The sequence below is a fragment of the Polaribacter sp. Q13 genome, from assembly GCF_016858305.2.
In the GTDB taxonomy this organism is placed as follows: domain Bacteria; phylum Bacteroidota; class Bacteroidia; order Flavobacteriales; family Flavobacteriaceae; genus Polaribacter.
This window is the reverse complement of sequence record NZ_CP074436.1, coordinates 1,865,490-1,923,160: the sequence shown is the minus strand read 5'-3', so window position 1 is coordinate 1,923,160 and position 57,671 is coordinate 1,865,490. Positions and strand designations below refer to the sequence as shown.

At 30.2% G+C, this 57,671-nt stretch carries 52 protein-coding genes (2 of these 52 cut by a window edge); 28 read left to right on the top strand and 24 right to left on the bottom strand.

The window, feature by feature from the left end:
- From JOP69_RS08075 to dnaK, 9 genes are all read right to left on the bottom strand, one after another.
- Nucleotides 1–42 carry the 5' portion of a hypothetical protein gene (locus JOP69_RS08075; protein ID WP_203393937.1) on the bottom strand. It extends 888 nt beyond the left edge of the window, so the window shows 42 of its 930 coding nt (coding positions 1–42); it begins with the start codon at nucleotides 40–42; its stop codon lies beyond the left edge, outside the window.
- Nucleotides 42–1,460: an MBOAT family protein gene (locus tag JOP69_RS08070; RefSeq protein WP_203393938.1), complete on the bottom strand. Its 1,419-nt coding sequence runs from the start codon at nucleotides 1,458–1,460 to the stop codon at nucleotides 42–44. Before JOP69_RS08070 ends, JOP69_RS08075 begins: the two co-directional genes overlap by 1 nt.
- A gap of 32 nt (nucleotides 1,461–1,492) precedes the next feature.
- On the bottom strand, nucleotides 1,493–2,020 hold the full coding sequence (locus JOP69_RS08065) for a hypothetical protein (protein WP_203393939.1): 528 nt from the start codon (nucleotides 2,018–2,020) through the stop codon (nucleotides 1,493–1,495).
- A gap of 199 nt (nucleotides 2,021–2,219) precedes the next feature.
- Entirely contained in the window at nucleotides 2,220–4,649 is a 2,430-nt protein-coding gene (locus JOP69_RS08060; RefSeq protein WP_203393940.1) for a LamG-like jellyroll fold domain-containing protein, read from the bottom strand.
- 109 nt (nucleotides 4,650–4,758) lie between these two features.
- Entirely contained in the window at nucleotides 4,759–5,499 is a 741-nt protein-coding gene (locus JOP69_RS08055) for a LytTR family DNA-binding domain-containing protein (protein WP_203393941.1), read from the bottom strand.
- A 2-nt stretch (nucleotides 5,500–5,501) separates the two neighbouring features.
- A complete protein-coding gene (locus JOP69_RS08050; RefSeq protein WP_203393942.1) occupies nucleotides 5,502–6,605 on the bottom strand; it encodes a sensor histidine kinase in 1,104 nt (367 codons plus the stop codon).
- A 230-nt stretch (nucleotides 6,606–6,835) separates the two neighbouring features.
- Nucleotides 6,836–8,077 carry a sensor histidine kinase gene (locus tag JOP69_RS08045; RefSeq protein WP_203393943.1) on the bottom strand — a complete coding sequence of 414 codons (1,242 nt, stop codon included), beginning with the start codon at nucleotides 8,075–8,077 and terminating at the stop codon, nucleotides 6,836–6,838.
- Nucleotides 8,078–8,245: 168 nt separating this feature from the next.
- Nucleotides 8,246–8,659 carry a cadherin repeat domain-containing protein gene (locus tag JOP69_RS08040; protein WP_203393944.1) on the bottom strand — a complete coding sequence of 138 codons (414 nt, stop codon included), beginning with the start codon at nucleotides 8,657–8,659 and terminating at the stop codon, nucleotides 8,246–8,248.
- A gap of 421 nt (nucleotides 8,660–9,080) precedes the next feature.
- Entirely contained in the window at nucleotides 9,081–10,982 is a 1,902-nt protein-coding gene (gene dnaK, locus JOP69_RS08035; RefSeq protein ID WP_203393945.1) for a molecular chaperone DnaK, read from the bottom strand.
- Nucleotides 10,983–11,244: 262 nt separating this feature from the next.
- Here dnaK and JOP69_RS08030 point away from each other — a divergent pair, with 262 nt between their 5' ends.
- Together JOP69_RS08030 and JOP69_RS08025 are read left to right on the top strand one after the other, a co-directional pair.
- Nucleotides 11,245–11,583: a DUF2853 family protein gene (locus JOP69_RS08030; protein WP_203393946.1), complete on the top strand. Its 339-nt coding sequence runs from the start codon at nucleotides 11,245–11,247 to the stop codon at nucleotides 11,581–11,583.
- Between the two features lie 84 nt (nucleotides 11,584–11,667).
- Nucleotides 11,668–13,092 carry an L-serine ammonia-lyase gene (locus JOP69_RS08025; protein WP_203393947.1) on the top strand — a complete coding sequence of 475 codons (1,425 nt, stop codon included), beginning with the start codon at nucleotides 11,668–11,670 and terminating at the stop codon, nucleotides 13,090–13,092.
- 75 nt (nucleotides 13,093–13,167) lie between these two features.
- Here the strand turns inward: JOP69_RS08025 and yaaA are convergent, their stop codons facing one another.
- The 3 genes from yaaA to JOP69_RS08010 all read right to left on the bottom strand — a co-directional run bounded on the left by yaaA (nucleotide 13,168) and on the right by JOP69_RS08010 (nucleotide 15,930).
- Entirely contained in the window at nucleotides 13,168–13,926 is a 759-nt protein-coding gene (gene yaaA, locus JOP69_RS08020; RefSeq protein WP_203393948.1) for a peroxide stress protein YaaA, read from the bottom strand.
- Between the two features lie 295 nt (nucleotides 13,927–14,221).
- Nucleotides 14,222–15,262, bottom strand: a complete 1,041-nt coding sequence (locus tag JOP69_RS08015; protein ID WP_203393949.1) for an RluA family pseudouridine synthase — start codon at nucleotides 15,260–15,262, stop codon at nucleotides 14,222–14,224.
- A 110-nt stretch (nucleotides 15,263–15,372) separates the two neighbouring features.
- Entirely contained in the window at nucleotides 15,373–15,930 is a 558-nt protein-coding gene (locus tag JOP69_RS08010) for a PASTA domain-containing protein (protein WP_203393950.1), read from the bottom strand.
- 92 nt (nucleotides 15,931–16,022) lie between these two features.
- Between JOP69_RS08010 and JOP69_RS08005 the strand changes: the two genes are divergently transcribed.
- From JOP69_RS08005 to JOP69_RS07970, 8 genes are all read left to right on the top strand, one after another.
- The gene (locus JOP69_RS08005) at nucleotides 16,023–16,997 is read left to right on the top strand and encodes a D-alanine--D-alanine ligase (RefSeq protein WP_203393951.1); all 975 of its coding nucleotides are present in this window, start codon (nucleotides 16,023–16,025) and stop codon (nucleotides 16,995–16,997) included.
- A gap of 248 nt (nucleotides 16,998–17,245) precedes the next feature.
- Nucleotides 17,246–17,605, top strand: coding sequence for a four helix bundle protein (locus JOP69_RS08000; RefSeq protein ID WP_203393952.1), 360 nt, complete (start codon nucleotides 17,246–17,248; stop codon nucleotides 17,603–17,605).
- A gap of 90 nt (nucleotides 17,606–17,695) precedes the next feature.
- Nucleotides 17,696–18,151, top strand: coding sequence for a pantetheine-phosphate adenylyltransferase (coaD, locus tag JOP69_RS07995; protein ID WP_203393953.1), 456 nt, complete (start codon nucleotides 17,696–17,698; stop codon nucleotides 18,149–18,151).
- 2 nt (nucleotides 18,152–18,153) lie between these two features.
- Entirely contained in the window at nucleotides 18,154–19,911 is a 1,758-nt protein-coding gene (locus tag JOP69_RS07990) for a M14 family metallopeptidase (RefSeq protein WP_203393954.1), read from the top strand.
- 3 nt (nucleotides 19,912–19,914) lie between these two features.
- Entirely contained in the window at nucleotides 19,915–21,036 is a 1,122-nt protein-coding gene (locus JOP69_RS07985; RefSeq protein ID WP_203393955.1) for a lactonase family protein, read from the top strand.
- Nucleotides 21,037–21,506: 470 nt separating this feature from the next.
- Nucleotides 21,507–23,003, top strand: coding sequence for a hypothetical protein (locus tag JOP69_RS07980; RefSeq protein ID WP_203393956.1), 1,497 nt, complete (start codon nucleotides 21,507–21,509; stop codon nucleotides 23,001–23,003).
- 164 nt (nucleotides 23,004–23,167) lie between these two features.
- On the top strand, nucleotides 23,168–23,566 hold the full coding sequence (locus JOP69_RS07975; RefSeq protein ID WP_203393957.1) for a (deoxy)nucleoside triphosphate pyrophosphohydrolase: 399 nt from the start codon (nucleotides 23,168–23,170) through the stop codon (nucleotides 23,564–23,566).
- On the top strand, nucleotides 23,559–26,927 hold the full coding sequence (locus JOP69_RS07970) for a DUF3427 domain-containing protein (protein WP_203393958.1): 3,369 nt from the start codon (nucleotides 23,559–23,561) through the stop codon (nucleotides 26,925–26,927). Before JOP69_RS07975 ends, JOP69_RS07970 begins: the two co-directional genes overlap by 8 nt.
- Nucleotides 26,928–27,090: 163 nt before the next feature.
- Here the strand turns inward: JOP69_RS07970 and JOP69_RS07965 are convergent, their stop codons facing one another.
- A complete protein-coding gene (locus JOP69_RS07965; RefSeq protein ID WP_203393959.1) occupies nucleotides 27,091–28,983 on the bottom strand; it encodes a SulP family inorganic anion transporter in 1,893 nt (630 codons plus the stop codon).
- 252 nt (nucleotides 28,984–29,235) lie between these two features.
- The gene (locus JOP69_RS07960) at nucleotides 29,236–29,838 is read right to left on the bottom strand and encodes an NUDIX hydrolase (RefSeq protein WP_203393960.1); all 603 of its coding nucleotides are present in this window, start codon (nucleotides 29,836–29,838) and stop codon (nucleotides 29,236–29,238) included.
- 7 nt (nucleotides 29,839–29,845) lie between these two features.
- On the opposite strand from JOP69_RS07960, the gene pyrE reads away from it, so the two are divergent.
- Nucleotides 29,846–30,487, top strand: coding sequence for an orotate phosphoribosyltransferase (gene pyrE / locus JOP69_RS07955; protein ID WP_203393961.1), 642 nt, complete (start codon nucleotides 29,846–29,848; stop codon nucleotides 30,485–30,487).
- A gap of 9 nt (nucleotides 30,488–30,496) precedes the next feature.
- Complete coding sequence (locus tag JOP69_RS07950) at nucleotides 30,497–30,886, top strand: SRPBCC family protein (protein ID WP_203393962.1); 390 nt, start codon at nucleotides 30,497–30,499, stop codon at nucleotides 30,884–30,886.
- Here JOP69_RS07950 and JOP69_RS07945 read toward each other — a convergent pair.
- The gene (locus JOP69_RS07945) at nucleotides 30,883–31,614 is read right to left on the bottom strand and encodes a biotin--[acetyl-CoA-carboxylase] ligase (RefSeq protein ID WP_203393963.1); all 732 of its coding nucleotides are present in this window, start codon (nucleotides 31,612–31,614) and stop codon (nucleotides 30,883–30,885) included. The genes JOP69_RS07950 and JOP69_RS07945 overlap by 4 nt on opposite strands.
- Nucleotides 31,615–31,701: 87 nt before the next feature.
- On the opposite strand from JOP69_RS07945, the gene rsfS reads away from it, so the two are divergent.
- From rsfS to JOP69_RS07910, 7 genes are read left to right on the top strand one after another with little or no spacing between them, the layout of a single operon-like run.
- Nucleotides 31,702–32,070, top strand: coding sequence for a ribosome silencing factor (gene rsfS / locus JOP69_RS07940; RefSeq protein WP_203393964.1), 369 nt, complete (start codon nucleotides 31,702–31,704; stop codon nucleotides 32,068–32,070).
- 19 nt (nucleotides 32,071–32,089) lie between these two features.
- The gene (gene ftsH / locus JOP69_RS07935; protein WP_203393965.1) at nucleotides 32,090–34,063 is read left to right on the top strand and encodes an ATP-dependent zinc metalloprotease FtsH; all 1,974 of its coding nucleotides are present in this window, start codon (nucleotides 32,090–32,092) and stop codon (nucleotides 34,061–34,063) included.
- Between the two features lie 5 nt (nucleotides 34,064–34,068).
- Nucleotides 34,069–34,656 (top strand): hypothetical protein, encoded by a 588-nt coding sequence (locus JOP69_RS07930; protein WP_203393966.1) that lies wholly within the window; start codon nucleotides 34,069–34,071, stop codon nucleotides 34,654–34,656.
- A 1-nt stretch (nucleotide 34,657) separates the two neighbouring features.
- On the top strand, nucleotides 34,658–35,452 hold the full coding sequence (locus JOP69_RS07925; RefSeq protein WP_203393967.1) for a phosphatidate cytidylyltransferase: 795 nt from the start codon (nucleotides 34,658–34,660) through the stop codon (nucleotides 35,450–35,452).
- 2 nt (nucleotides 35,453–35,454) lie between these two features.
- The gene (locus tag JOP69_RS07920; RefSeq protein WP_203393968.1) at nucleotides 35,455–36,111 is read left to right on the top strand and encodes a phosphatidylserine decarboxylase family protein; all 657 of its coding nucleotides are present in this window, start codon (nucleotides 35,455–35,457) and stop codon (nucleotides 36,109–36,111) included.
- Nucleotides 36,112–36,116: 5 nt separating this feature from the next.
- Nucleotides 36,117–36,383 (top strand): acyl-CoA-binding protein, encoded by a 267-nt coding sequence (locus JOP69_RS07915; protein ID WP_203393969.1) that lies wholly within the window; start codon nucleotides 36,117–36,119, stop codon nucleotides 36,381–36,383.
- A 4-nt stretch (nucleotides 36,384–36,387) separates the two neighbouring features.
- Complete coding sequence (locus JOP69_RS07910) at nucleotides 36,388–37,017, top strand: YceI family protein (protein ID WP_203393970.1); 630 nt, start codon at nucleotides 36,388–36,390, stop codon at nucleotides 37,015–37,017.
- Nucleotides 37,018–37,023: 6 nt separating this feature from the next.
- Here the strand turns inward: JOP69_RS07910 and JOP69_RS07905 are convergent, their stop codons facing one another.
- On the bottom strand, nucleotides 37,024–37,899 hold the full coding sequence (locus JOP69_RS07905; RefSeq protein WP_203393971.1) for a TIGR01777 family oxidoreductase: 876 nt from the start codon (nucleotides 37,897–37,899) through the stop codon (nucleotides 37,024–37,026).
- Nucleotides 37,900–38,022: 123 nt separating this feature from the next.
- Here JOP69_RS07905 and JOP69_RS07900 point away from each other — a divergent pair, with 123 nt between their 5' ends.
- Both JOP69_RS07900 and JOP69_RS07895 read left to right on the top strand, forming a co-directional pair.
- Nucleotides 38,023–39,147, top strand: a complete 1,125-nt coding sequence (locus tag JOP69_RS07900; RefSeq protein ID WP_203393972.1) for a VWA domain-containing protein — start codon at nucleotides 38,023–38,025, stop codon at nucleotides 39,145–39,147.
- A gap of 90 nt (nucleotides 39,148–39,237) precedes the next feature.
- Nucleotides 39,238–40,704, top strand: coding sequence for a magnesium chelatase (locus tag JOP69_RS07895; RefSeq protein WP_203393973.1), 1,467 nt, complete (start codon nucleotides 39,238–39,240; stop codon nucleotides 40,702–40,704).
- On the opposite strand, the gene JOP69_RS18675 is transcribed toward JOP69_RS07895, so the two are convergent.
- Complete coding sequence (locus JOP69_RS18675; protein WP_252191210.1) at nucleotides 40,688–40,813, bottom strand: hypothetical protein; 126 nt, start codon at nucleotides 40,811–40,813, stop codon at nucleotides 40,688–40,690. The genes JOP69_RS07895 and JOP69_RS18675 overlap by 17 nt on opposite strands.
- Nucleotides 40,814–41,358: 545 nt before the next feature.
- Between JOP69_RS18675 and JOP69_RS07885 the strand changes: the two genes are divergently transcribed.
- The 3 genes from JOP69_RS07885 (at nucleotide 41,359) to JOP69_RS07875 (ending at nucleotide 45,714) form a co-directional block, all read left to right on the top strand.
- The gene (locus JOP69_RS07885; protein ID WP_203393974.1) at nucleotides 41,359–43,458 is read left to right on the top strand and encodes an HAD-IIB family hydrolase; all 2,100 of its coding nucleotides are present in this window, start codon (nucleotides 41,359–41,361) and stop codon (nucleotides 43,456–43,458) included.
- Nucleotides 43,459–43,462: 4 nt separating this feature from the next.
- On the top strand, nucleotides 43,463–44,737 hold the full coding sequence (locus JOP69_RS07880; protein ID WP_203393975.1) for a glycosyltransferase: 1,275 nt from the start codon (nucleotides 43,463–43,465) through the stop codon (nucleotides 44,735–44,737).
- 95 nt (nucleotides 44,738–44,832) lie between these two features.
- Nucleotides 44,833–45,714 carry a carbohydrate kinase gene (locus JOP69_RS07875; protein WP_203394056.1) on the top strand — a complete coding sequence of 294 codons (882 nt, stop codon included), beginning with the start codon at nucleotides 44,833–44,835 and terminating at the stop codon, nucleotides 45,712–45,714.
- Nucleotides 45,715–45,919: 205 nt separating this feature from the next.
- On the opposite strand, the gene JOP69_RS07870 is transcribed toward JOP69_RS07875, so the two are convergent.
- The 6 genes from JOP69_RS07870 to JOP69_RS07845 form a co-directional block, all read right to left on the bottom strand.
- Complete coding sequence (locus JOP69_RS07870; RefSeq protein ID WP_203393976.1) at nucleotides 45,920–46,870, bottom strand: succinylglutamate desuccinylase/aspartoacylase family protein; 951 nt, start codon at nucleotides 46,868–46,870, stop codon at nucleotides 45,920–45,922.
- Complete coding sequence (rimK, locus tag JOP69_RS07865) at nucleotides 46,860–47,735, bottom strand: 30S ribosomal protein S6--L-glutamate ligase (protein ID WP_203393977.1); 876 nt, start codon at nucleotides 47,733–47,735, stop codon at nucleotides 46,860–46,862. Before rimK ends, JOP69_RS07870 begins: the two co-directional genes overlap by 11 nt.
- Nucleotides 47,735–48,172 carry a RimK/LysX family protein gene (locus tag JOP69_RS07860; RefSeq protein WP_203393978.1) on the bottom strand — a complete coding sequence of 146 codons (438 nt, stop codon included), beginning with the start codon at nucleotides 48,170–48,172 and terminating at the stop codon, nucleotides 47,735–47,737. The genes rimK and JOP69_RS07860 overlap by 1 nt, the downstream gene beginning before the upstream one ends.
- A gap of 180 nt (nucleotides 48,173–48,352) precedes the next feature.
- The gene (locus JOP69_RS07855; RefSeq protein WP_203393979.1) at nucleotides 48,353–48,496 is read right to left on the bottom strand and encodes a hypothetical protein; all 144 of its coding nucleotides are present in this window, start codon (nucleotides 48,494–48,496) and stop codon (nucleotides 48,353–48,355) included.
- A gap of 249 nt (nucleotides 48,497–48,745) precedes the next feature.
- A complete protein-coding gene (locus tag JOP69_RS07850) occupies nucleotides 48,746–49,807 on the bottom strand; it encodes a mechanosensitive ion channel family protein (protein ID WP_203393980.1) in 1,062 nt (353 codons plus the stop codon).
- Between the two features lie 135 nt (nucleotides 49,808–49,942).
- Nucleotides 49,943–51,499 carry an NAD(P)/FAD-dependent oxidoreductase gene (locus JOP69_RS07845; protein WP_203393981.1) on the bottom strand — a complete coding sequence of 519 codons (1,557 nt, stop codon included), beginning with the start codon at nucleotides 51,497–51,499 and terminating at the stop codon, nucleotides 49,943–49,945.
- 181 nt (nucleotides 51,500–51,680) lie between these two features.
- On the opposite strand from JOP69_RS07845, the gene JOP69_RS07840 reads away from it, so the two are divergent.
- The 4 genes from JOP69_RS07840 to JOP69_RS07825 all read left to right on the top strand — a co-directional run bounded on the left by JOP69_RS07840 (nucleotide 51,681) and on the right by JOP69_RS07825 (nucleotide 57,230).
- The gene (locus JOP69_RS07840) at nucleotides 51,681–52,541 is read left to right on the top strand and encodes a PPK2 family polyphosphate kinase (protein ID WP_203393982.1); all 861 of its coding nucleotides are present in this window, start codon (nucleotides 51,681–51,683) and stop codon (nucleotides 52,539–52,541) included.
- A gap of 65 nt (nucleotides 52,542–52,606) precedes the next feature.
- Nucleotides 52,607–53,434, top strand: coding sequence for a 3'-5' exonuclease (locus tag JOP69_RS07835; RefSeq protein ID WP_203393983.1), 828 nt, complete (start codon nucleotides 52,607–52,609; stop codon nucleotides 53,432–53,434).
- A 201-nt stretch (nucleotides 53,435–53,635) separates the two neighbouring features.
- Nucleotides 53,636–54,121, top strand: coding sequence for an ABC transporter ATPase (locus tag JOP69_RS07830; RefSeq protein ID WP_203393984.1), 486 nt, complete (start codon nucleotides 53,636–53,638; stop codon nucleotides 54,119–54,121).
- A 190-nt stretch (nucleotides 54,122–54,311) separates the two neighbouring features.
- Nucleotides 54,312–57,230 (top strand): glycoside hydrolase family 3 N-terminal domain-containing protein, encoded by a 2,919-nt coding sequence (locus tag JOP69_RS07825; RefSeq protein WP_203393985.1) that lies wholly within the window; start codon nucleotides 54,312–54,314, stop codon nucleotides 57,228–57,230.
- Between the two features lie 162 nt (nucleotides 57,231–57,392).
- On the opposite strand, the gene JOP69_RS07820 is transcribed toward JOP69_RS07825, so the two are convergent.
- A protein-coding gene (locus JOP69_RS07820) for a 1-acyl-sn-glycerol-3-phosphate acyltransferase (RefSeq protein ID WP_203393986.1) crosses the window boundary here: on the bottom strand, nucleotides 57,393–57,671 show its 3' end. It continues 774 nt past the right edge of the window; the window shows 279 of its 1,053 coding nt (coding positions 775–1,053); its start codon lies off the right edge, out of view — the gene reads right to left on this strand; the stop codon is at nucleotides 57,393–57,395.

The window sequence follows — 57,671 nt, the reverse complement described above, 5'->3', positions numbered from 1 at the left end:
TAGGCTAGATATTAGGAATGTTTTAGTTATAAAATTTTTCATTAAAATTGAAAATATATAAAATCTACTACTTTATTAGAAACAGCATAGAATAAAATTGATTGAACTATTAAAAAATAGAAAGCATAACGTAAAATTCTATTTTTAATTTTTAAAGTTTCTGTTTTTCTAGAACACCACTCTAATAAAATAAAGAGTAAGATTATAAAGTTAAATTTTTCTATTGAATTATTTATGTAAACAGTGTTAAAGAATATTCTAGATATATAATCTATTGCCATAGTAACTGTTTCTGCTCTAAAAAAGATCCATGCTAATGTAACTAAGATAAACGTTGTTACCATCTGTAGAAATTCTTTAAGAGATGGTAAAAAATGTTGTTCAGCAACAAGGTTCGTGTTTTGTCTGTTTTTACTGGTTAATAATAACGGTAGAAAAAATAAAGCATTAAGGGCCCCCCAAACTATAAAAGTCCAATTTGCGCCATGCCAGAAACCACTTACTAAAAAAATGATAAAAACATTTCTTACTTGTTTCCATTTATTACCCTTAGAGCCTCCTAAAGGGATGTATAAGTAATCTCTAAACCATGTTGATAAACTAATGTGCCATCGTCTCCAAAACTCTGCAATATCTCTAGAAAAATAAGGGTAATTAAAGTTTGTCATCAATTTAAAACCAAACAATCTAGAAGTTCCAATGGCAATATCTGAATAACCAGAAAAATCACCATAAATTTGAAAAGCAAAATAAATAGCACCTAATATTAGCGTTATACTAGATTGATTTTGGTAATTATCAAAAATTTCATTGGCATAAATAGCACAGTTGTCTGCAATAACTATTTTTTTAAATAACCCCCATAAAATAAGCTTTAGACCAGAAGTAGCTAAATTATAATTAAAGGTTCTTTTTTTGTAGAACTGAGGTAATAAATTTGTAGCTCTTTCTATAGGGCCTGCAACTAGTTGAGGAAAAAAAGACACGAAACTAGCAAAGGCAATAAAATTTTTTGTAGGTTTTAATTTTTTACGATATACGTCTATAGAATAACTTAAAGTTTGAAAAGTATAAAAAGAAATTCCGACAGGTAATATAATATTTAAAGAACTTTTATGCATTGTAATACCAATACTAGACCATGCGTTTACCCAGTTATCAATAAAAAAATTGAAGTATTTAAAAAAGACTAACAAGCCTAAGTTAAAAATTAAACTACACCATAAAAGCAGTTTCCTTTTTTGTTGATGATCTGTTTTTTCTAATTGAATTCCAATTGCGTAATCAACTAGAGTACTTAGTATAATTAAAAATAAAAACCGCCAATCCCACCAACCATAAAAAATATAGCTAGCAATTAGTAATAAAATATTTTGAATACGTAACTTTTTAAATACAAACCAATACAATATAAATACGGTTGGTAAAAATAGCAAGAATTCAAAAGAATTAAATAACATAATAGAAAATAACTTTCTTGCAAAAATACATTTTATTGTTTTTGCTCTCGTTTTATTTGTTGTAAAGTTTTGTTTGTATTGATGAATTCTGAGATTACTTTAAAGCGAATAGTTTCTAAATCTTCATCAAAATAATTAACCCATTTATCATCTTTAAATAATTGAATTATTTGTTTTATTCTATTTTGTGCTTCAGAAAAAGTAAATAAATAATTTTTGCTACCTTCTTTTTTAGGTTGAATTATCGCTGTTTTTTCTTCAAAACAGACATCAATATAAAATATTTTTTCTGTTGAATTGATAGGGTAGAAGTCAGTCCATTTAGCAAAACCAATGACTATTTGTTGGTTTTTATAATCTTCGTTTGCTTGTAATTTCCATCTACAATTAGCTACACGGCCCCAATGATTCGATTTTCTATAAACACCGTCTTTAGTATAATAATACATACTTTCAGATTTACTTTTATAGTTTGTGTTTTCAGGAAATTCAAAGTTATCTATTTGTATAAATTCACAAAAAGTATGTTTAAAGAAGTTGGTTTTATTGTAGGTTTTCAAAAGGTCTATTTTTATGAATGCAAACCTTTCAGATTTTAAAAACCTGAAGTGTCTCTTTGTTGTTGCAAATTTAGCAAAGGAATCTGAATTATCATAGCCAGTGAGTATTCCTATTTGTCATTTTTAAAACAAAAAAACGCAATCAAATTAATGATTGCGTTTTTAATTAATTAAAAACAATTATCTTTCTCAGGTTTTTTTATCTTTTAATAATTTTTTTAATTTCAATTAGATTGGTTTCTGTAGTTATTTTTAGAAAATAAATTCCAGAATTTAGGTTACTAATATTTACTTTTTTGTCAACATAAGTTTTTACTTTTTTTCCTTGTAGATCATAAATTTCAATAGTTTTAATATGTGTATCACTTTTAATATTTATAATACCATTTGTTGGATTTGGATAGATAATAAAATCAAATTTATTTAAAGTAGGAGTTATGTCACCTAAAGTTGGTGATCCAAATTCATAAGCACCCATATCTATTGTAGTGTTAAAAATACGTTGGTTATTTAATAAATCGCCAATAATATTTGTAGATATTTTACTATTAACTCCGGTGTCTATTGCCGGAGAACCTGATTGTAAGGTAAAAACCTTATTTGCTGGATCTACAAACATTGGGTCTAAATTTGTTGAGCTATAATGACCTCCTTGTACTATATTATTTGTAAAAGTTGCTTGATTTCCGTTGTTGCCAGTTCCTCCAATACTTATAGATGTAGTACCTCCGTTGTTATATATAATAGAATTGTAAAAATATATAGGAAAACTACTTGCTGGATTTAAATTTATGGTTATTGCATTATTGTTTGGAGAGTTATTTTTTGTAATTGTTGTATTTATAACACTAACTTCTACAGAAGGAGTTGTTCCGGAACTCCCCCCACTACTTATTAATAATACAGATGATTTATTCGTTGCACTAGTGCTATTGCCTGTTATTAATGAATTAACTATTTTACCATAACTTTTAATGTTATACTGCTGGCTACCTGTATAACCAATATTAGCAGATAAAGCAGAATAATTATCTTTTATAATACAACTTTCAAAATCTATATGAGATTCCGTAGTCTGGCTACCGCAAGGATTAAATCTACCCATAACGGCATAATAGATACCTGTATTTTTTTCAATGGTACAATTGAGAAACTTCATATTTACTTGGCGATTTTCATTATCTGGGTTCGCGTAAATAGCACTACCTGTTCTATTATCGTATTGACTAGAAGAGCCAGTGTTACAGCTATTATATAAACTACCATTAGAGTTACCGCCTGTTATTAAAAAACCATTTAATTCTCCACCGGTAGTAACGTTACCTTTTATAGTTACCACATGGTAAGCATTCTCTTGTCTGGATGCTTCTGTTTCTACAAGAGAAGTATTATCATTTCCATTTAAATCACCCGATAAGATTGTAGCGTTTGTAGTATATAATAAACTCATATTTCTATCTATTAAAAGAGTCTCATTTCCTTGAAAACCACCATAAATTTTTTGCCTCTTATTCATTGAGAATGTTGATTTCCTTGGTATTGTTGCAATAGTAGGTTTATAGGTACCTCTTGCTACCCAAATATCTTCTGTCACAGCAGTATTGTTTATTGCTGTTTGTAAATTTGTATAAGCATTTGCCCAAGATGTACCATCATTATTTCCTGTTGCATTGGCATCTACAAAAGTTGGTAACTTTTTAAATACAGCAGTTACAGATGTGTTTTTATTAATTGTAATTGTTGTTGTAGCAGTATTGCCAGAAACATCTTCCGACCACTCACTAAAAACGGAACCTGCATCTGGGGTTGCAGTTAATGTTACAACTGTACCGGAAACATACGTGCTGTTTGATGAAGGAGTTGCAGTTACTGTACCATTGCCAGTTGTGTTTGTTGTTAAAGTGTAACAATTTTCACATAAGTTGTATAGTGCTGTAATTTCTGATGGAGATAAAGCTCTACTATACACCTTAATATCGTCTATTTCTTTTTTATAATTAGCAACGGAAGAAGGTGAAATAATAAAAGTTCCATTAGTAATAAGATTGTGTCCTGTACCAACTAATTTGTTAGATAAATTCCCGTTTTTAACCCCATCAATATACACTTCAAAATAAGTGTTATAATTACCACCGTTTCTAAATAACTTAATAACAATATGATGCCAATTGCCATCATACAAGTTTGTTAAAGTAGCACTTCTACCATTATTACCTCCAACATAATTGCTTGCATAGCCAGACCAACCAAATACGTTTCCGCCTTTTTGCTCTAGCCTAAATCCTCTAGAAGAAGCACCATATATTTGAAAAATTCGTTCCCAATTTGTATTTATTGACGTTGGTTTTAGCCATAAACTTACCGTTAATGCAGAATTTGAAGAATTTACGGTACCACCTGTAAATTGATCTCCATTTAATTTAAGAGTGTTATGATAAGATACTCCATAATGGTCTAGTTGATTATATGTAGCTGCATTTCCCGATTGAACTAAATCTCCAGTACCTGGGGATACAATATTTGTTAAGCTTCCACCTGTAAAAGAATAATGTAAAATTTCATCTGTTGGCACTTGCGCGTGCATAAAACCACTAATTAAAAGTGAGAGTATAAGTATTTTTTTCTTCATAATATGTGTTTTTTTATATAGTTATGAAGCAAAAAAATGCTATTTAAATATCATTAGGTAAAAATTCATTCCGAATGGATACCTTTAGTTTCCGAAAGGTTTCTAAAATTTAACTAGAAAACATTTTCTCGAAGGTTTCTTTGTAGCTTTTACTTACAGGAATTTTAAAATGACTATCTAACGTTATCATTTTATCTTTTTTAGAGTAGGATACTATTTTATTAGAGTTTATAATCCAAGACCTGTGTACTCTTATAAAAATATTTTCATCACAAAGTAAGTTTTCATAATAACTTAATTTTTTTGAAGCAAGATATTTTTTATCACCTTTGGTATGTATAATAGAATACATTCTATCTGCTTCTATGTATAAAAGGTCTGTAATGTTTAAAATTACATAATCACTTTTATAAGGGATGGCAATTTTTTTAACCGTTTTTTTATTTTCTTTTAAAAGAGTTATTCTGTTATTATTCGTTTTATTTACTATTGATGTAGTTGCTCTTTTGATAGATTTTACTAGTTTTTCTATTTCTATTGGTTTTAATAAGTAATCTAAAGCAGCCACTTCAAAAGCTTTTACAGCGTATTTATCATAGGCAGTAACAAATATTATTTGAAAGTCTATTTCTGTAAACGAATTTAAAAGTTGAAAGCCATTTTTTTGAGGCATTTCTATGTCTAAAAAAATAAGTTGAGGTTTGTGTTTTTTAATTTTTAGAACTGCTTCATCTACATTTTTAGCTTCAGAAATAACGGTTATATTTTTACAAAATTCGTTCAATAAATAACGTAAGTTTTCTCTCGCATTTATTTCGTCATCAATAATAATTGCATTTATTGTATCCATATTTATTCTGTGATATAAGGTATTTTTAAGACTACTTTGGTGCCCTCTAAAACTTCTTCATAATAAAAACCTATATCAGTTTTATAATAGTCTTTTAGTATTTCTAATTGATCTTTTACTGCTTTGGTAGAAAAGGAAGGTTCTTTGGTAAGATTTTCTGTTTTAATTTTCTGGGAGGCTTTTATACCAACTCCATTATCTGTTATAATACATTTAAGAACGTTATTTATGGAGAATTCTATTTTAATTTTTTTTATGCCTGTCATTTTATGCAACAAACCATGTTTTATGGCATTTTCTATAAATGGTTGAATTAGCATTGATGGTATTTTAATATTATTAATTTCATTTTCTCCAATAATATCGAATTCAAAATCTTCTTGAAAACGTAACTTTTCTAGTTCTAAATATTTTTTTAACAATGATAATTCTTCATCAAACTGAACAAAACTTTTTTCACTCATGTTTAAATTTTCCCTAATTAATGAGGCAAACTTGTTAAGGTAATTGTAAGCTTCTAGTTTATTTCCTTTTAAAACCAAACTTTGTATTGAATTCATGGTATTAAACATAAAGTGTGGATTCATCTGGGCTCTTAAATATTTTAATTGTAAGTGAGCAAATTCACTTTTTTTACGTTTTTCTAATTCTTTATATGCTGCCTCTAGTTTTTCTTCACTTTTTATATTCATTACTTTAGAGTAATTTAAAATAACAAAAGCACCTGAAAATACACAAAAGATTAATACAGGTAAAATTGTTTCTACTGGGTAGTGTTCAAAATATAAATTAGGAACAAAATAGAGGAAAAAACAGAGAATAAGTATGCTAATGTTTATCCATTTTTCTTCAATTAAAATAAGTGCTATCAAAGGATAAATGAAATAGAAGTTTTCAATTAGACTATGTGGTGTAGTGTAATTTGTAAAAACATAAGTAATTCCTATGATTGCAGATATAAAAAGAACTCTTGCAATTATGTAATATCTTTTCTGTTGAAATAGGTAGATAAAACCTATGATAACATAAGAAATTCCATGCATAATTAAACTGTCTTTTAATTCTCGATTAAAAAGAATGTCAAAAAAAGTAATTACTGGTATCATAATGCACCATGTAAAGCAAAAAATATTTAAGAGTTTTATTCTCTTATTTTCTTTCTCAGAATTAATCTTATTAAAACCAATAGTAAAAATGCTTTCTAATTTTTTGTTCATTTTATAGTTGCAATTTATTGGACTTTTTTTTTAATATAGTTCTAGTTGAACTTTAATCTTTTAAATTAATAATAGAATCTTCTGGCATTTTGTTATGATTATAAGTTTTTAGTTAATTATTAAGTGTTATAAGGTATTTTTAAAATTACTTTTGTGCCTTCTAAGATTTCTTCATATTCAAAACCAATATCAGATTTATAATAGTCTTTTAATAATAGCAATCTGTCTTTAATTGCTTTTGTAGAAAATGAAACTTCTTTTGTAAGGTTTTCTTGATTAATTTTTTCTGAAGCTTCTATTCCTACACCATTATCTGTAATAATGCATTTAAGAACAGTATCTAAATAGAACTCTATTTTTATTTTTTTAAGTCCTTCTATTTTATGTAATAAACCGTGTTTTATAGCATTTTCTATAAAAGGTTGAATAATCATAGAAGGTATTTTAATGTCATTTATTTCATGTTCGTTTATAATTTTATATTCAAAATCCTCACGAAATCGAAGTTTTTCTAACTCTAAATATTTTTTTAAGAGTGATAATTCTTCATCAAATTCAATAAAACTTTTTTCACTCATATTTAAATTTTCTCTAATAAGTGATGCAAATTTTGTAAGGTAACTATAGGCCTCATGTTTATCTCCTTTTAAAACTAAACTTTGTATAGAGTTCATGGCATTAAACATAAAATGTGGATTCATTTGAGCTCGTAACGATTTTAATTGTAGGTGTGCAAATTCACTTTTTTTACGTTCTTCTAACTCTATATAAGCTAACTCTAATTTTTGATTACTTTTTAACAGTTTTTGCTCACTTTTTTTATTTAAAACTTTGGAGTAGTTTAAGATAATATAAGTTCCTGTAAAAACTGTTAGAATTAAAACAGGATTCATCATACCTTCTGGGTACTTATTTGTTTCTAACTTAAAAGGCACATAATAAAGCAACCAACAAACAATCATAATAGTTATAGTGATCCATCTGGTATCAATAAAAACAAGCGCAATTAAAGGGAAAACAAAGTAAAAATTCTCCATTAATCTTAAAGGTTCTATAAAATTTGAAAAAATAAAAGTAACTGAAATTAATGCGGAAATATAAACAACTCTAGCTAATGTGTATTTTTTAAATTTCTGAAGTGTATAAACAATAATAATGCATAGAAAAGAAAAACCGTGTACTTTTAAACTTTGGAAAAGATTTTGACTGAAAAAAGGGTCGAACATCATAAACAATAGAATAGAACCTGCCCAGGTTAAGCTAAAAGCATTTAACAAGCGGATTTTTTTATATTCTTTCACGGTATCTTCATATACACCAATATTCATTATTTTATTGTAGAGCGATTTTATTTTTTCCATGAAGTAAATTCTAGATATTTTTAAATTTAAAATATAGTTGAATTGTAAATTTAGGTTTAAATTGATTCTTAAAAATTTTAAGTTGAAGTATTTCTAACTAAAAAAACGCAACCACATGAATGATTACGTTTTTAACTTAACTTAAAATTCACTTTTTCTTCTATTTACTTATTTTGCTATTATAAGATCTCCTTTTTTACCTTCTTCAAGATTATTTATATTTATGGTTACAGTTGCGTTTTCACTTACAGTATCTTCTGCTACTTTTACGGTTGCTGTAATTTGAGTATTTGTTTCATAGTCAAATGCACTAGCATCTGAAACTGTTAAAACCCCTGATGTTGCGTTAATAGCTAATGCACCACTTGGTGATTGCGTTGTAATACTAAAAGTTACTGCTTTATCTGTGCTAGAACTCCCTGTAACTGTGCCAAGAGCTGATCCTTGTGAAATGTTTTCATCTGCATTAGTAGTTAAATCTGCAGTAGTAATTACAGTTGCAATTGGCGAGTCATCTTCAGTACAATTTATAATGGTTACACACATTACAAATAAAAGCATTACTTTAATTAAATTTTTCATAGTTATTTATTTTACTCAAAAAAAGAAAAGTTTTATTGTTATTTTACATAATTATTTCCGAATGACTTGTTTTAGTTTCCGAATTAATATTTATGTTTTGTAAATAGTGTTTTTTTAATCACGGGGCAATAGCCAAGGGTTTTGTTCTCAGAGGCTTGCTTTGAAATGAGAAATATTTATCGCAGAAGCATAATTCGTATTCGTGGGGTGAGGTTGTTGATTAAAAAAAAACGCAATCAAATTAATGATTGCGTTTTAGTTATTTTAAGAAAAAATGTTTTTCTTTTTATAAAAATCTCAAATTAAGTTTAGATAACTTTTATGAGATCCCAATGAATAATCGGGGATTTCTTTATGAAGATCCCTCTTTCATCGGGATAAGTTCAATAACGAATTTTGATTTATCAAAATTCTATTTCACTTACTTAACTTCTTCGAAATCTACATCTTCAACATTGTCTCCCTGAGTATCTGCTTCTGGTTGACCTTGTTGTGCACCAGCATTAGCTCCTTCAGCACCACCTTGTGCAGCATACATCTCTTCAGATGCAACTTTCCAAGCTTCGTTAATAGTTGCCAAAGCAGCTTCGATTGGTGCTAAATCTTTAGATTCATGAGCAGCTTTTAATTCAACTAAAGCAGCTTCGATTGGTGCTTTTTTATCCGCAGATAATTTATCACCAAATTCAGTTAATTGCTTTTCTGTTTGAAAAATCATAGAATCTGCTTCGTTAATTTTTTCTGCAGTTTCTTTAGCTTTTTTATCAGCATCCGCATTTGCTTCTGCATCTTCTCTCATTTTTTTGATATCATCTTCAGATAATCCAGAAGAAGCTTCAATTCTAATTTCATGAGATTTGTTTGTTCCTTTGTCTAAAGCAGAAACTTTAATAATACCATTGGCATCAATATCAAAAGTAACTTCTACTTGAGGTACACCTCTTTGTGCTGGTGGTAAACCATCTAAATGGAAACGACCAATTGTGTTATTATCTGCAGCCATTGCTCTTTCACCTTGTAAAACGTGAATTTCAACAGAAGGCTGATTGTCTACAGCTGTAGAAAATACTTGAGATTTCTTAGTAGGAATTGTTGTGTTTGCATCAATTAATTTAGTGAAAACATTCCCCATAGTTTCAATACCTAAAGATAAAGGAGTAACGTCTAATAACAATACATCTTTTACATCTCCAGATAAAACACCACCTTGAATTGCAGCTCCTAAAGCAACAACTTCATCAGGGTTTACACCTTTACTTGGCGCTTTACCAAAGAATTTTTCAACAGCTTCTTGTACAGCAGGTATTCTTGTAGAACCACCAACTAAAACTACTTCATCAATATCAGCAATTGTTAAATCAGCATTTTTTAATGCAGTTTGACAAGGCTCAATTGTTCTTTTGATTAAATCGTGAATTAATTGCTCAAATTTAGATCTTGTTAAAGTTCTTACTAAGTGTTTTGGTCCGCTAGCGGTAGCAGTAACATATGGTAAGTTAATTTCTGTAGAAGCAGAAGAAGATAATTCAATCTTCGCTTTTTCAGCAGCTTCTTTTAAACGTTGTAAAGACATTGGATCTTTACGTAAATCAATTCCTTCATCAGAGTTAAACTCTTCAGCTAACCAGTTAATGATTTTTTCATCAACATCATCACCACCTAAATGCGTATCTCCATCTGTAGCTAATACTTCAAAAACACCATCTCCTAATTCTAAGATAGAAACATCATGCGTTCCACCACCAAAATCAAAAACAACAATTTTCTTATCGTCATGAGATTTGTCTAATCCGTAAGCTAATGCAGCAGCAGTAGGCTCGTTTATAATTCTTTTTACAGCTAAACCTGCAATTTCACCAGCTTCTTTTGTAGCTTGTCTTTGTGCATCGTTAAAATATGCTGGTACTGTAATAACTGCTTCAGTAACCTCAGTTCCTAAATAGTCTTCAGCAGTTTTTTTCATTTTTTGTAACACCATTGCAGAAATTTCTTGTGGTGTATATAAACGACCATCAATATCTACTCTAGGTGTATCATTATCTCCTCTTACTACTTTATAAGGTACTCTTCCTGCTTCTTTAGAAGATTCAGAAAATTTATTACCCATAAAACGTTTAATAGAATAAACTGTTTTTGTTGGGTTTGTTACAGCTTGTCTTTTAGCTGGGTCACCAATTTTACGTTCTCCTCCTTCTACAAAGGCAACAATAGATGGTGTAGTTCTTTTTCCTTCTGCGTTAGGAATTACAACTGGCTCATTTCCTTCCATTACAGAAACACAAGAGTTTGTTGTACCTAAATCAATTCCAATTATTTTACTCATAATAATTTATTTTATATTAATATTTTAAATTCAATTTTACGTTTTCTATTAGGCAAATGGTGTGCCAACCGCTTTTTGACTAGTAAATGTCAGTTATTTTAAAAAAATATTTTAAATTGATGTGACATTATGACATAAAATGTATCTAATATATTGAATAGGAAGATTATTTGAATATAGTTTTTAATTCCTTATATTTGGGTAGTTCTATTTGATACAAAGTAAATCTATAAGTTATAAATCTAAAATTCTAAAAAAAATCATGAGTAAATTTGACGAAAAAGTAGCACAGTATTCTAAGTTTATGGACGATAAAGGTCTAAAGTATAATGCAGACTTATTAAAAGCGGTAACAAAAGGATTAGGCCCTTCTATTTATAAAAGAGATGCTGAAACTGTATCTGGTTCAGATGCAAAAGAATTGTTAACGGTTAAAAATAATTTTTTAATTAAAAAGTTAGGTTTAGCAGATGGTCCTAAATTGGATGAAGCAATTAATAAAGTTGTGGAAGCAATCGGTAAATCTGAAAGAAGTAAATATAGAGCAGTAGTTTATTATATGTTAGCTGTTGAATTTGGTAAAGAGTCTATATACAACTAATATAAATTATATTTTCAATAAAAAAATCCAACTCATTGAGTTGGATTTTTTATTTTTACAACTATTCTTAATTAAACCTTACGAATGTCGCAATTTATTAGTGTTTTTGATATGCTTAAAATAGGTGTTGGACCTTCTAGTTCTCACACGCTTGGACCTTGGCGTGCTGCCGAACAGTGGATTCGCCATTTAAAAGAAAATAATAAGTTTTCTTTAATGGATGCTATTCAGGTTGATTTATACGGATCTCTTTCTCTTACAGGAAAAGGGCATGCCACAGATTTAGCAATACTATTAGGTTTAAGTGAAGCTGACCCAGAATATATACCTATAGAAGATGTTTTTATTATTGTTGATAGAATAAATGAAGAAGAAGAAATTTTATTTAAAGGAGGTAAACGAATTCCTTTTTATAAAAAATCTATTGTATTTAATAAAGAATTTCTTCCTTTTCATGCAAACGGAATTACGTTTAGTGGCTTTTGTAATGGAGATGAGATTTCTACAGAAACCTATTATTCTATAGGAGGTGGGTTTATTGTGCAAGAAAATGATCACCTAGAAGAAGAAATAGAAATCAATAAAAAGAATTTTCCTTATCCAATTAATAGAGCCATTCAGTTAGAGGAATATTGTGAGAAAGATCATCTATCAATTTCTGAAGTTGTTCATTTAAATGAATTAGAACTTAATTCCGCAGAACATATAGATAAAGAATTGCATAGAATTTGGGATACCATGTTAGAGAGCATGTACATTGGCTGCCATACAGAAGGAAGGCTTCCGGGAGGCTTAAATGTAAAAAGGCGTGCTTTTGATACACATCAAAAATTAATAAAAGATACTAGTTATACAAATCCAAAAGAGTGGATTACTGCCATTAGAAGTACAGAAGTAAAATTTAGAGAAATATTAAAATGGGTAAGTTGTTTTGCGCTGTCTGTAAATGAAGTAAATGCGGCTTTGGGTAGAGTGGTTACAGCACCCACAAACGGAAGTGCAGGTGTAATTCCTGCTGTTTTAATGTATTATATGGTGATAGAAAATCACGAAGCAGATTTTAGTCAGGTTAAAAAATTCTTATTAACCGCTGGTGAGATTGGCAGTATTTTTAAGAAGAATGCTACAATATCTGCAGCAATGGGAGGTTGTCAGGCAGAAATAGGAGTGTCTTCTGCAATGGCAGCAGCAGCTTTAACAGAATTGTTGGGGGGTACAGCAGCACAATGTTTGTCGGCCGCAGAAATTGCTATGGAACATCATTTAGGTTTAACCTGCGATCCTATTGGTGGTTTGGTGCAAGTACCATGTATAGAAAGGAATTCTATGGGCGCAATAAAAGCAATTCATGCCGCAGAAATTGCGTTAGAAACAGACCCCAAAGAAGCTTTGGTACATTTAGATAGTGTAATTGACACGATGTGGGAAACTGCTAAAGACATGAATAAAAACTACAAAGAAACCTCAGAAGGTGGTTTGGCAGTTACGGTGAGAATTGTAGATTGTTAGAAATCAGTCGGCAGTCTTCAGTTAGCAGTCAGTTTGTGACTGCTAACTGAAGACTGAAAAACTGTAGACTTTTTTTTAACGTGTAAATACTAAATCATTTCCAGAAGATAATTCTTCAGAAAAACGATATTTATCAACATTAAAACCTTTTAAATCTTCAATTGTTTTAACGTTGTTATCAATAATATAACGCACCATTAAACCACGAGCCATTTTAGCGTAGGTCATTACAATTTTATATTCTCCGTTTTTAAAATCTTTAAAAACAGGTGTAATCATTGGTACTTTTAAAACTTTTTTAGGGATCACTTTAAAGTATTCTGTACTTGCTAGATTTACTAATAACTCACCACCTTTTAACTCTTCATTTAATGAGTTTGCAATAGAGTTATCCCAAAATTTATAAAGATTTTCTGTACTACCAACTTTTAAACGAGTTCCCATTTCTAAACGATAAGGCTGAATTAAATCTAATGGTTTTAACAAACCATACAAACCTGATAAAATTCTTAAATTATTTTGAAGTAATGGTAATTTTTCTTCTTCAATAGAATTTACATCAATTCCTTTAAAAACTGCTCCGGTAAATGCATAAATAGCTTGTTTTGCATTTGTAGTTGTAAAAGGAGTTGACCAAGATTGATTTCTTTCATAATTTAAAGCAGATAAATCATCAGAAATTTTCATCAACTCAGAGATGTTCTTCTTAGAAAGTGTTTTTAGTTTTTTGTTCAATTTATTAGATTGCTCTAAAAAACGAGGTTGTGTGTGTAACGTTGTAGGTACTTTAGATTCAAAATCTAAAGATTTTGCTGGAGATATGATGATTTTCATAGGATGTAATTCAGAAATAATTATAGCATAAAAATACAAAGGATTATAGCTATCTTAAAAGTGTTTTAAGAGTAATATTTAATACTATTATAAGTAAATGTAATAGTGTTAGTTCTTTTTGATAGATAATTTCTATTTAAAGTAAAAAAGAGGTCGTTTAAAAAGTAAGATTTTTATCAATCTGAATATATTTCAGATTCTTATAAAGGTTGAACTTTAGTAAGTTGAGGTATTGAAATAAGTTCAGTACCTTAAGATGTAATCCTTTTTAGATAGCCTCTTTTTTTTAAATTAGTTACTCTAATTCAATATTCTTTGAATTTTCAGAATATGTTCTCCATTTTTCTAAACACTCAGTAATATCGGATGGTACTTCAGAATTAAACTGCATAAACTCTCCTGTTTTTGGATGTGTAAACCCAAGTGTTTTTGCATGTAGCGCTTGTCTAGGTAATACTTTAAAACAATTGTGTACAAATTGTTTGTATTTGGTAAACGTTGTTCCTTTTAAAATATCATCTCCACCATAACGTTCATCATTAAAAAGAGTATGACCAATATGTTTAAAGTGTGCTCTAATTTGGTGTGTTCTACCCGTTTCTAATTTACATTGTACTAAGGTTACATAAGTTAAACGCTCTAAAACTTTGTAATGTGTAACGGCATGTTTTCCGAAATCTCCATCAGGAAAAACAGACATCTGCAAACGGTTTTTTAAACTACGTCCTATATTTCCTTCAATTCTGCCTTCATCTTCTTCTACATTTCCCCAAACTAAGGCGTAATACAAACGCTCCGTAGTTCTGTCGAAAAATTGTTTTGATAAATGAGCTAAGGCAAATTCGGTTTTTGCAACCACCAATAAACCACTGGTGTCTTTATCAATTCTATGCACCAAACCGGGTCTTTCATTAGAATTGGTCGGTAAGTTTTCTATATGGTGAATTAAGCCATTCACCAAAGTCCCAGAGTAGTTTCCATGTCCTGGATGTACTACCATTCCTGCAGGTTTGTTTACTACAATTACAGTGTCATCTTCATAAACAATATCTAACGGAATATCTTCTGCAACCAATAAATTTTCTGCTGGCGGATATGCCAAAACAACTCTAACAACATCATTTGGTTTTACTTTATGATTCGATTTTACAACCGCATCATTCACCAAAATATTTCCTGCTTTAGCAGCTTGTTGAATTTTATTTCTCGTGGCGTTTTCTACAAAATTCATTAAAAATTTATCAACTCTTAAAGGTTCTTGCCCTTCACTAGCCGTAAATCTGTGATGTTCGTATAAATCGTCGTTTTCTATTTCTTGAGGTTGATTTTCTTGCAAAATTTATTTTTATGTTTAAATTGATATTCATTTAAAATATCAAGATTTACCTGTTTGTTTTTTTAATTTTGATAACTGATAACTGATAACTGATAACTGATAACTGATAACTAGTTCCCGTTTCCGTCACCTAAAACCAAATCTACAACAGAGTTTAGTGGTAATTTATCTCCTTGATTTAATATTTTTCCTTTGTAGCGCAATCCACGAACAACATCTTTACCGATATCACTAACAGAAATTGGGTTGGTACCAATATTAAAACCAATAGAGCGTAGGTGAGAAGTTGCTTGTCTTTTTGTTCTACCATTTAAATCGGGTACCGTAACATCTCTATATTTAGAAGGGTTTAATGTTAAGTATATTTTACGTTTTTCTTTAACAAAATCGCCGGTTTCTGGAGATTGCTCAATTACAGATTTTTTTGGATAATCTGGGTTGTAGCTAGCACTATCAATTACAATAAAATCTAAATTAAGTTCTTTTAGCTTTAGGTCTACATCCTCCAAAGACATTTTATGTAAATTAGGAACTTGAATTTTTTGATCGTGATTGGTAGAATATCCTAACCAATATTTTAAGGCAAAAATAAATACCAATAAACCTACAATTGCAATGGCAACTTGTTTAAAGAAGGATTTACTTTTTAGAAATTGAAAAACACTCATTTTTTGATTTTTAGAACGCACAAAGATATAAAAACTAAACGTTGCTATTTCTATAATTATTTTGATAAATTTGTTTTATTATTTTAGAAACCATGAAAAAGAATATTGCTATTGTTATGGGTGGGTATTCATCCGAAGTTAATATTTCCCTTACCAGCGGAAATGTAGTGTACAATCACTTAAATAAAGAGAAATACAATCCTTTTAGAGTCCATATTTTAAAAGATAAATGGGTTGCTTTAGATGCTGCTGATAAAGAGTATCCTATCAATAAAAACGATTTTTCTTTCATTTTAGATGATAAAAAAATCACTTTTACTTGTGTTTTTAACGCAATTCATGGTAATCCTGGAGAAAATGGAGAATTATTAGCTTATTTTAATCTCATTAATTTAAAACACACTTCTGCTCCTTATTATCAAATGGCATTAACGTTTAATAAAAGAGATACGTTAAGTGTTGTTAAAGAATACGGAATAAAAACAGCTGTTTCTATTTATTTAAATAAAGGAGACGTTGTAGATTTAGATAAAATTGTAGCTAAAGTTGGTTTGCCTTGTTTTATAAAACCAAACAATGCGGGTTCTAGTTACGGAATTTCTAAAGCACACACCAAAGAAGCTATTTTACCAGCCATAGAAAAAGCGTATAAAGAAGATTCAGAAATTTTAATAGAGTCCTTTTTAGACGGACCAGAAGTTTCTGTTGGCGTAATTGAATATAAAGGAGCAATAAAAGTATTGCCAATTACAGAAATTGTTACAGAAAATGATTTCTTTGATTATGAAGCCAAATACGAAGGAAAATCGCAAGAGATTACTCCTGCAAGAATAACCATAAGAGAAAAGACGAAAGTAGAAGAGATTGCTAAAAAAGTATATGGAATTTTAAACATGTCTGGTTTTTCACGATCAGAATATATTTTAGTAGAAGGAGTGCCACATTTCTTAGAAATGAATACGGTGCCAGGTTTAACAGAAAATAGTATTTTACCACAACAAGCAAAAGCAGCAGGAATATCATTAGAAGAGTTATTTGACAATGCCATACAATCTGCTCTTAAATAGAGAGTGTTTTTAGAGACAAGATGATGTTGAACCACGAGGCAAGATAATCACTGTTGTGAGATTGAGACAGGATGTTTTTGAACCACGAAACAAGATTATCACTGTTGTGTCATTGAATCAGGATATTTTTGAGACAAGATTTTTTTTGAAAAAAGAAGTAAAAACTAATTTATGTATATTGTAGAAACCAGAATAATTCTTGGTTCTTGGTTCAAAAGCATCAAAAAAATCAAAAACATAACAAAGCTATGAAAAGACATAATTTTAAAAAGTTACAAATTTGGCAAGAAGCAATAGAATTAGTTACCTTAAACTATAAATTCACGTCAACTTTACCTGATTTTGAAAAATTTGGTTTGGTGAGTCAATTAAACAGATGTGCTGTTTCTATTCCTTCTAATATATCCGAAGGAACAAGTAAAAGGACTAATAAACATTTTGTTACTTTTTTAGAACATAGTTTAGGTTCTGCTTTTGAATGGGAGACACAAATTATAATTTGTAATAATTTAAATTTTATGTCTCATGAAACTTTTCTCGATTTAGAAAAAAGAATTCAAAAATTACAACAAAAAATATCAAATTTCATAGACTCTTTAGATAAGTGATTTTATTATAAAGTAAGAATATTGAAAGATTCATTATCTGTCGTGTTTCATGTGTCAAAATTATCAAAATTATCAAATTTTAAAAAAAAAATGAAGAGAGCAATTTTCCCCGGATCCTTTGATCCAATAACATTAGGTCATTTTGATATCATTGAAAGAGGTGTAAAATTGTTCGATGAACTTATTATCGCTATTGGTGTAAATGCTGATAAAAATTACATGTTTACTTTAGAGGAACGTAAAAAATTTATTGAAGATTGTTTTGCGCACGAACCTAAAATAAAGGTGGTCACTTATAAAGGTTTAACAGTTCATTTTTGTCAAGAAAATAATGTCGATTTTATTTTAAGAGGTTTAAGAAATCCCGCAGATTTTGAGTTCGAAAAAGCCATTGCACATACAAACCGAGATTTAGGTCCCATTGAAACCGTATTTTTATTAACGGCTGCAAGTACATCTTACATATCATCATCAATTGTAAGAGATGTAATTAGAAATGATGGAGATTATACCAAATTAGTACCTAAAACGGTAAGAGTTAAATAAATATGTATAAAATATTTAAAACAATACTTTTTTTTACTGTTTTATGGTTGCTGTTTTCTTGTGATAATTCTTCCAATAAAAATAAAGATTTTACAACACTTTTCGAAAAATTAGAAGGAACCGAAACCCCAGAATACAAAGAGGTAATTTCTTATTATAAAGAGTTAGCAGACGAGTATGCTTCTGTTTCTTTATTTTCTTTCGGACAAACAGATTCCGGAGAGCCTTTGCATCTTGTTGTTTACAATAGGGAAGGTGTTTTTAATGTTGATGAAATTAAAGAATCACCAAAAAATAGAATTTTAATTAATAACGGAATTCACCCAGGAGAATCAGACGGAATTGATGCGTCCATGTTATTGCTTAGAGACCTCGTACAAAACGATTCCTTAATAGAGAAATATAAAAACACTATTATTTGTGTCATTCCGGTTTATAATGTAGGCGGTGCTTTAAATAGAAATTCTCATACAAGGGCAAATCAAAACGGACCAAAAGAATATGGTTTTAGAGGAAATGCCAGAAACTACGATTTAAATAGAGATTTTATAAAACAAGACACTAAAAATGCAGCCGCTTTTGCAGAAATTTTTCATGCGGTTAATCCAGATGTTTTTATAGACAATCATGTAAGTAATGGTGCCGATTATCAATATGCAATTACACATTTATTTACACAACACAATAAATTAGGTGGCGGTTTAGGTACTTTTATAGAAACGAAAATGCGTCCGAGTTTAGAGAATTTGTTACTTAAAAAAGGAATTTCAATTACTCCGTATGTTAATGTTTGGGGTACCACACCAGAAGACGGTTGGTCTCAGTTTTTCGATTCGCCAAGATATTCTACGGGTTACACAACCTTATTTAATACCTTAGGATTGATGGTAGAAACGCACATGCTAAAACCATATAAGTTAAGAGTAGCTCAAACCTATCAATTGCTGTTTTCTGCGTTAGATTTTACTGAAGAAAATTCTGCAGAAATTAAAGAATTAAGAGCAAATGCTATGGCTGAGGTTTTGGCAAATAAAACCTATCCTATTGCTTTTAAGGTGGATACAAAAAAACCGACAGAATTACAGTTTAAAGGATACCAAGGAGAATATATAGATAGTAAAGCAACCACAGGAAAAAGGTTGTTTTATGATAGAACAAAACCATATACAAAATCGGTAAAATATTACAATAATTTTGAGACAACAAAGTCTGTAGCAATCCCGAAAGCCTATATTTTACAAAAAGGTTGGCATAAAATTATAGATCGATTAAAGAACAATCAAATAAAGTTTATACGTTTTAAAAACGATACCACAATTGAAGTGGAAGTGAATCATATTGCTGAATTTGAAACTCGAAAAACAGCCTATGAAGGTCATTATTTACATTATAATACTACTGTAAATCTGTCTACTGAAAATTTTCAATTTAGAAAAGGAGACATTTATATTCCTACACATCAAAACGGAGTGCGTTATTTGTTAGAAACGTTAGAAGCAGCAGCAACAGATTCGTTTTTTAATTGGAATTTTTTCGATACTGTTTTACAACAAAAAGAAGGCTATTCTGCCTATGTTTTTGAAGATATAGCAGCACAATTTTTGATTGATAACCCATCTGTAAAAAAGGAGTTTGAAGAAAAATTAAAATCGGATACTGAGTTTGCTAAGAACCCAAGAGAACAATTAAACTATATCTACAAAAAATCACCTTATTACGAACCAGTTCATTTGAGATTGCCAATTTTTAAAACATTTTAATTTATGAAATTACTACCAATATTTCTATTATCAATATTTTTCTTCGGATGTAAAACCGTAACTAAAAAAACAGCAACTGTTAAAAAAGACACCATGACTACTTCTTTTTATGTTGGTACATATACCCAAAAAGATTCTAAAGGAATTTATGAATATGAACTTTCAGAAAAAGGAGCGTTAAAAAAAATAGGATTGGTTGCAGAAACCGTAAATCCTACTTTTTTAGCAAAATCTAAAGATCAAAAAACACTTTTTGCGGTTGGAGAAACCAACGTAAACGGAACAGGGTTTATAAAGTCTTTTAAAATTGAAGGGGATTCTTTGGTATTAATTAGCAAAGAAGAATCTGGTGGAGCAGGACCTTGTTTTGTTGCCATAAATGAAGATAATTATATTGTAACCGCAAATTACGGTGGCGGAAGTGTAGGTTTACTAAAAGCAGATACGTCAGGGAAATTATCTACGTTATTAAACGTACAACAACATGTTGGTAAAGGAACAACCAAAAGACAAAAAGGACCTCATGCACATTCAGCTTGGTTTCATCCAACAAAAAAAGAAGTTATTTCTGTAGATTTAGGAACCAATGAATTATTGTTTTCTACCATAGATTCTCAAAAAAATGAATTAGTTCCTACCAAACAAGCATCTTTAAAAATGGCAGACGGAGCAGGACCAAGACATGTAACGTTTCATCCAAATAATAAATGGATCTATGTTTTAAATGAATTGAACAACACGGTTTCTTTAGTAAAAGAAAAAGAAGGGAATTATTATGTAGATTCTTCAATAGCTACATTACCAAAGGATTTTACAACGTTTAGTAAAGCAGCAGATATTCATATTACTAAAGATGGAAAATTTTTGTATGCTTCAAATCGCGGACATGAATCGATTGTTATTTATGCCGTGAATTCAGAAAACGGAACATTAACAACAATTGGTTACGAACCTGTTTTAGGAAAAAACCCACGTAATTTTTCATTGTCTCCTGATGAAAAGTTTCTATTAGTTGCCAATCAAGACACCAATAATATTGTTTCTTTTAAAAGAGATGTTGTTACAGGGAAATTAACTTTTGTAAATGAAGTTGCTGCGCCAATGCCAGTTTGTATTTTATTTTAGTTCTTTTTATAGTTACAATTCCGATAGTGCATTGTCAGTCTGATCTTGTCGAAGACTTTTTAGCGTGTTAAAGATCTTTCGACAAGCTCAGGAGGACATTGTGAATTTAAATTGGTTTCATTCTTTACACACAAAACCTATGTTTATTATGTGTCTATGTGGTCAATTTTTTTAAGAGTTGACTGTTCGAGCGCAGTCGAGAACAATTCGATATTTAATGAAGTAAAAAATTATTTTATTCGTAACTTGTAATCTCTAAAATCAATTTTAAAAAACACATGCTTTTAATTTTAATTAATTGGATTTATATTTTTATTTCCTCCTTAAGCTTTGGTTTTTTACTAAAAAAACTTTTTAAAATTGAATCCCATAATTTTACCATTCACCATATTTTAGGCCTATTTTCAATTACATTATTTAGTTGGTGCTATGCTTTTTTCTTTGCTTTAGATCTTGTTTTTTATGGTATTATGTCTAGCATAACAATTGCAGGTTTATGGCTTTTTAAGAGTGATATTAAAACACATTTTACCCAATTTAAAAATAGTTGGATCTTATTTAGCAAAACGTATAAACTAGGACTCCTTTTTATTTTTAGCATTGCGTTGGCAATGTCTTCGGTTACGCCTTCCATTTTTGATAATGAAAGTTATTATATACAAACCATTAAGTGGTTAAATGAATATGGTTTTGTAAAAGGGTTGGGGAATTTGCATATCTTTTTTGCCCAAATGTCTAGTTGGCATATTTTGCAAGCAACGTTTACTTTTCCGTTTTTAGAAACGAATTTCAATGATTTGAATGGCTATTTCTTAGTCATTTTTTCTTTTTTCTGCGTTCAACAATTGCATCAGTATAAAACAAGTAAAAAGATAAATCAATTGTATGTAGGTAGTGTGTTGGTTGGCTTGCCTTTTATCATCTTTTTTATCAATGCACCATCACCAGATTTACCAGTTTTTTTAATCAGTCAGTTGTTGTTTTATCTTTTTATAAAACATTTTAAGGAGATTGATTACTCTCGTTTTATGCTTATTTTATTACTAACAATTTTCTTATGTGTCATAAAAATAACCACTTGTGTGTTGGTTTTATTACCCATTATTTTATTGGTAAAACACTATAGTCTCTTAAAAGGTAAGTTGGTAAAACCAATACTCTTCTCTTTTTTTGTGTTGGTGTTGTTTTTAATGAAAAATGTATTTCTTACGGGATACTTGTTATATCCATTACAAATTTTAGATGTTTTAAATGTAGATTGGAAAGTGCCAACAGCACTCATTCAATTGTTTAAAGTAGGGACGTATAATGCTGCTTTCGATTATCAAGAATTAGCAAACCTTTCTACCTCTCAATTGTTTATTGCTTGGATAACCTCGTTTAAATTCAATGGAATTATCAATATCATATTTACGACGCTTCTAATTTCTTTTCCTTTTTTATGGTATTTTAAAAGTAAAGAAAAAGCAGTGTTTATATTGTATGTAATTGGTGTTTTACATTTTGTATTGGCTTGGATTTTTTCTCCTCAATACCGTTTTTTCTTTTTTTATATGTTATTCTTTGCCATGCAAATTTGTGTTTGGTTTTTTAGAAAAGAAAAAACAATTGTATTTTTTATGGCTGTGAGTTTGTTATTAAGTTTGGTTCCTTTTTTAACAGAATTAAAACTCAGTAATTATACCACCATTAAAAAAACGAATACAAAAACAAGTCTTTTAAAATTTGAAAATATTTTAGAACCAAATGTAAATTCTAGTATGAGTCCCGATTTTGAAGAACAGATAGAAAATGGGTTTCACTATAATTCGCCAACAAAAGAAAGTTATTTCTGGACTGCAGGGAATACTCCTTTGCCAGCTGTAAATACTAAACAAATTGACTTTATCAAAAAATATTATAAAATTGTTCCGAGTTTAAGAACTGAGGATGTTGGAGATGGTTTTAAGAGTGTGGATTGTGAGTAAAGTTTTTGATTAAAAATAGTAAAATGAGCTTGATTTTTATATTATATAGAAAAGCAAATTGGGAGTTTTCTTTTGTTCCTTTTTGGAGCTTTTAACTTGTTTTTAAATACTTAAAAGTTTAATTTCGTCAAAAGTAGGTTTTGAATAATATCATAAAAATTTAAATGAAAAAAGTTGAAGTTGTAGCTGCAATAATTTGTTTTGAAAATGAAATTTTTTGTGTACAAAGACCAAAAAATAAGTTAAGTTATATTTCCCGGAAGTTTGAATTCCCAGGTGGGAAAATTGAAAAAGGAGAAACTGAAAAAGAAGCTTTAAAAAGAGAGCTTATTGAAGAGTTGAACTTTATTCCAACTAAAATAGATGACTTATTTGTAACTGTTATTCATAAATATCCTGATTTTGAATTAAAAATGCACAGTTTTAAATGTTATTCAGAGACAAAAGACATACAATTAAATGAACATATTTCTTCTGAATGGTTAGCAATAAAAGATATCGATAAACTGGATTGGGCTGAAGCGGATATTCCTATAGTTAACAAACTAATTGAAGATGAATAAAGTTTTTAATGATAGTTTTAAAAACAGTTTACTTACAGGGTTTATTGATAAAGATTTAGATTCTGAGGCTCTTTATCAACCAGAGTTACTTGTAAATAGAAAAATTCCAAGGAAAAAAGTTTTATCAACAATTATAAAAGAGCTAGAAAACTGTGAAAGCTTTTATATTTCTGTTGCATTTGTTACAACAAGCGGTGTTGCAGCATTAATAAATACTTTTAAAATTCTTGATGATAAAGGTGTCAAAGGAAAAATACTTGTTTCTCAATATTTAAACTTTACACAACCTGAAGCTTTAAAAAGGCTATCTCAGTTTAAGAACATAGAATTAAAAATAGTAACTAAAGAAAATTCACACTCTAAAGGTTATATTTTTAAACATTCAGATTATTATAATTTAGTAATTGGAAGTAGTAATTTAACTTCTTCGGCATTATCTACTAATAAAGAATGGAATATGAAAGTTTCTGCAAGAAACTCAAGTTCTATAGTAGATAAAGTAATCACTGAATTTCAAGATGATTTTAGAATAGGAGAAATTGTAAATGAAGCTTATATAGAAAAATATGAAGCTATTTATAAAAAGCAATTTCTAGTTTATAAAAAGAGTGAAGAAGAGTTTTCTAAAGAACTTAACTTAGAAGTAATTCCAAACTCAATGCAAAAAGAAGCATTAGAGAATTTAGAAAACTTACGAGAGAAAAACAACAAAGCGTTAATAATATCTGCAACTGGAACAGGTAAAACATTTTTAGCAGCTTTTGATGCGAAAGCATTTAACCCGAAAAAACTATTATTTGTTGTTCACAGGTTAAACATTGCAAAAAAGGCAATGGAAACCTTTCAAACTATTTTTGGAGACAGTAAAACAATGGGATTGTACTCTGGGCAACAAAGGGAATTAGATAAGGATTTTGTTTTTTCAACAGTACAAACTATTTCAAAAACAAATCATCTAGAACAATTTGAAAACGATTTTTTCGACTACATAATTATAGATGAATCACATCGTTCAGGAGCAGATTCTTACGTTCGATTGATAGAGTATTTCAATCCTAAGTTTCTTCTAGGAATGACGGCAACACCTGACAGAACTGATGACAAAGATATTTACAGTCTTTTTGACCATAATATAGCATATGAAATTAGACTGAATAAAGCAATGGAAGAGAACATGCTTATTCCCTTTCATTATTATGGTGTAACAGATTTAAGTTTAAATGATGAAGTACTTGAAAAAGAATCAGATTTTAGGCTTTTAACAGCAAATGAAAGAGTTTCAAAGATTATTTCAAAAATTGAATTTTATGGTTCGGATAATGGCATAACTAGAGGATTGGTTTTTTGTTCATTTAAAAATGAAGCAAAAGAATTGTCTGAAAAATTTAATGAAATAGGTTATAAGACGGTTGCTTTAACAGGAGACAGTTCCGAAGATGAAAGAGCAAAGGCAATAGAACTATTAGAAAGTGATAATTTATCTATAAAACTAGACTACATATTTACTGTTGATATTTTTAATGAAGGAATAGATATTCCTAAAATTAATCAAGTTATAATGATTCGTCCAACACAATCAGCAATAATATTTATTCAACAATTAGGAAGAGGTTTAAGGAAAACTGACAATAAATATTATTTAACTGTCATTGACTTTATTGGTAATTATAAAAACAATTATTTAATTCCAATAGCTTTATATGGAGACACTTCTTTTAATAAAGATAAAATTAGAAAGTTAATTTCTGAAGGTAGTAGTATGATTCCAGGAGAATCTACTATTAATTTTGATGAAATTACGAAAGAAAGAATATATGCTTCAATTGATTCTGCAAAGATGCAATTGCTTACGGATTTAAAAATAGATTACAATAACTTAAAAAGCAGAATTGGACGAATTCCAATGATGATGGATTTTGTAAGGAATGAAGCTAGAGAGCCATTTTCATTCATTGAATATTCTAAGTCATATTATAATTTTATCAATAAAGTTGATAAGTCATTTGACAAAAAGTTAGATGCAAAATACTCTGAATTATTAGAACTTTTTTCAAAAGAGATAAATAATGCAAAAAGGGTTGAAGAAAGTTTTATTTTAAAAGAATTACTTTGTAGAAATGAACTGAGTGTTTCAAAACTGAATGAAATTATATTTGATAAATATCAATATAAACCAAGTTTAGAAACTATTAAATCTTGTATTTCAAACATCAATTTTGGCTTTATTCGAAAGGAAGAGGAAATCATATTTCTAGAAAATGATGTACTCAAATTGCATGATGAATTTTTAAAGATACTATCTAACGATATTTTTAAAGAATTTCTTCTGGACTCAATAAAGTATTCAATTAATACTTTCAATAATAATTTTGAAAAAGATCTTTATAAAGATGGATTGTTGTTGTTTAATAAATACAGCCGTAAGGATGTTTGTAGATTGTTAAACTGGGAAAATGATATAAGTAGCACTGTTTATGGCTACAGAACAAGAAATGAAATCACTCCCTGTTTCGTTACTTATCATAAATCTGATGATATTGAAGATACTATAAAATATAACGATTACTTTGTTTCTCCTTCAGTTTTTGCTTGGGAGTCAAGGTCAAACAGGAAACTTTCTAGTAATGAAATAAAGAATGTAATCAATTCAAAACGCATACTATTGTTTGTGAAAAAAGAAGATGCGGAAGGAACTGATTTTTATTTTATGGGTGACGCATCAATTATTAAAGATTCTATTCAGCAAGCAGAAATGCCTGAATCTGGAAAACCAGTTGTTCATTTTAAATTCCAATTGGAACAACCTGTAAAAGATGATTTGTATAATTATATAACATCTATCAATAGGAAAAAAGAACCTTTAACCATAGTAAAGCCTGAAGAACAATTAGGTAAAAAAGAAGTAGAACTAAAATTATCAGAATTCACAATTCCTTTATATGATTTCTACGCAGCAGCAGGAAGCTTTAGTGAAATGCAAGATGAAAGAGAATACAATTTAACATCAGCTCCTGAAAAATACGCTACAGATGATTATTTCGCTTGTAAAGTGATTGGAGAATCAATGAATAAGATTATTCCTAATAATTCAATATGCATATTCAAAAAAAATGTAAGTGGTTCTCGTAGTGGAAAAATTTTATTAATTGAAAATAGAGACTCATTTGATCCTGATTTTAATTCGGCTTTTACTGTTAAAACATATTCAAGCGAGAAAACAGTTTCTGAAGAAGGTTGGCAGCATGATGCAATTGTATTAAAACCTAATTCTTATGATAAGAGTTTTGAAAATATAATCTTAAATGAAGATAATATTACTGAAATGAGAGTTATTGGGGAATTTGTCGAAGTTTTAAATTAACTTTAATGTTGTCGAATTAGATGCCTATAAAAATTGTAAAACGAAAACGGCAAACACTGTCTGCGAAATTTAAAAAATCGAAAATAATGTTGCCGAATTTTCTAAACAAAAAAAGGTTAGACATTGTCTAACCTTTTTTATATAATATACTAAATACCTTTCTCTAAAACTTATATTCCCCTAACGGTTTAGGGAAATCCTCTGGATTTGCAGCTAAATGATAACGAGGATCATCGATATCTTCTAAGATGACATCTTTAAAAACTGGGCTCGATTTAAATAGCAACAATTTACAATCTTCACTTAAGTGTTTTAGTGTAATTTTTTTGCCTGCAGCTTGGTATTTTTCAACCAAATTAAAAATAGCTTCTATAGCAGAATGGTCAGAAACACGTGCTTCTACAAAATCTATTTCTACTACATCAGGATCATTTTTTATATCAAACTTACCGTTAAACTCAGTGATACTTCCAAAGAAAAGAGGACCCCAAATTTCATAAATTTTTGTTCCGTCTTCTTTAAAACGTTTTCTAGCTCTAATTTTTTTAGCACTTGTCCAAGCAAAAGATAAAGCAGAAATAATAACCCCAACAAAAACAGCAATTGCTAAATCAAAGAAAACCGTTACGGCAGAAACTATGATTAATACAGCAGCATCAGACATTGGTATTTTCTTTAAGATTCTAAAACTAGACCAAGCAAAGGTTTCAATCACCATCATAAACATTACCCCAACAAGTGCAGCGATTGGTACTTGTTCAATATATTTATCAGCAAATAAAATAAAGGTAAGTAGTGTTAATGCCATCATAATACCAGACAAACGTCCGCGTCCGCCAGCATTAATATTTATAACTGTTTGTCCAATCATTCCACAACCACCCGTTCCGCCAAAGGCACCACTAACAATGTTTCCTGCTCCTTGGGCAATACATTCTCTATTTCCGTTTCCTCTAGTTTCTGTTAATTCATCAACCAAATTCATGGTCATTAAGGTTTCTATTAAACCAACTGATGCCGCTAAAAAAGCATACGGAGCAATAAATTTTAAAGTATCTAAGTTAAAAGGAAGGTTGCTCCACAGTTCTACAACATTTAAGTTTTTAGAAAGTTCTGCAATTCCGTTTAAACCAGCACCACCACCATTTCTAATAAAATCTCCAACATTAATAGAGCCTAAACCACTAAAAATAGAAATTAAAGTAACAATTAAAATAGCTGTTAAGGCTGCCGGAATTTTTGTAGTTAATTTAGGTAAACCCCAAACAATAAACATGGTTAATAATACCAAACCAATCATTATATATAAAGTATTTCCTTGCATGGTTGTTTTTACAACACCACTATCTTTTACAGAATAAAAGCCTTCATCCGAAGCATTAAAAACTACCTTTTTAGTTTTTGCATCAAAAACCTGACCGTCTGAGACTACAAATACTTCTTGGTTTGTATTGCTGTTTTTAACAGAAGTACCATCAATAGTAAATAATACCGTATCAGACATTAAATCTTTTACTTGGTTGTTAGAAACCTTATAAACCAATTCTTTAGAGGCTGTTTTACGCATGTTTTGTCCGAAGAAATCTTTCTTATTCTCTTTAAACATACCCAATTGCGCCATAAAAATAACGATGGCCAAACCGTTTACAAATCCCATCATTACAGGATGAGGAATTAAACGTACAAATTTTCCTAATTTAAAAATACCAGCAAATATTTGTATTACACCCATTAATACTACGGCGGCTAAGAGATAAAAGTAGCCCATGTTTTCTACTGGGTTGTCAAATAGCAATCCTTTTGCATGTCCTTCTTGTATCATGTGTACAAAAATTACTGCTACGGCACCTGCAGCCCCAGAGATTAAACCTGGTCTTCCACCAAAAGAGGCTGAAATAATTCCTACTACAAAAGCACCAAATAATGCCACAATCGGACTTATTTGTGCTACAAAGGCAAAAGCGACAACTTCTGGTATCATTGCTAGGGAAACGGTTATTCCTGCAAGGACATCATCTTTTGCATTTGGTAATATTTTTCTAATAAAATCAGTCATAATTTGGGTAATTTTTCAAGTCGGCAAAGATAGAAGGTTTTTTTAGAAAACTATCCTTGATTTTAAAGTATCGTTAATTCCTATAAATTTACTGATCAGATAAGTAAGTGCTCAATATCTTAATTTGCAATACCTAATTATAAAATACTTTATGAGATAAAGAGAAAAGGTAGGTTTTAAAATTTTAAAAGGACTAAAATAGGACCAACTATTTTTATGAACTTCTAAGCATATAGCAGTTGTTGTCTGCACTTAAATACAAGTATCTATATATGCTTGATATACCAAATGTATATTGGCATAGGTATTTTTTAAAGCAGTCTTAATTTCTGATTTATTTTTAAAACCAACTTCTGTAATTCCTTCTTCTAGTTGAGGGGTTAACGTATCTGAATAATCAGAAGACATTAAAAACCAATAGGTTTGTTTTAGTTTTATTCCTTTATGAAAATAAATATGATAGGTAGTAATTAAAGGTTGGCGAAGTGTAAGATTTGTAATGCCACACTCTTCTTCTACCTCTCTAATTGCTGCGGTTTCTATTGTTTCTCCTTTTTCAACCCAACCTTTTGGTAAATCCCAAATACCATTTCTATAAATAAATAGTACGTTGTTTTCTGGGTTTAAAACCAATCCGCCAGCGGCGGGAATGAGTTTCATATTACTTAAAAAAGATTTCCAATCTTGCTCTAAGTCTGTAGAGTATAAATTAATCCCTTTAAGCTCATTATTCCTTAATTTATCTATGATTTCTAAAATAACTACATTCTTAAAATTGTAAACAGGAAAAATATTTTCTTTTTTTGTAGAAGAAGTGATAATTATTGGCGAATCATTTACAAAAACTTTATACATTTGCGATATGAGTTTAAACAAAGATACGGCAAAAAAAACGGCTGAACTTTTGTTGCAAATAAAAGCAATAAAGTTAAGTCCAAATGACCCTTTTAATTGGGCATCAGGTTGGAAATCTCCAATATACTGTGATAACAGAATTACGTTATCTTATCCTCCAGTTCGTATTTTTTTAAAGGAAGCAATTGCTAAAATTGTAGAATTAGAATATGGTAAGCCAGACGTAATTGCAGGTGTAGCTACAGGTGCAATTGCTATTGGTGTTTTAGTTGCGCAAGAATTAGGTGTTCCTTTTATTTATGTGAGGCCAGAGCCAAAAAAGCATGGAAGAAAGAACCAAATTGAAGGGCATTTAGAAAGAGGGCAGAATGTTGTGGTTATTGAAGATTTAATAAGTACAGGAAATAGTAGCTTAAATGCAGTAGAGGCTTTAAAAGAAGCAGGTGCTGTTGTAAAAGGTATGGTGGCTATTTTTTCTTATGGATTTGATGTTGCAACTAAAAATTTCGAGGAAAAAAACGTAAGATTAACCACTTTAAGTAGTTACGATAACTTACTAGAACAAGCTTTAGATAGTAATTATATTACAGATAAAGAGCTAATTACGTTAAACGATTGGAGAAAGAATCCAAGTGAGTGGAAACAATAAAACGGAAGCATGAATATAAACGGAAATACAGTTACCATTAAAAAATCTGCAGAAGAGGTGTTTACTTTTTTTTCAGATTTGAAAAATTTTGAGCAATTAATGCCAGAAAATATTCAAAAATTTGAAGTAGATGGAGAATCTTTTATTTTTGGTTTACCTGGTATGCCAGAAATTAGATTGGTATTAAAAGAAAAAACACCATTTTCTAATATTACTTTAGGTGCTGCAAGTAGTAAGTTACCTTTTACTTTAGCTGCGGATATTAATGAGGTTTCTGAAAAAAATACAGAAATAACTTTAAAATTTGACGGCGAGTTTAATGCAATGATGGCAATGATGATTAAAAAACCATTGACAAAATTTGTAGATACTCTAACAGAAAATATAGGGAAACTTTAAAGGAACGATATTTCTTTCAATCCAAATTCAGTTATAGAATCATCTTCTAATTGAATTTGTAATTTTCCGAAATCGGAAATACCCGAAATCATACCCATAAAAATTTCATCCTTACTATTTTTAAACATAGTAGGGATATTTTTTTTATACAATACATCTAAATACTGTTCTTCTAAAAGATTGAACTTTTGAGAAGTTAGCAATTTTATTTTTTGTTGAAATTCTTCTATAATAGTAGTTAATAAATTATCTAAATTATAAGTAGCGCCTGTTTCTAGTTTTAAAGAAGTGGCATTGGTTAAGTATGCTGGAAATGATTCTTGATTCACATTTAGTCCAATTCCTACAAAAGAATTCTTAATTCTATCTCCGTAAAAAGTATTTTCTATTAAAATACCGCAAACTTTTTTGTTTGCTGACAGAATGTCGTTAGGCCATTTTATAGAAGTTTTAGGAAGTTTTTTAGCGAATAAAACATCATAAATAGCCAAAGAAATAGCAAAGTTTAAATATTTTTTGTGCACTATTTTTAAATTTTCAAAAGATATAAATGTGCTGAATGTGAGGTTTTTATAAGGTGCAGACTCCCATATTGTATGCTGTTGGCCTCTACCTTTTGTTTGGTTTTGAGCCACAATAGTAGTAAAATTCTCTAGGGTAGAATTTTGCGATAAATCCTTTAAAAAAGAATTTGTAGAATCGGTGGCACTAAGTTTGATTATTTTCAAGTGTTAAATAAAGTGTAAACAACTGTAATAATACATAAAATACTCGCAAAAAAATAATAACTTTGCGTTAAATATAGAAAAAAGTTAATGACGAAAAAACAAGTAAGTACAGATGATTTAATTGCTTTAATTATTAAAGGGATTGATGAAGTAAAAGGAGAAGATATTCAATTATTAGACTTACGAGATATAGAGAATACTGTTTGTGATTATTTTATAATCTGCTCAGGAAACTCAAATACACAAGTAAATGCAATTTCTGGTTCTATTCAAAAAATAGTTAGCAAAGAACTTAAAGACAAACCTTGGCATATAGAAGGCCAAACAAACTCTGAATGGGTTTTAATGGATTATGTAAATGTAGTAGTACACATTTTTCAAAAACAGGTTCGTGAGTATTATGATATTGAAAGTCTTTGGGGTGATGCAAAAATTACAGAGATAAAATCAGTTTAAATTTTTTTATTTTAAATAAATGAGTGATTCAAAAAAAGATAATAAAGCAAATTTGCCTAAATTTAAGTTTAACGCGTATTGGATCTATGGTGCAATATTTGTTGTCATAATGGCATTTCAGTTTTTTAGTAGTGGAGATTTAGCTACTAAAAGTATTTCGAAAAATGAGTTTAATGATATTTTAAAAGAGAACGATATCTCTAGAATTGTTGTTTTAAATAACAATATAGCTCAAATTTATATTAAGGAAGAAGCGCAGAAGAAAGAACGTTACAGAAAAGTGATCAATTCTGCTTTTTATACAAAAGGGTCTTCTTTTTATGACTATAATTTTGGTGATTTACAAAATTTTGAGAATAATATAGAAAAAGCAAGAGTTGCTAATACTTTAGATTTTGATATAAAAAACGAAAATAAAACAAGTGTACTTGATACTATTTTAGGCTTTTTACCTTTCATAATATTAATTGCCGTTTGGTTGTTTTTTATGAAGAGAATGTCTGGCGGTGGAGCAGGCGCTGGTGGTGGTGGTCAAATTTTTAGCATTGGTAAATCTAAAGCGAAATTATTTGATAAAGACACAAAGGTAAAAACTACATTTGAAAATGTAGCCGGACTAGAAGGTGCTAAAGAAGAGGTGCAAGAAATTGTAGATTTCTTAAAAAACCCAGAAAAATATACTTCTTTAGGAGGTAAAATTCCAAAAGGAGCTTTGTTAGTAGGACCTCCAGGAACAGGTAAAACTTTATTAGCTAAAGCCGTTGCAGGTGAAGCTGATGTTCCTTTTTTCTCTTTATCTGGTTCAGATTTTGTTGAGATGTTTGTGGGTGTTGGTGCTTCTCGTGTAAGAGATTTATTTAAAAAAGCGGCAGAAAAATCTCCTTCTATTATTTTTATTGATGAGATTGATGCCATCGGTAGAGCTCGTGGAAAAAATAGTATGACTGGTGGTAATGATGAACGTGAAAATACGTTGAATCAATTACTAACAGAAATGGATGGTTTTGGTACAGATGTAAATGTAATTGTATTGGCTGCAACCAATAGAGCAGATGTTTTAGACAGTGCTTTAATGCGTGCAGGTCGTTTTGATAGACAGATTTATGTAGATTTACCAAACATCAACGAAAGAAAAGAAATTTTTGAAGTACATATTAAACCTTTAAAACTAGCAGGAGATGTTAAGATAGATTTCTTAGCACAACAAACTCCTGGTTTTTCTGGAGCAGACATTGCTAATATGTGTAATGAATCTGCATTAATTGCTGCCAGAAATGGTAAAAAAGCAATTCATCATCAAGATTTCTTAGATGCTGTAGATAGAATTGTTGGAGGTTTAGAAAAGAAAAATAAGGTAATTACGCCAAAAGAGAAAAAAGTGATTGCTTTTCATGAAGCAGGTCATGCAACAATTAGTTGGATGTTAGAACACGCTGCTCCATTGGTAAAAGTGACAATTGTACCAAGAGGACAATCTTTAGGTGCTGCTTGGTATTTACCTGCAGAGAGAATGATTGTGCAGACAGAACAGATGTTAGATGAAATGTGTGCTACTATGGGTGGTAGAGCTGCGGAAAAAGTAATGTTTAATAAAATTTCTACAGGAGCTTTAAGTGATTTAGAAAAAGTAACTAAGCAAGCAAAAGCAATGGTTACTGTTTATGGATTAAATGAAGCCGTTGGTAATGTTACATATTATGATTCTTCTGGAAATGATGGTTTTGTAAAACCTTATAGTGAAGAAACAGGTAAAACAATAGATCAAGAGATTTCTAAAATAATTGAAGCGCAATATGTAAGAGCAATTCAAATATTAGATGAAAATAAAGATAAACTAACAATTTTAGCTGAATTGTTATTAGAAAAGGAAGTAATCTTTAAAGACGATTTAGAAAAGATATTCGGAAAAAGACCTTTTGAAGAAGCTCTTGAAGTGGAAATTGTAGATGAAAAAGAAGCTATTTCACCAGTTAAATTAAATACTGAAGAATAATATAAATGAATTTTTTTAAAAAGTTATTCAACATAGCATCCGTTAAAGAAGAAAAGGAAATCCAAAGGCAAGAAGTAGATTTGTCTTTGGATGACTTGTTTGTGCATAATTTTTTGGAAAAAGGAGGTAAGTTTTTGTATTGTTTAAAAGAAAATGAAGTTGTAGAAAATTTAAAAAATATTCTAAAAGAGAATAACTGGAATCAAATAACAGTTTTAGATAATCAGTTATCTTCTTTTTTTAACAAAAATGATGTAGCAATGAATAGTAATTTTCATTCTAACATTCCTGTTTTCTTGAATTGTGAGCATTTAGTTGCAGATAATGGAGATATTTTATTTTCTTCAAAACAATTAAAAAGTATTAAGTTATCGGAGATGCCACAGAACTTTATAGTGTACGCAACTACGAGCCAATTGGTTAAAGATATGGGGCAGGGTTTAACAGGTATTAAAATACACCACAAGGGTGATTTACCTACCAATATTTCTGCCATAAAAAATTACAGCATTAATAAAAATGATGATAATTTCTTAAACTACGGAAACAGTAACTCAAAAAACTTATATTTGCTGCTATTAGAAGATTTATAATATGAGTAACCTTTTAAGAAGGAGCCTATCGGGCATTATCTACGTTTTAATTTTTATATCAGCGATTCTTTTTTCAAAAGAATCGTATGTAATTTTAACAACTATTTTTGGTTTTTTATGTGTTTGGGAGTTTTCTAAACTAATTAATTTTAAAGGATATATAGGGTATATTTTCTTTGCTTTAGCATTGTTTTTAATGTTAAAAAGACCAGAAAGCTATGCTGTTGTAGGTGTTTTAGGGATTACAATAGTTTCATCTTTATTTCTTATCTATTCTTTATTTACTAAAAAAGAAATTACTTTTTCTAACGATAGATCTAAATCTGGTTTACTAATTAGGTATCCTATTTTTTCTATGATTTTTTTAATCCTTTTACCTATTTATAAAGGAATCTATAATCCTCACTTAATAATTTCTATTCTTATTCTTATTTGGGTGAATGATAGTTTTGCTTTTTTAGTGGGTAAAAATTTTGGAAAAAGAAAATTGTTTGTTTCCGTTTCTCCTAAAAAAACGCAAGAAGGTTTTTTAGGTGGTTTGGTTTTTGCATTAATAGCTGCTTTTATAATTAGCAAGTTAAATGTAGATTTTACAGCTGTAAATTGGTTGGTAATAGCTGTTATAATAAGTGTAATTGGTACTATAGGAGATTTAGTAGAGTCTAAATTTAAAAGACAAGCTAATATGAAAGATAGTGGTAGTATTATGCCAGGTCATGGTGGTATTTTAGATAGATTGGATAGTTTGCTATTTGCTGCGCCATTTGTATATTTGTATATTAATTTTATAATTTAAGTATGATTCGTTTTCACAAAGAAGGGTATAAAATAATTGTTATTACTTTTATTATAACAATAGCAGGTGTTATTTTAGCTGAAAAATTCATTGATATTCCTTGGCTAGTAAAAGCAATTCAGGTTATATTTCTTGCTTTTCTAGTGATTGTTTTACAATTTTTTAGAAACCCTAAAAGAATTGCACCTTTAAATGATAATGTATTAGTTGCACCTGTAGATGGTAAAGTGGTTGTTATTGAAGAGGTAGAAGAGCCAGAATACTACAAAGGTAAAAGATTACAAGTTTCAATTTTTATGTCTCCAATTAACGTGCATGTAACTAGATATGCTATGAGTGGAGTGGTAAAATATAGCAAATATCATCCAGGAAAATATTTGGTAGCATGGCATCCAAAATCATCCACAGAAAACGAAAGAACTACTGTAGTTGTTAATAACAAGGTTTTTGGTGATGTGTTATACAGACAAATTGCAGGTGCTTTAGCTAAGAGAATTGTAAACTATGCCAAAGTAGGAGATACAGCTGTACAAGGAGCAGATGCAGGTTTTATTAAATTTGGTTCTAGAGTAGATCTTTTTCTTCCATTAGGTACAAAGTTAAATGTATCTTTAGGAGATAAAGTGAAAGGTGGAGTTCAAGTAATTGCAGAAAAATAAAGAATATGGAGTTTAATTTAGACGAAGAGTTTAATGAAGCTTTCTGTAAAATTTCTAAATTGGGAAAAGCGATTGCCCCAGATATAATGCTAATGTTTTATGCTTATAATAAACAAGCTAACTTTGGCAATAAATTTTCTTTTAATGATGAACATAACGTTAGAAGTGCATTTAAATTGAATGCATGGATGCAATTAAACGGAATGAAATCTGACGAAGCAAAACTAGAGTATATAAAATTAGCAAATCAAGTTTTAAATATTAAAAAATAATATCATGAAAAAAGTAGTAATTTTATCATTATTAATGGTTGTAGCGTTTAATTTTTCTTCTTGTAAATCAGAAAAGAAATCTGATAAGGAGACTGAAAGTAAAATGGAAGTAAAGAAAAGTACAGCTGCTTTTTCTTTAAAGCAATCGAAAAACGAAATTAACTTTGTGGCTTATAAAACTACAGATAAAGTTCCTGTAGGAGGTCAGTTTAATACCGTAAATATTATCTCTGGTGGAGAAGGAAATTCTGTTAAAGAGGCTATTAATAATACGGAATTTTCAATTCCTGTAAGTAGTATTTTCACAAAAGATACGAGTAGAGATTTTAAAATCAAAAAATTCTTTTTTGGTATTATGGATAACACTAAATTACTTTCTGGTAAGTTACTTTTAACAGATGATACTAACGGTGTTGCGGAAATAAAAATGAATGGAGTTACAGAAAAAGTAGCTTTTACCTATACAATTGTAGGAAATGTTTTTAATATGACAGGTACCATGGATATTACAAAATGGAATGCTGGTGCTGCTTTGGCTTCTTTAAATACTGCTTGTTTAGATTTACATAAAGGGGCAGACGGAGTTTCTAAAACATGGAGTGATGTAGCTTTAAATATTACAACAACTTTCTAAGAATTTTTATAAATTATATAACGCTTTTTTTAGTGTTTTAAATCGAAGAGAATAACCGTTCTTTTCGATTTTTTTTGCCGAAATTTTACTTCCTTCTAAAAGAATAATTGCCATTTCTCCAAATATAAGTTTTAATAAAATACCAGGAACTCCAATACCTAAGTATGGTTTTCTAATACTTTTAGCCAATGCTTTAGAAAAACTTTTGCTTGTATGATGTTCTGGGGCAACTGCATTAAAAATTCCTGATAAGTTATCTTCAACGGCTTTTATGTATATTCCACATAAATCATCTAAATGGATCCAAGGTAAAAATTGTTTGCCAGAACCTAAAGGAGAAACGATGGGTGTTTTCATCTTTTCTAAAGCACCACCTTTATCCGCTAAAACAATACCAGTTCTTAAAATGGTTACCGGTATTTTTTTTGTTGAAAACTGATGTGCTGCATTTTCCCATTTTTGGCAAACATCACCTAAAAAATCAGCCCCTACTTTGTCTGTTTCTGTAAATATTAAATTAGAAGTTATTGCTCCATAATAGCCAACGCCAGAAGCAGAAATAAATCCTTTTAAAGGAATGTTTAATGCAGCTGTTTTATCAAAAAGTAAATTAGCCGTTTTAACTCTGCTATCAATTATAACTTGTTTCCTTTCTTTAGTCCAGCGTTTATCTGCTATTCCTGCTCCTGCTAAATGAATAATGTAATCTGTATTGAGTAATGCTTTTTCATCAATATAATTGGAAGAAACATCCCACTTAAACTCATTTTTATGTTTAGGAGTACGGCTTAAAATTACAACCTCATGCTTTTTATCAATCAGTAATTTTGATAATCTTTTGCCGACTAAACCTGTACCACCAGTTATAATTATTTTTGCCATATTGTAAAGATAATTATTTTTGTTTAATGTTTTTTAATTCTTATAAAACAAATTTATGCTTACATATAATAAAGCAATGTTAATCTTTATTTTTCATCCTTATAAAATTGTACTTTTATAGGGATGAAAAACAACAAAAAAAGAAAAGGTTTTGTTTTTAAAACCTATGAAGCAGAAAACCAATCTCCTTTCGAAAAATTATTCGAAATTTTTAAGGAATTGATTACGCATACTTCTGGAGATTTTGATGAAGCCATAGACTGGTTGCGTTCTTTAGACAAAGAATATAAATTAACGGATGAGAATTATACTATTGATGATTTTATAGAAGATCTTAAAAAGAAAGGGTATATAAAGGAAGAGATTAAAGGTGATGGAACGGGAGGTATTAAGATAACTCCAAAAACGGAACGTGCCATTCGTCAGCAAGCGTTGAACCAAATTTTTGGTAACATAAAAAGAAGTGGCGCAGGAAATCATAAAAGTAAATCTCCAGGAATTGGAGATGAACATACGGGAGATTTAAGAGGATATCAGTTTGGAGATGCCTTAGACAAAGTTTCTATGACAGAAAGTATTCGGAATGCTCAAATTAACAACGGAATTGACAGTTTCAATTTAACTGAAAATGATTTGGTAGTAGAAGAAACTATGCATAAAAGCCAAATGAGTACCGTGTTAATGATTGATATTAGTCACTCTATGATTTTATATGGTGAAGATAGAATTACACCTGCCAAAAAAGTGGCGATGGCGTTGGCAGAATTAATTACCACACGTTATCCTAAAGACACGTTAGATATTATTGTTTTTGGTAATGATGCGTGGGCTATCAAAATTAAAGATTTACCGTATTTACAAGTAGGTCCTTATCATACCAATACGGTGGCAGGTTTACAATTAGCAATGGATTTACTCCGAAGAAAAAGAAATACCAATAAACAAATTTTTATGATTACCGACGGGAAACCAAGTTGTTTGCGTTTACCAGACGGTCAATATTATAAGAACAGTAATGGTTTAGACAAATACATTGTAAATAAATGCTATGCAATGGCACAACAAGCTAGAAAATTACACATTCCTATTACCACTTTTATGATTGCACAAGATCCGTATTTGATGCAGTTTGTAAGAGCATTTACACAAGCAAACCAAGGAAAAGCATTTTATACTGGTTTAAAAGGTTTGGGAGAAATGATTTTTGAAGATTACGAAACAAATAGGAAAAAGAGAATTAGAGGGTAACAATTTAGCTATTAGCCTTTGGCTTTTAGCTGTTAGAAAACACAAGAGTAAGCGCTAAAGGCAAAAAGCTAATAGCAAAAATCGAATTACATGAATTTAGAAAATATAAAAACATTAGGAGATTTAGAAAAGTTAGGATACAAATCAAAATCAATTAAAGATGAGTTAAGAGAAAACCTGATAACTAAAATAAAAAATAAAGAATCTGCTTTTAAAGGGATTTATGGGTATGAAAATACCGTAATTCCAGAATTGGAACGAGCTATTTTAAGCAGGCATAATATTAATTTGTTAGGTTTAAGAGGGCAAGCAAAAACACGTTTGGCTAGATTGATGTTAAATTTGTTGGATGAATATATACCTGTTGTAGAAGGATCTGAAATTAACGATGATCCATTAAACCCTATTTCTAGGTTTGCCATTGAGTTGATTAAAGAAAAAGGAGATAAGACTCCAATTTATTGGTTGCATAGAAGTGAGCGTTATGCAGAGAAGTTAGCAACACCAGATGTTACTGTTGCTGATATTATTGGAGATGTAGATCCTATAAAAGCAGCAAACTTAAAATTGTCTTATGCAGATGATAGGGTAATTCATTACGGAATGATACCGAGAGCTAACAGATGTATTTTTGTAATTAATGAATTGCCAGATTTACAAGCTAGAATTCAGGTTGCGTTGTTTAATATTTTACAAGAAGGCGATATTCAAATTAGAGGATTTAAGTTACGGTTACCTTTAGATATGCAGTTTGTGTTTACAGCAAACCCAGAAGATTATACCAATAGAGGGAGTATTGTTACACCTTTAAAAGATAGAATTGGTTCACAGATTTTAACGCATTATCCAGAAGATATTGAAACAGCTAAAACCATTACACAACAAGAAGCAAACAAGGTAGGTTCTCAAAAAGAATTTATAACAGTACCAGAACTTGCAAAAGACTTGTTAGAACAAATTGTTTTTGAAGCGAGAGAAAGTGAGTATATAGATGCTAAAAGTGGTGTAAGTGCACGTTTAAGTATTTCTGCGTTTGAAAACTTATTAAGTACGGCAGAAAGAAGAGCATTGCTTTCTGGTGATGAAAAAACAATGATTCGGCTAAATGATTTCGACGGAATTATTCCTGCAATTACAGGAAAAGTAGAGTTGGTATATGAAGGCGAACAAGAAGGAGCGCAAGTAGTGGCAGAAACATTAATTAAAAATGCTATTAAAACGTTGTTTCCAACCTATTTTCCGGAGATTAAAAAGTTAGAAAAACAAGAAGCGGAAACTCCTTATGATGATATTATTTCTTGGTTCTTTAATGCTGATGAAGATTTTGAATTGTTAGATGAATATACAGAAGCGCAATACAAAGCTGAATTAGATAAGGTAAAACCTTTAGATGTTTTTATTAAAGAATACCAACCAAACTTAAATGAAACAGATACTTATTTTATGAAAGAATTTGTATTGTGGGCTTTGGTTGAATTTAAAAAACTAAGTAAGTATCGTTTTGCAGAAGGTACTCAGTTTAAAGATCCTTATGGCAATTTTATGAGTGGACTGTAATTAATGACCGAGTTCCAATAGTTTTAATAGTATGATAACACAACCGAATTATTTCTATAATTCGGTTTTTTCTTGTCTTTTTTCGACTTGCTTGATGAATCCAGTACAAGTATTGTTTTCTATAACTTAGTGTAAATTTTAAAAATTTTTAGATTTTCTAGAACAGAAATATAGTCTACGTTTTCCATCACCTAAATTTTTTACAGTAGCATCTACCCAACCATAAGATAAAGCTACTTTTACAGCTTCTTATCAACGTATAGCTCCTTCTTCATTTTCTACTTTATAAAAAATAAGTTAAATACCGGTCAGTAAAGCATGTTTTTTAGACTATCAAATACCTCATTCTGCATCATTTTTTAAGTGAAATCATATAATTTCTTTCATAATTTAGGAAACGAATAGCAACTCCTTATTTTTTTTTCATGCAATTATAGGTACTTATAATTTATAATTAACAAGGTTTATTTTTATAGGAGGTAAATTATGAAAATAATTTTTATCATTCTCTATTTACTATTTTTTGATAGTCATAATTATCACAATCATAAAAATGGGGCTACAAATAACGATAGGTCGCTTAAGTTTTGGTTGCTCTTTAATTTTTAATTAAATTCAGTGTTATTGATGATTCTCTCTTAAAAACACAATGAAATGACTGTAAAAAGCGTAAAAATTGAAAATAAAATAAAATTATTATCATTTGATATTGATAATACCTTAATAGATTTTCATACTTATAAAAGTAACTTTAAAAAAATATGGGAAAAATATGAAGATGAAAACGATGTACTTCTAACTTACAATACGGGGCGTTTAATTGATGATGTTTTAGATTTAATAGAAAAAAAGGTACTTCCAAAACCAGATTATATTATTTCTGGGGTAGGAACTCATATCTATAATTATAAAAAAGGGGCAGTAGAAAAAGAATTTAATGATGTTTTAGATGATGGTTGGAATTTAGAATCTGTTGAAAGTATTATTCATAAAATAGAACATCCTATTAGTGACCAACCAAGTAAATTTCAACACTCCTATAAAAGAAGCTATTTTTTTCATGATGCAAGTAATGAACTTATAGAAAGTATAGAGCAAGATTTTGCAGATGCAGACATGGATGTTAATATTGTGTATTCGGGCAATAAATTTTTAGACGTATTACCAAAATGGGCTAATAAAGGAAACGCTTTACGTTGGCTATTAAGACGCTTGAAACTTAAATCTAATCAGGTTTTAGTTGCAGGAGATAGTGGTAATGATTCTGCCATGTTCGATTTAAAAGATGTATTCGGAATTGTGGTTGCAAATGCTCATGAAGAGTTGTACTTATACACAAAGCATAAAAAGGTATATCATACAGAAAAAGAAAAAGGAGATGGAGTTGTAGAGGGATTAATTTTCTACGGAATTTTACCAGAAAAGGCAATTAATGATGTTGTAATAGATCACTCAGAAGATTTTTTTATCAAAAAAGAGAAAGAGAATTTTACACAAGAAGATACCGATGAAAAAGTAGCATTAATTAAAGAAGGATATATAAAAGCAATTGAAGCCCTTAAGAAAAATATTACGCCGCTTGGTTTTTCTGCATGTTCTATAAAGGATAATATTCCTAATGGTACCGATGAAAATTATCATAGTGTTTGGGCTAGAGATGGCGCAATTACAGTCATTGGTTCGCTGTCTTTAATTGATGATGAAGAAATTCACAAATGCCAAAGACAGACATTAGTCACCTTAATAGATAATATTTCTAGAAATGGACAAATACCTGCAAATGTTAGATTAAAAGATGGTGAGCCAGATTATTCTGGAGTTGGTGGAATTTGTTCTATAGATAGTGGTATTTGGGTAGTAATTGCTTTTTATGAATATGTTAATGTTACCAAAGATATAGATTTCTTAAGAAAATATATTGGAGATATTAAGGAAACCATGCGTTGGTTAGGAGCACATGATAGTAATAATGATGCCCTTTTAGAAATTCCGGAAGCAGGAGACTGGACAGATTTATTTGGTAGAAGTTATAATATTTTATACGATGAAATTCTTTGGTATAGATCTAATGTGTGTTTCGGACGTATGTTAGAAATGTTAGGAAATCATGAGGATGCAGGGGAACATATTAGATGGTCTCAGGTAATTAAAAAAGAGATAGTACAGAATTTTTGGCCTTCAACTCAACAAAAATTATTTCAATCGGTTTCTTTTGCAGAGAAGCAATTTACATTAGGAGATACTTCTTATTTAATTGCACAAACTACTCCTTTCGATTTTAGCTGGCGTTGTGATGTTTTAGGAAATGTATTGGCCTTTTTACACGGAACTATAGATGCAGAAAAAGCGCATCAAACCTTTAAATTTATGTTGGGTGTTGGGGTAAATGATCCATTTCCGGTGGCAAATGTATACCCGGTGGTAAGTCCTGGAGATCCAGACTGGAAACCTTATTACACTGTAAATCTTCTGAATTTACCCAACCATTATCATAATGGAGGTATTTGGCCATTTGTAGGTGGTTTTTGGGTAAAGTTTGTAAATAAATTAGGGTTTAAAGACATCGCAATAGAAGAGTTACACAAACTGGCTTTAATCAATAAAGAAGGAATTACTGAAGAATGGGAGTTTACAGAATGGGCACATGGAACTACCGGAAAACCGATGGGAAAAGCATATCAAGCTTGGTCTGCTGCTCAATATATATCAGCTTGCAATGATTTAAAAATAATTAAAACTAAAACTAAAAAATAGAAATATGAAATCAATATTAATGATTTCTTTACATGGATATGTAGGGGCGCATGCAGAATTAGGAAAACCAGATACAGGAGGTCAAGTAGTATATGTATTAGAATTAGCAGATAGATTTAGTAGATTAGGCAAGCGTGTAGATTTGTTAACACGGCAGTTTGAAGAGCAACCAGAGTATGATGTTGTAGATGATAATTTTAGTGTTTGGAGAATTCCTTTTGGTGGAAAAAAATTCATCAGAAAAGAAGACATGCACGACCATTTAAAAAAGTTTGTGACCAATACATTGGCTGCTATAAAAAAAGAAAATAAAAAATACGATGTGGTGTATTCTCATTATTGGGATGCAGGTTGGGCAGGACAAAAAATTGCAGAAGAATTAGGAATTTGTCATGTACATACACCACATTCTTTAGGTTGGTGGAAACAACATTCTATGGGAAGTGATATGGACGAAAAAGAGATGGAAAAAACCTATCGATTTAAAGAACGTATTAGGAAAGAATATTTTGTGTATCAGATGTGTAATTTTGTAATTGCAACGACGCTTCCTCAAGTAGATTTATTGGTGCAGCAATATGATGTTTTGTCTAGAAATTGTAGCATGATTCCTCCCGGAATTGATGAAAATAGATTCTATCCCGTTCCATCTAAAGAGAATGATAAAATCCGATTAAAATATGATATCAAACCAACCGATATTTTAGCACTCGGTAGAATGGCACATAATAAAGGTTATGATTTGTTATTACATGCCTTACCAACTGTTTTTGAGTTGTGTCCGGAAGCTAGATTGGTAGCGGCAATTGGTGGAGATTCGCAACAGGATAGAGACGGAATAGAAACGTTAAAAGTACTAGCGAAGGAGCTTGGAGTGATGGACAAGATAAAGTGGAAAAACTATATTGCAGATGAAGATTTAGCAAACGTATATAGATCTGCAAGTATTTTTGTAATGCCTTCTAGATATGAGCCTTTTGGTATGGTTGCTATTGAAGCAATGGCTTGTGGAACACCAAGTGTAATAACTGTGCATGGTGGTTTATGCGATTTAATTGATTTTGGAAATCAAGCTTTATTTGCAGATCCACACAGACCAAAAGAATTTGGTGCAATGATGGCAATGCCACTGTTGTATCCTAAATTAAGAAACGAAATGTCTGTTGAAGGAGCACGTTTTGCACGTAGAAATTTTGGTTGGACGGGAATCGCAAAAAGGATGTTAACCATTTTTAATAGTTCTATAAATCAAAACACTATGGAATCTAATATTTATTAGTTGCCCTAAAAATGTAAGTGTATTATTAACAGATTAAGTTCTTTATAGTTGAATTAATTCCGGTTTTTATCGGAATCTAAACCCTTAATTAAATGATGTCTAAAATTGTATGTTTTGGTGAAGTTTTATGGGATGTTTTTCCTACACATAAAAAAATAGGAGGAGCTCCATTAAATGTTGCTATTCGTTTAAAATCCTTTCATAATGACGTTGCCATGATAAGTGCTATTGGTAATGATGAATTAGGTAAAATAATTTTGAATTATATTAACGAATTAAATATAAATTCTAAGGCTGTAACAGTTTTAGAAGATTTTACAACGGGAGAAGTTGCAGTAACATTAAACGAAAAAGGAGCTGCTACATATGAGATTGTTCATCCTAGAGCTTGGGATAAAATTCCATTTACAAAAGAATCATCTGATTTGGTAAAACAAGCTGATGCTTTTGTTTTTGGGAGTTTAATAACCAGAGATGCTGTGTCTAAAAACACGTTGTATCAACTTTTAGAATTTGCTAAATATGCTATTTTTGATGTGAATTTAAGAGCGCCTTTTTATGCAAAAGAAGTTTTAGTTGAGTTGATGCATAAGGCAGATTTTATTAAGTTTAATGATGAAGAATTGTATGAAATTAGTGCTTTTTTAGGTTCTCCTTTTCATAATTTAGAACAGAACATACATTTTATAGCTCAGAAAACAAAAACAGCACATATTTGCGTTACCAAAGGTGAGCATGGTGCTGTTTTATTATATGACAATACATTGTTTTACAATAGTGGTTATCAAATTAAAGTTGCTGATACAGTAGGATCTGGAGACTCTTTTTTAGCTTCATTAATAAGTAAATTAATTAATGGTTCAACTCCACAAAAAGCAATTGATTTTGCTTGTGCTGTTGGTGCCTTAGTTGCTCAAAATGAAGGAGCAAACCCTATTATTTCTGAAAGTGAAGTTGAGGAGTTTAGTTGTCTCTAGTAATAGAAATGGATTTTTATAACGGCTGCTTTTTATAATTTTCTTACTAAGCTAATTTTATTTGAAGTTGTATTTAATTCTAGCACTTCTATTTTTTTAGAAATCTTGAAAGGGATATTTTTTTGAGTTGAATTCAAAAAAAAAGAACTGAGTTTAAAAATACTCAGTTCTTTTTTAATTTTCTAAATCTTTTAGAATCTAGAGATTATTCATCAATACTTATATGAAAAAGCGCATCTCCTTTATTAACAATAGGTGTTTTGTTAATGCAAAAAACATGACCATTAAAAGGTGCGTAAACTTTCTTTTTAAATTCGCCAAAAGGATCTTGTATAATACCCAAAACCTCTTTCTTTTTTACAAAACTTCCGTTGATAGCGGTAATTTTAAACATTCCAGAATGCGCTGCTCGTAACCATTTTGCTTTGTTTACAAAAATTGGAGTTGCTCTTACGGTAATTTCTCCTTCAATTAAACCTAAACGAATTAAAACATTTTTAGTTCCGTTTACGCCTTCATTTATAATCGTTGGATTTAGTTCATTTGATTTTCCACCTTCAAAAAGTAAAACAGTTTTACCCATTTTATGTAAAGTGTCTCGTAATGATTTTCTAATATTTTCAGAAAAAACAATCATTGGTGGGTTAAATACCTTTGCCAATTCTAGCGCTTTTTCATCATCTTTATTACATCTAATTTGCGCTATATTATCACGTTTACCACCTCCAGTATGAAAATCAATTACATAATCTACAAACGGCGCAATTTTTTCTGTAAACTGATAGGCAAATTGGCTAGCTAAAGATCCATTTAAAGTACCTGGAAACATTCTATTTAAATCTCTACCGTCAGGAAATTCTCGGGTATGTATTAAATACCCAAAAATATTAAAAACAGGAATGCAAATAATAGTCCCTTTTTGAGGTTTGTTAATGCCTAAATCTATAATTTCTCTAACAATACCAACACCGTTAGTTTCGTCTCCATGAATACCAGCTAATAGTAAAACTACAGGTCCAGGATTATGAGAACGCTCTATAATTACCGGAACTTTTACCGTTGTTCTTGTATGTAATTTAGCTACTTCTAAATCTAAAATTGTACGTTTTCCTTCAGGAATTACTTTTCCTAGAAGGACAAAAGGTTTACTCGACATGTAATTCTAAATAACGGATAATTTCTTTCGCAATATTTTTTCCAGTTGCTTTTTCAATTCCTTCTAAACCTGGAGAAGAGTTTACTTCTAAAACCAATGGCCCTTTAGAGGATTGTAGCATATCTACACCAGCAATACCTAAGCCCATAGCTTTGGTTGCTTTTAAAGCTGTTCTTTCTTCTTCGTCTGTTAATTCAATAATATTTGCATTTCCTCCTCTATGTAAATTAGAACGGAATTCGCCTTCTTTTCCTTGACGTTTCATGGCTCCAATTACTTTACCATCTACCACAAAAGCTCTAATATCTGCACCTCCAGCTTCCTTAATAAATTCTTGTGCAATTACTCTAGCACCTAAGCCATTAAAGGCTTCTAAAACAGAAGTTGCAGCATTTGGTGTTTCAGCTAAAACAACACCTAAACCTTGTGTTCCTTCTAAAAGTTTTAAAACTAAAGGAGTTCCTCCAACAGAATTTATTACATGTTCTACATCTTTTGTGTAGTTTGTAAATACCGTTTTAGGTAAACCAACACCAGCTCTTGCTAAAATTTGTAAACTGCTTAATTTATCTCTAGATCTAGTTAATGCAATAGAAGAGACTGCAGAAAATACTTTCATCATTTCAAATTGACGTATAACCGCTGTTCCATAAAAAGTTACGGAAGCTCCAATTCTAGGAATAATAGCATCGATATCTTCTAAATATTCTCCTTTATAAAATATTTTTGGAGCTTTTCTTTCGATCTCAATGTTACATTTTAAGTGATCTACAACAAATACTTCGTGCTTTCTTTTTGTGGCAGCTTCAACCAATCTTCTTGTAGAGTATAGGTTGGGGTTCCTAGACAGGATTACAATTCTCATTATATTTTGTTTTTTAATTTGTGTGATAAATTTTTCTTTATGGTGTCTATCACAAATATTTTATTTAAAAATTTTCTTCCCAATAATACAGGGTAGGTCATGTCTTTACGTTCACTTAATGTTAAATGAATCGGAAAAGTTTGGTCAAAAATTACAATTTCAGTTTCTACTAAATACCTTTTTTCAGAAATTCCATTAGAACTTTTTACCAATTTAGAAGCATAATTTTTAGTAGTAAACTCCTTATTGTTGTATAATGAATGTTCTGGATCTAATAATTTAAATCGGATAAAGTGTTCATTATTTAGAATAATTTCTTCAATATTAGAACAATGAATTGACGAGGTGTAAGCACCAGAATCAACTTTTACATCAATGTCTTCTAAATGTAGTTCCGGAAAATCTGCTTTATCAACACGACCAATAGTAATTTTCATTTATAAAATTTAAGATGTAAAATTACAGATACTTATTTACATTTTCGAATAAAATAATAATAATGACTGTTTTTTGTTAGAATTGTTAGTCATGACACCGTTTTATGAGTATAAGTTACTCTTAATTATTTGAATTACAGGTAATTATGGTGGTGTTTTGTGAAGGGGAACTAAATATAATTAACTAATAGTACTCGTGTTATTTTTAGGAATTGCTTTTGCTTCTAGTGAAGAGGATATAAGTGCAGCTATACCTGCAACATAAGAGTCTACAAGAAACGTGGATTGGATTTCTTTTAGCAGTACTGCAACAGATGTAAACATTACATCATAGTAACTATTCGGGGGAATCGGCAAACACTTATACAGTAACAGTAATTAAAGGAGATTTATTAATTTTAATTAAAGAGAATCCTGAGTTTGCTTTGGAGGTTAGAGGTATTCTTGAAGCAAAGGGAAGGGGAAAGTGAATATGGATTTTGTTGAAAAAGTTCGTTAAAAAACATTCTTTCGGATGATTTGTAGTTCATCAAAAGTAAAATCAGTTTTTATATAAATTGTAACAAAGCGATGTTAATTATTCAAGTCCTCATCTTCCTTTTGTTTTTCAATACTTTTTTCAACTTTTGTTTTTAGGTCATCAATTTTTTTTATTGATAATTTATTTTTTTGAATTTCATCTACTATCTTTAAACTTTTCTGTTTTTTACGGAGTAATTCTTGTTGTTTATCTAATTCGTCAAGTTGGTCTTTCTTCTTTTCTATTTTTTCTGACTTTATCGCTTTGTCAAAAATTAAATCTTCAGGGTTTTTTTCGCTATTAGTGCTTTCTTTCTCAGTACTCTTTTTTGGTATAAAATATTTATCACTTGTATTTCTCTGATTCATAAAAGTTGGAGAAACAATCTCAATTTTTTCATTATGTAAAACATCCATTACATTACCATTTAAAAGAGAAATGGTGCTAAAATATTTGCTGCTATCTTCTAGAAAACCATGTATTTTATACACTACAGAAAAATCACCCAAATTTTTAATGTATACATATGGCGTTTTTAATCCGGTTAACGTAGCAGCTTCTTTCAGCAGTTTTTCTATAGTTGTTCTGGGAATGTCATAGCCTAATGAAACAGAAATGGCTATTACAGTATCTGTTTTTCGAGTTAGCTTAACAGGATTGGAAGCGATGTATAAATTGGGGATTGTAATAAAATTACTGTCTTCTAACTGAATTTCTGTATGAAAAATACTTTTTTTGGTAACTCTACCTTGTAAATCTCCAATTTCTATAAGGTCTCCATTTCTAAAACGATTCATAGAATTGTTCATGATTCCTGCAATAATATTACCTAAAATTGTGGTTGAACTTAACGCAATTCCTGCACTGACTACAATGGCTAGAAAACTTAAGATTTGACCTTTTAGGCTTTTATCAATAGGAAAAGATAATATGAAAATAAGCAAACCAACAAAAATAACTAGCGCGGAGACACTGTTTTTTAAAATATTACCAGATAATTTATTAGATTTTATTTTTTTAAAGATCCATGAATTGATAAATAATAAAAGAATTAATAATAGAATAATGCTAGTAGGTTCTATTAACGATTTTAAGATGTTAACTATCTGTTCCATTTTTTTTATGCTTTATAACAATACAGATATAAGGTGTATATTTGTAGTTACTGATTTTTTTTTAGCACTATGGAAAGATAGTTTTTTAAAAGTTTAGAAGCAAACTAAACAGTTTTATAAAATAGGCTTTAAAAACTACAATTTTGCAATTGCAGCTTCCGCACAACGTTCTCCGTCCATGGCAGCAGAAACTATTCCGCCGGCATAACCACCACCTTCTCCACAAGGATATAAGCCTTCTATTTCTGTATGCTCTAAATTTTCTTTTCTTGGGATGTTTACTGGTGATGAAGTTCTAGATTCTACACCAATAATATTGGCTTCGTTGGTATAATAACCGTGCATTTTTTGTCCGAATGCAGCAAAACCTTTTCGCAATCTACTACCAATAATTTTAGGTAATAAAGAATGTAAAGGAGCCGATTTTAATCCAGGTTGATAAGAACAATCATTTAAATCGTTAGAAAGTCTACCATCCACAAAATCTACCAGCCTTTGTGCGGGTGCAGTTTGTGTTCTTCCACCAGCTAAAAAAGCTATTTTTTCTAAATCTTTTTGAAATTCTAAGCCTTTTAAAGGACCTAAATGTTCGTATTTCTTAAAATCTTTATCAATATCTAATTCAACTACAATACCCGAATTTGCAAAACGGTTATTTCTACGAGAGGGTGACATTCCGTTTACAACAACTTCTCCGTTCGCAGTAGCTGCAGGCACAATAAATCCACCGGGACACATGCAAAAAGAATATACGCCTCTGTTATTTACTTGATGCACTAAACTATAGGCAGCAGCAGGTAATAATTCATCTCTTTCTCCTTTGCAGTGATATTGAATTTGATCAATAATTTCTTGTGGATGTTCTACACGAACGCCCATAGCAAAAGATTTTGCCTTTAAAGCAATTTCTTTTTTATGCAACAATTCGTAAATATCTCTTGCCGAATGTCCGGTTGCTAAAATAATTGAATTCACAGCCATTTCTGTTCCGTTTTTCAGCTGAATAGCTTGTAATTTATTGTTTTTTACAGTGAAATCTGTAACACGAGTTTCAAAATGAATTTCTCCACCATATTTTAAAATATTCTCACGAATATTCTCAATGATTTTTGGCAGTTTATTGGTTCCAATATGTGGATGTGCGTCTACCAAAATCTGTTCTGTAGCGCCATGGAAAACAAGGTTTTCAAAAATTCTTCTCACATCTCCACGTTTTAAAGAACGGGTGTACAGTTTTCCATCAGAATACGTTCCGGCACCACCTTCTCCAAAACAATAATTAGAATCTTCGTTTACAAAATGATCTTGGTTAATCGCTTTTAAATCACGCCTTCTATCTTGTACGTTTTTTCCACGTTCTAAAACTACAGGTTTATACCCTAATTCAATACAGCGCAAAGCAGCGTACATTCCTGCGGGTCCAAAACCAATAATATGTATTTCTTTGGCATTAGAAACATCTTTATATTCAAAAATATAATCAGATTTTTCGGGAATATTCTCGTTGATATAAACGGCTACCTTGTAATTAAAGATGATGTCCTTTTTACGTGCATCGATAGATTTACGTAATACTTTTACGGCAGAAATTTCACTTTTATCAAGGCTTAATTGCTTAGAAGCTTTGTATAATAAGATGTTTTCTTTACGTTCTTCTATTAAATTTACTCGAAGTTGAATTTCTTTTACCATGTGGCAAAAATAATGAAATTTAAAGGTTATTAAATAAATAACTTTGTGCTAAAATTAAGATTTAGATATTTAATTTTTTATAATTTTAAATGATGACTAAATTGTGAATATAATTATCATAAAATGCGATGAAAACCAAAGGTAAAATCACTATTTTTTCTATCTTTAAAAAATATTTAAAATGAAAATGCATAAAGGGGAGTATAAAGTAGAAAACACTATTCAATTAGCTAATTTTAATACAAAAGAAGTAATTGAAAAGGCCGAGAAAAAGCTAAAGAAAATCAGAAAAAAACTGAGTAAAATTCAGGATACGATGTATGCAGAAGGCAAATATAGTATGTTAATTTGCTTACAAGGAATGGACACATCTGGTAAAGATAGCTTAATTAGAGAAGTTTTTAAAGATGTAAACGCACGTGGAGTTGAGGTGCATAGTTTTAAAGTACCAACAGAATTAGAATTAAAGCACGATTTTTTATGGCGCCATTATATTGCGCTTCCTGCAAAAGGGAAAATAGGTGTTTTTAATAGAACGCATTACGAAAATGTGTTGGTAACAAGAGTGCATCCTGGTTATGTTTTTGGAGAAAATATTCCGACAATACATACGTTAGAAGATATCAATGATGCTTTTTTCCACGAAAGAATGGAAAGAATCAATAATTTTGAAAAACATATTGTTGATAGTGGAACCATTGTTTTAAAATTCTTTTTAAATTTATCTAAAGACGAACAAAAAAACAGATTATTACGTAGATTAAATCTACCCGCAAAGAATTGGAAGTTTTCTGCAGGCGATTTAAAAGAACGCAAATTGTGGGATAAATACCAATTTTGTTATGAAGATTTATTAAATAGAACTTCTAAAGAAAACGCACCTTGGTTTGTAATTCCTGCGGATGATAAACCTACAGCAAGGTTTATTTTAGCAGATATTGTATTAAAAGAACTAGAAAAATATAATTTTAAAGAACCTACGCTTCCTGCAAAAATTCAGGATCAGGTAGAAGAATTTAAAACACAATTAAATAACGAATAGATAAAAAATGTTCAAAGTTTTGAATTGAAAATTCAAAGTTGAGCAATAAACTTAAAAAATAAATTTTGGAATTAAAACTTATTAAACCAATCGTATTTTTCGATTTAGAAACAACAGGTGTAAATATTGCAACGGATAAAATTGTAGAAATAGCAATTTTAAAAGTGTTTCCGAACGGAAATAAAGAAAGTAAAACTTGGTTGGTAAACCCGGAAATGGAAATTCCACAAGGCTCAATAGATGTACACGGAATTACCAATGAAAAAGTAGCTTCAGAACCAACTTTTAAAGAATTGGCACCAAAAATTAATGAGATGATTGGTGATGCTGATTTAGCTGGTTTTAATTCTAACCGTTTCGATATTCCACTTTTAGCGGAAGAATTAATGCGAGCAGGTATCGACTTTGATATGAAAAATAGAAAAGCCATTGATGTGCAAGTCATTTTTCATAAAAAGGAACAAAGAACTTTAAGTGCAGGTTATCAATTTTACTGTGGTAAAGAATTAGAAGGTGCACACGGAGCAGAAGCAGATACCAATGCAACCTATGAAATTTTGTTGGCTCAGTTAGATAAATATGAAGATATAGAGAATTCTGTAGATGCTTTAAGTGAATATTCTACACACGGAGAAAGAGCCGATTTTGCTGGTTTTATTTTAATGAATGATGAAAAGCAAGAGATTTTCTCTTTCGGAAAATACAAAGGTAGAACCGTAGAAGAGGTGTTTAAAGAAAACCCTGGGTATAATAACTGGATGCAAAATGCAGACTTTCCTTTATACACCAAAAAGGTGTTGAAAGAAATTAAAGAAAGAATGACGGCTCCAAAAAAGCAAATGTCTGACGCAGAAAAGTTACAAGCTTTGCAACAGAAATTTAATTTAAGATAGTAAAGCAAGGGAGCACGCTCACATGTTGAGTCTTTTGGTTTTGTCATTTCGAAATGAGTCTTTTTAGGCATTTCGGCGTCGCTCAATATTAACTAATGAGAAATCTCATAGTTAACTAAGAACTTAATATTTTAAGTCTTATAATTTAGATTGGTTAAACCAATCTGATAATTACACAGTTAAACAATTACACAACAAACAATGTTTACAGAATATAAAAATTTACCAAATAATTCTCGCGTTTGGATTTATCAATCCGACAGAGAATTTACTGCAAAAGAAGTTGAATTTATTACTGAAAAAGCAATAGATTTCATCAATCAATGGACGCGTCATGGAGACGATTTAAAAGGTTCTTTTACTATAAAATACAATCAGTTTTTAGTGTTAGCAGTAGATGAAAGTTTTAATAATGTGTCTGGTTGTTCTATAGATAGTTCGGTTCGTTTTATTAAAGAAATAGAAAATGAATTGAAATTAGATTTAATGGATAAAATGAATGTTACTTTTAAAGATAACGACAATGTTAATTTAGTAAAATTGTTCGATTTTCAGCAGTTTGCAAAAGAACAGAAGGTAACTGGAGAAACTATTGTGTTTAATAATATGGTAAATACAAAAGCAGATTTTGAAAGCAATTGGGAGATTCCAGCAAAAGATAGTTGGCACAAACGTTTTTTGGTATAAAAATTGTTTTAAGTTATTAAATTGAGCTTGCAAATTGGTTGCGTTAAGGATTGAACGGTTTGTTTGAGCTCTTTTTTAGGTGTAGTTCGAGTGATTACGCTTTTTTAGCGTAATTGTATCGAGAACAAACCTAAAAAAAGCGAGTAGTGAAAGCCTGTTAAAACGCCCAAAAAAATAGGGTAAAAAAAATATGAAGAAAGAGTTACTATTAATCGTTTTTATAAGTTTTGTTTTTAATTTATCTGCACAAAGTGTAGATCCTTTAATTACAAAAGATGCAGAAGCGCAAAATATTTGGGTGGATAGTATTGTGAAAAATATGACTTTAGATGAAAAAATAGGTCAGTTATTTATGATACAAGCCTATTCTAATAAAGACAAAAAGCACGAAGATTATATTACTAGCATGATTACAAAATATCATGTGGGTAATTTAATTTTTATGCAAGGTACGCCAGAAAAGCAAGCAAGGCTTACAAATAAATATCAAGATTCTGCAAAAGTGCCTTTATTAATTGGTTTTGATGGTGAATGGGGTTTAGACATGCGTTTAAAAGATACCTATCGTTTTCCTTGGAACATGACATTGGGAGCTATTAGAAACGATTCTTTAATTAAAGAATTTGGAGAGCACTTAGGGAAACACTGCAAAAGATTAGGAATTAATATTAATTTTGCTCCAGTTGTAGATATCAATACAAATCCGGATAACCCAATTATTGGTAATCGTTCTTTTGGAGAAAACAAAGAAAATGTAACTCAAAAAGCCATCGCTTTTACACAGGGTATGCAAAGTAAAGGGGTTTTGGCAAATGCCAAACATTTTCCGGGTCATGGAGATACGGCAACAGATTCTCACCAAACATTACCTGTTTTAAATTTTGATATGGCGCGTTTAGATTCTATTGAATTGTATCCGTATAAAAAAGTATTTGATGCAGGTATAACAAGTGTTATGACAGCGCATTTAAGCATACCCAGTTTAGAATCTGATAGCAGATTGCCAACTTCTTTATCTAAAAACGTAGTGACTAATTTACTGCAACAAAAATTAGGTTTTTTAGGATTGGTAATTACCGACGGTTTAAACATGAAAGGTGCTGCTAATTATGCCACATCAGCAGAAATTAATTTGGCAGCAATTCAGGCAGGGAATGATTTATTGTTAATTCCGCAAGAGATTCCGGGAACCATCAATTTAATTAAAAAAGCGGTTGAATTAAAAACGCTAACAGAAGAAAGAATAGATGTTTCTGTTTGTAAAATTTTAAAAGCAAAGTATTGGGCGGGTTTAAATAAGTACAAACCGATATCATTAAAAAATCTTCATGAAGATTTAAATTCAATTCAAGATGAATTATTGCATAGAGAATTGGTGAAAAGTTCCTTAACTGTTGTTAAGGATGTTGGAGAAAATATACCTGTTAGAAATTTAGAAAAAAAGAAAATTGCATACGTAAAATTAGGGGATGATTCTGGGTACGATTTTGTAAATATGCTGAAAAACTACGGCAAGGTAGATATGATTTCTGATAATAATCTAGATGGACTTATTAAAAAACTGAAACCGTATAATTTGGTATTAGTTGGTTTTCATAAATCGAATACAAACCCATGGAAAAGCTATAAATTCACTAATAAAGAGTTGGTTTGGTTGCAAGAAATTGCTAGAGATAATACCGTGATTTTAGATGTATTTGCAAGTCCTTATAGTTTATTGCAGGTAAAAACTTTTACAAATATAGAAAGTGTTATTGTTTCTTATCAGAATAGTAAACTGTCGCAACAATTATCTGCTCAATTAATTTTTGGTGCTTTTGGAGCTAAGGGAAAATTACCTGTTTCTATTAGAGGTGAGTTTTTTGAAGGTAGAGGTTTTCTTACATCAAACCTTAATAGGTTTGAGTACACCATACCAGAAGCAGCTAATTTATCATCCATAAAATTAAAAAAGATAGATTCTTTAGCAAGTATTATTTTAAAGAAAAAAATGGCACCCGGTTTTCAGGTTTTAGTGGCAAGAAATGGTAAAATTGTGTTAGAGAAAAGTTATGGACATCACTCGGATGATAAGAGTGAAAAAGTAAAAAATTCTGATGTGTATGATTTGGCATCGCTTACTAAAATTTTAGCCTCTTTACCTTTAATAATGAAGGCAGAAGAAGAACATAAAATTACATTAAATGAAAAGCTACAAGATCTCTTACCTAGTTTTAAAGGTTCTAATAAAGCGGCTGTTTCTGTTAGAGAAATACTTTCTCATTATGGTAGATTAAAAGCATGGATTCCTTTTTATGTGGCAACTCAAGATAGTGTGACTCATAAAAACTTACCTAGTTTTTATAGTAGTAAAAAATCAGCAAAATTTGCTATAAAAGTTGCAAAAAACTTATATATAAACAAGAGTTATAAGGATAGTATTTATAAATATATTAGAGATGCAGACCAAAGAGAAAAAGCGGGCTATAAATATAGCGATTTAGGTTATTATCTATTTAAGGAAGCATTGGAGAAAACATACGATAAACCTTTAAATAAATTAGTGGATGAAGATTTTTATCAATCTTTAGGGGCTAATAGAACTAGTTATTTACCACTACAAAAGTTTGCTAAGAATGAAATTATTCCTACCGAAAAAGACAATTATTATCGCAACCAATTAATACAAGGTTATGTACATGATCAGGGGGCTGCAATGTTAGGTGGAGTAGGTGGTCATGCTGGTTTATTTGCCAATGCAAATGATGTTGCTAAGATTATGCAGATGTATTTGCAAAAAGGATATTATGGAGGTAAACGTTATTTAAAAATGGAAACAGTAAATAAATTTAACCATCGTTATTTTTCAGGTAAAAATGTACGTAGAGGGCTAGGTTTCGATAAACCACAATTAAATCCTAGAGTTAAGGCTACCTGTGGTTGCGTTTCCGATGAAAGTTTTGGGCATTCTGGTTTTACAGGGACGTATACTTGGGCAGATCCACAAAGCGGAATTGTGTATGTGTTTTTGTCTAATAGAGTGTATCCAACGGCAGCAAACAGAAGTTTGGTAAATAGCAATATGCGTACAGAAATTCAGCAAATTATTCAGGACGCCATTATTGATTAGAAGCTATTTCCTGCTTTCCGCACTGGTTTTTTTTATTCAGAAAAAGAATAAAAAAGAGCTCAAACAATTGCTACAAATGCAAAGCATTCAACGACTCAATAAAATATTAAAGCAGAGTTAATTAGGGCTAAACTTGCTTGCCAACTTTTTATATATTAAGAGCTAAGCTTCCGTATTTGTTGGCGAAAATTTACTGTATATAAATATTATAAAACAGCTAAAAGTAAAATAAAATAGAGCTATTTGGCTTCCAAATAAATACCATACAATAAAGGCTTGCAGTGCATAAAAAAGAGGTAAAACAAAGAGGTTATACGTATATCTAAAAGTATCTACAAAATCTATATCAGGATTCTTTTTGGCTTGTTTTTTATAAATGAAATAGTGTATCATACTATTTAAAATAATTAAGTAATAAAGCGGTTTTAAATAGTTAGTAGT

What these genes read in the sequence shown, in the direction of transcription:
- JOP69_RS08070 (WP_203393938.1), bottom strand. Translation starts at nt 1,460, where the DNA reads ATGTTATTTAATTCTTTTGAATTCTTGCTATTTTTACCAACCGTATTT.
- JOP69_RS08060 (WP_203393940.1), bottom strand. Translation starts at nt 4,649, where the DNA reads ATGAAGAAAAAAATACTTATACTCTCACTTTTAATTAGTGGTTTTATG.
- JOP69_RS08055 (WP_203393941.1), bottom strand. Translation starts at nt 5,499, where the DNA reads ATGGATACAATAAATGCAATTATTATTGATGACGAAATAAATGCGAGA.
- JOP69_RS08050 (WP_203393942.1), bottom strand. Translation starts at nt 6,605, where the DNA reads ATGATACCAGTAATTACTTTTTTTGACATTCTTTTTAATCGAGAATTA.
- JOP69_RS08045 (WP_203393943.1), bottom strand. Translation starts at nt 8,077, where the DNA reads ATGGAAAAAATAAAATCGCTCTACAATAAAATAATGAATATTGGTGTA.
- JOP69_RS08040 (WP_203393944.1), bottom strand. Translation starts at nt 8,659, where the DNA reads ATGAAAAATTTAATTAAAGTAATGCTTTTATTTGTAATGTGTGTAACC.
- dnaK (WP_203393945.1), bottom strand. Translation starts at nt 10,982, where the DNA reads ATGAGTAAAATAATTGGAATTGATTTAGGTACAACAAACTCTTGTGTT.
- JOP69_RS08030 (WP_203393946.1), top strand. Translation starts at nt 11,245, where the DNA reads ATGAGTAAATTTGACGAAAAAGTAGCACAGTATTCTAAGTTTATGGAC.
- JOP69_RS08025 (WP_203393947.1), top strand. Translation starts at nt 11,668, where the DNA reads ATGTCGCAATTTATTAGTGTTTTTGATATGCTTAAAATAGGTGTTGGA.
- yaaA (WP_203393948.1), bottom strand. Translation starts at nt 13,926, where the DNA reads ATGAAAATCATCATATCTCCAGCAAAATCTTTAGATTTTGAATCTAAA.
- JOP69_RS08010 (WP_203393950.1), bottom strand. Translation starts at nt 15,930, where the DNA reads ATGAGTGTTTTTCAATTTCTAAAAAGTAAATCCTTCTTTAAACAAGTT.
- JOP69_RS08005 (WP_203393951.1), top strand. Translation starts at nt 16,023, where the DNA reads ATGAAAAAGAATATTGCTATTGTTATGGGTGGGTATTCATCCGAAGTT.
- JOP69_RS08000 (WP_203393952.1), top strand. Translation starts at nt 17,246, where the DNA reads ATGAAAAGACATAATTTTAAAAAGTTACAAATTTGGCAAGAAGCAATA.
- coaD (WP_203393953.1), top strand. Translation starts at nt 17,696, where the DNA reads ATGAAGAGAGCAATTTTCCCCGGATCCTTTGATCCAATAACATTAGGT.
- JOP69_RS07990 (WP_203393954.1), top strand. Translation starts at nt 18,154, where the DNA reads ATGTATAAAATATTTAAAACAATACTTTTTTTTACTGTTTTATGGTTG.
- JOP69_RS07985 (WP_203393955.1), top strand. Translation starts at nt 19,915, where the DNA reads ATGAAATTACTACCAATATTTCTATTATCAATATTTTTCTTCGGATGT.
- JOP69_RS07980 (WP_203393956.1), top strand. Translation starts at nt 21,507, where the DNA reads ATGTCTAGCATAACAATTGCAGGTTTATGGCTTTTTAAGAGTGATATT.
- JOP69_RS07975 (WP_203393957.1), top strand. Translation starts at nt 23,168, where the DNA reads ATGAAAAAAGTTGAAGTTGTAGCTGCAATAATTTGTTTTGAAAATGAA.
- JOP69_RS07970 (WP_203393958.1), top strand. Translation starts at nt 23,559, where the DNA reads ATGAATAAAGTTTTTAATGATAGTTTTAAAAACAGTTTACTTACAGGG.
- JOP69_RS07965 (WP_203393959.1), bottom strand. Translation starts at nt 28,983, where the DNA reads ATGACTGATTTTATTAGAAAAATATTACCAAATGCAAAAGATGATGTC.
- JOP69_RS07960 (WP_203393960.1), bottom strand. Translation starts at nt 29,838, where the DNA reads ATGTATAAAGTTTTTGTAAATGATTCGCCAATAATTATCACTTCTTCT.
- pyrE (WP_203393961.1), top strand. Translation starts at nt 29,846, where the DNA reads ATGAGTTTAAACAAAGATACGGCAAAAAAAACGGCTGAACTTTTGTTG.
- JOP69_RS07950 (WP_203393962.1), top strand. Translation starts at nt 30,497, where the DNA reads ATGAATATAAACGGAAATACAGTTACCATTAAAAAATCTGCAGAAGAG.
- rsfS (WP_203393964.1), top strand. Translation starts at nt 31,702, where the DNA reads ATGACGAAAAAACAAGTAAGTACAGATGATTTAATTGCTTTAATTATT.
- ftsH (WP_203393965.1), top strand. Translation starts at nt 32,090, where the DNA reads ATGAGTGATTCAAAAAAAGATAATAAAGCAAATTTGCCTAAATTTAAG.
- JOP69_RS07930 (WP_203393966.1), top strand. Translation starts at nt 34,069, where the DNA reads ATGAATTTTTTTAAAAAGTTATTCAACATAGCATCCGTTAAAGAAGAA.
- JOP69_RS07925 (WP_203393967.1), top strand. Translation starts at nt 34,658, where the DNA reads ATGAGTAACCTTTTAAGAAGGAGCCTATCGGGCATTATCTACGTTTTA.
- JOP69_RS07920 (WP_203393968.1), top strand. Translation starts at nt 35,455, where the DNA reads ATGATTCGTTTTCACAAAGAAGGGTATAAAATAATTGTTATTACTTTT.
- JOP69_RS07915 (WP_203393969.1), top strand. Translation starts at nt 36,117, where the DNA reads ATGGAGTTTAATTTAGACGAAGAGTTTAATGAAGCTTTCTGTAAAATT.
- JOP69_RS07910 (WP_203393970.1), top strand. Translation starts at nt 36,388, where the DNA reads ATGAAAAAAGTAGTAATTTTATCATTATTAATGGTTGTAGCGTTTAAT.
- JOP69_RS07905 (WP_203393971.1), bottom strand. Translation starts at nt 37,899, where the DNA reads ATGGCAAAAATAATTATAACTGGTGGTACAGGTTTAGTCGGCAAAAGA.
- JOP69_RS07900 (WP_203393972.1), top strand. Translation starts at nt 38,023, where the DNA reads ATGAAAAACAACAAAAAAAGAAAAGGTTTTGTTTTTAAAACCTATGAA.
- JOP69_RS07895 (WP_203393973.1), top strand. Translation starts at nt 39,238, where the DNA reads ATGAATTTAGAAAATATAAAAACATTAGGAGATTTAGAAAAGTTAGGA.
- JOP69_RS07885 (WP_203393974.1), top strand. Translation starts at nt 41,359, where the DNA reads ATGACTGTAAAAAGCGTAAAAATTGAAAATAAAATAAAATTATTATCA.
- JOP69_RS07880 (WP_203393975.1), top strand. Translation starts at nt 43,463, where the DNA reads ATGAAATCAATATTAATGATTTCTTTACATGGATATGTAGGGGCGCAT.
- JOP69_RS07875 (WP_203394056.1), top strand. Translation starts at nt 44,833, where the DNA reads ATGTCTAAAATTGTATGTTTTGGTGAAGTTTTATGGGATGTTTTTCCT.
- JOP69_RS07870 (WP_203393976.1), bottom strand. Translation starts at nt 46,870, where the DNA reads ATGTCGAGTAAACCTTTTGTCCTTCTAGGAAAAGTAATTCCTGAAGGA.
- rimK (WP_203393977.1), bottom strand. Translation starts at nt 47,735, where the DNA reads ATGAGAATTGTAATCCTGTCTAGGAACCCCAACCTATACTCTACAAGA.
- JOP69_RS07860 (WP_203393978.1), bottom strand. Translation starts at nt 48,172, where the DNA reads ATGAAAATTACTATTGGTCGTGTTGATAAAGCAGATTTTCCGGAACTA.
- JOP69_RS07855 (WP_203393979.1), bottom strand. Translation starts at nt 48,496, where the DNA reads ATGTTTACATCTGTTGCAGTACTGCTAAAAGAAATCCAATCCACGTTT.
- JOP69_RS07850 (WP_203393980.1), bottom strand. Translation starts at nt 49,807, where the DNA reads ATGGAACAGATAGTTAACATCTTAAAATCGTTAATAGAACCTACTAGC.
- JOP69_RS07845 (WP_203393981.1), bottom strand. Translation starts at nt 51,499, where the DNA reads ATGGTAAAAGAAATTCAACTTCGAGTAAATTTAATAGAAGAACGTAAA.
- JOP69_RS07840 (WP_203393982.1), top strand. Translation starts at nt 51,681, where the DNA reads ATGAAAATGCATAAAGGGGAGTATAAAGTAGAAAACACTATTCAATTA.
- JOP69_RS07830 (WP_203393984.1), top strand. Translation starts at nt 53,636, where the DNA reads ATGTTTACAGAATATAAAAATTTACCAAATAATTCTCGCGTTTGGATT.
- JOP69_RS07825 (WP_203393985.1), top strand. Translation starts at nt 54,312, where the DNA reads ATGAAGAAAGAGTTACTATTAATCGTTTTTATAAGTTTTGTTTTTAAT.